At 72.3% G+C, this 57,671-nt stretch carries 45 protein-coding genes (1 of these 45 running past the window's edge); 17 read left to right on the top strand and 28 right to left on the bottom strand.

All coding sequences use genetic code 11. The features are described 5' to 3' along the window. The 5 genes from KIS93_RS41785 to KIS93_RS41765 form a co-directional block, all read right to left on the bottom strand. A protein-coding gene (locus tag KIS93_RS41785; RefSeq protein ID WP_155127402.1) for a hypothetical protein crosses the window boundary here: on the bottom strand, window positions 1-286 show its 5' portion. The gene continues 167 nt to the left of window position 1, outside the view; 286 of the gene's 453 nt are visible here — the first part of the coding sequence; the start codon lies at window positions 284-286; the stop codon falls past the left edge of the window. Between the two features lie 156 nt (window positions 287-442). Next, the gene (locus tag KIS93_RS67800) at window positions 443-1,855 is read right to left on the bottom strand and encodes an RICIN domain-containing protein (protein WP_080039104.1); all 1,413 of its coding nucleotides are present in this window, start codon (window positions 1,853-1,855) and stop codon (window positions 443-445) included. A gap of 36 nt (window positions 1,856-1,891) precedes the next feature. Then, window positions 1,892-2,713 (bottom strand): carbohydrate ABC transporter permease, encoded by an 822-nt coding sequence (locus KIS93_RS41775; protein WP_080039103.1) that lies wholly within the window; start codon window positions 2,711-2,713, stop codon window positions 1,892-1,894. Further along, the gene (locus tag KIS93_RS41770; RefSeq protein WP_080039102.1) at window positions 2,713-3,690 is read right to left on the bottom strand and encodes a carbohydrate ABC transporter permease; all 978 of its coding nucleotides are present in this window, start codon (window positions 3,688-3,690) and stop codon (window positions 2,713-2,715) included. The genes KIS93_RS41775 and KIS93_RS41770 overlap by 1 nt, the downstream gene beginning before the upstream one ends. After that, entirely contained in the window at window positions 3,687-4,973 is a 1,287-nt protein-coding gene (locus KIS93_RS41765) for an ABC transporter substrate-binding protein (RefSeq protein WP_080039101.1), read from the bottom strand. The genes KIS93_RS41770 and KIS93_RS41765 overlap by 4 nt, the downstream gene beginning before the upstream one ends. A 233-nt stretch (window positions 4,974-5,206) precedes the next feature. On the opposite strand from KIS93_RS41765, the gene KIS93_RS41760 reads away from it, so the two are divergent. From KIS93_RS41760 to KIS93_RS41750, 3 genes are all read left to right on the top strand, one after another. Continuing rightward, window positions 5,207-6,241: a LacI family DNA-binding transcriptional regulator gene (locus tag KIS93_RS41760; RefSeq protein ID WP_080039100.1), complete on the top strand. Its 1,035-nt coding sequence runs from the start codon at window positions 5,207-5,209 to the stop codon at window positions 6,239-6,241. An 8-nt stretch (window positions 6,242-6,249) separates the two neighbouring features. Next, window positions 6,250-7,245 carry a hydroxyacid dehydrogenase gene (locus KIS93_RS41755; RefSeq protein ID WP_230466199.1) on the top strand — a complete coding sequence of 332 codons (996 nt, stop codon included), beginning with the start codon at window positions 6,250-6,252 and terminating at the stop codon, window positions 7,243-7,245. A 164-nt stretch (window positions 7,246-7,409) separates the two neighbouring features. Then, complete coding sequence (locus tag KIS93_RS41750) at window positions 7,410-8,996, top strand: heparinase II/III domain-containing protein (protein ID WP_080039098.1); 1,587 nt, start codon at window positions 7,410-7,412, stop codon at window positions 8,994-8,996. Here the strand turns inward: KIS93_RS41750 and KIS93_RS41745 are convergent. Beyond that, the gene (locus KIS93_RS41745) at window positions 8,986-10,446 is read right to left on the bottom strand and encodes an MFS transporter (protein WP_230466198.1); all 1,461 of its coding nucleotides are present in this window, start codon (window positions 10,444-10,446) and stop codon (window positions 8,986-8,988) included. The genes KIS93_RS41750 and KIS93_RS41745 overlap by 11 nt on opposite strands. Before the next feature lie 127 nt (window positions 10,447-10,573). On the opposite strand from KIS93_RS41745, the gene KIS93_RS41740 reads away from it, so the two are divergent. The 3 genes from KIS93_RS41740 to bla all read left to right on the top strand — a co-directional run bounded on the left by KIS93_RS41740 (window position 10,574) and on the right by bla (window position 12,394). Then, entirely contained in the window at window positions 10,574-10,999 is a 426-nt protein-coding gene (locus KIS93_RS41740; RefSeq protein WP_080039096.1) for a MarR family winged helix-turn-helix transcriptional regulator, read from the top strand. Window positions 11,000-11,029: 30 nt separating this feature from the next. Next, window positions 11,030-11,440: a hypothetical protein gene (locus tag KIS93_RS41735; RefSeq protein ID WP_222107829.1), complete on the top strand. Its 411-nt coding sequence runs from the start codon at window positions 11,030-11,032 to the stop codon at window positions 11,438-11,440. Window positions 11,441-11,542: 102 nt separating this feature from the next. Further along, the gene (gene bla / locus KIS93_RS41730; protein WP_080039094.1) at window positions 11,543-12,394 is read left to right on the top strand and encodes a class A beta-lactamase; all 852 of its coding nucleotides are present in this window, start codon (window positions 11,543-11,545) and stop codon (window positions 12,392-12,394) included. On the opposite strand, the gene KIS93_RS41725 is transcribed toward bla, so the two are convergent. From KIS93_RS41725 to KIS93_RS66125, 4 genes are all read right to left on the bottom strand, one after another. Then, the gene (locus KIS93_RS41725; protein WP_080039093.1) at window positions 12,333-13,319 is read right to left on the bottom strand and encodes a squalene cyclase; all 987 of its coding nucleotides are present in this window, start codon (window positions 13,317-13,319) and stop codon (window positions 12,333-12,335) included. The two genes, bla and KIS93_RS41725, sit on opposite strands and share 62 nt — an antisense overlap. Before the next feature lie 140 nt (window positions 13,320-13,459). Beyond that, window positions 13,460-20,500, bottom strand: coding sequence for a Tc toxin subunit A-related protein (locus tag KIS93_RS41720; protein WP_186404730.1), 7,041 nt, complete (start codon window positions 20,498-20,500; stop codon window positions 13,460-13,462). Beyond that, window positions 20,497-23,640 (bottom strand): hemopexin repeat-containing protein, encoded by a 3,144-nt coding sequence (locus KIS93_RS66130; RefSeq protein WP_246005438.1) that lies wholly within the window; start codon window positions 23,638-23,640, stop codon window positions 20,497-20,499. Before KIS93_RS66130 ends, KIS93_RS41720 begins: the two co-directional genes overlap by 4 nt. A gap of 1,496 nt (window positions 23,641-25,136) precedes the next feature. Further along, window positions 25,137-26,696, bottom strand: coding sequence for a Tc toxin subunit A (locus tag KIS93_RS66125; protein ID WP_246005437.1), 1,560 nt, complete (start codon window positions 26,694-26,696; stop codon window positions 25,137-25,139). Window positions 26,697-27,007: 311 nt separating this feature from the next. On the opposite strand from KIS93_RS66125, the gene KIS93_RS41710 reads away from it, so the two are divergent. Together KIS93_RS41710 and KIS93_RS41705 are read left to right on the top strand one after the other, a co-directional pair. Then, complete coding sequence (locus KIS93_RS41710) at window positions 27,008-29,242, top strand: hypothetical protein (protein ID WP_080039091.1); 2,235 nt, start codon at window positions 27,008-27,010, stop codon at window positions 29,240-29,242. 179 nt (window positions 29,243-29,421) lie between these two features. Next, entirely contained in the window at window positions 29,422-32,358 is a 2,937-nt protein-coding gene (locus KIS93_RS41705) for a hypothetical protein (RefSeq protein WP_155127399.1), read from the top strand. 69 nt (window positions 32,359-32,427) lie between these two features. On the opposite strand, the gene KIS93_RS41700 is transcribed toward KIS93_RS41705, so the two are convergent. From KIS93_RS41700 to KIS93_RS41690, 3 genes are all read right to left on the bottom strand, one after another. Continuing rightward, window positions 32,428-32,874, bottom strand: coding sequence for a MarR family winged helix-turn-helix transcriptional regulator (locus KIS93_RS41700; protein ID WP_080039088.1), 447 nt, complete (start codon window positions 32,872-32,874; stop codon window positions 32,428-32,430). Next, complete coding sequence (locus KIS93_RS41695) at window positions 32,871-34,277, bottom strand: MFS transporter (RefSeq protein ID WP_281261996.1); 1,407 nt, start codon at window positions 34,275-34,277, stop codon at window positions 32,871-32,873. The genes KIS93_RS41700 and KIS93_RS41695 overlap by 4 nt, the downstream gene beginning before the upstream one ends. A gap of 154 nt (window positions 34,278-34,431) precedes the next feature. Then, window positions 34,432-35,913, bottom strand: a complete 1,482-nt coding sequence (locus KIS93_RS41690) for an alpha/beta fold hydrolase (protein ID WP_080039086.1) — start codon at window positions 35,911-35,913, stop codon at window positions 34,432-34,434. A 202-nt stretch (window positions 35,914-36,115) separates the two neighbouring features. On the opposite strand from KIS93_RS41690, the gene KIS93_RS41685 reads away from it, so the two are divergent. After that, entirely contained in the window at window positions 36,116-37,042 is a 927-nt protein-coding gene (locus KIS93_RS41685) for an NAD-dependent epimerase/dehydratase family protein (protein ID WP_080039085.1), read from the top strand. A 66-nt stretch (window positions 37,043-37,108) separates the two neighbouring features. Here KIS93_RS41685 and KIS93_RS41680 read toward each other — a convergent pair whose 3' ends face one another. The 9 genes from KIS93_RS41680 to KIS93_RS41645 form a co-directional block, all read right to left on the bottom strand. Then, a complete protein-coding gene (locus KIS93_RS41680; protein WP_230466197.1) occupies window positions 37,109-37,771 on the bottom strand; it encodes a hypothetical protein in 663 nt (220 codons plus the stop codon). 137 nt (window positions 37,772-37,908) lie between these two features. After that, entirely contained in the window at window positions 37,909-38,259 is a 351-nt protein-coding gene (locus KIS93_RS63775) for a S66 peptidase family protein (protein ID WP_222107828.1), read from the bottom strand. Continuing rightward, complete coding sequence (locus KIS93_RS41675) at window positions 38,181-38,834, bottom strand: S66 peptidase family protein (protein ID WP_222107827.1); 654 nt, start codon at window positions 38,832-38,834, stop codon at window positions 38,181-38,183. The genes KIS93_RS63775 and KIS93_RS41675 overlap by 79 nt, the downstream gene beginning before the upstream one ends. After that, on the bottom strand, window positions 38,831-39,259 hold the full coding sequence (locus tag KIS93_RS41670) for a hypothetical protein (RefSeq protein WP_155127396.1): 429 nt from the start codon (window positions 39,257-39,259) through the stop codon (window positions 38,831-38,833). The genes KIS93_RS41675 and KIS93_RS41670 overlap by 4 nt, the downstream gene beginning before the upstream one ends. Before the next feature lie 40 nt (window positions 39,260-39,299). Beyond that, on the bottom strand, window positions 39,300-39,515 hold the full coding sequence (locus KIS93_RS69230) for a DUF6461 domain-containing protein (protein WP_418115088.1): 216 nt from the start codon (window positions 39,513-39,515) through the stop codon (window positions 39,300-39,302). Window positions 39,516-39,796: 281 nt separating this feature from the next. Beyond that, entirely contained in the window at window positions 39,797-42,136 is a 2,340-nt protein-coding gene (locus KIS93_RS41660) for a DUF4132 domain-containing protein (RefSeq protein ID WP_186404728.1), read from the bottom strand. 173 nt (window positions 42,137-42,309) lie between these two features. Further along, the gene (locus KIS93_RS41655; RefSeq protein WP_080039081.1) at window positions 42,310-42,714 is read right to left on the bottom strand and encodes a RidA family protein; all 405 of its coding nucleotides are present in this window, start codon (window positions 42,712-42,714) and stop codon (window positions 42,310-42,312) included. A 60-nt stretch (window positions 42,715-42,774) separates the two neighbouring features. After that, complete coding sequence (locus tag KIS93_RS69225) at window positions 42,775-42,990, bottom strand: aminoglycoside adenylyltransferase domain-containing protein (RefSeq protein ID WP_080039080.1); 216 nt, start codon at window positions 42,988-42,990, stop codon at window positions 42,775-42,777. Between the two features lie 193 nt (window positions 42,991-43,183). Further along, window positions 43,184-43,930: a TetR/AcrR family transcriptional regulator gene (locus KIS93_RS41645; protein WP_080039079.1), complete on the bottom strand. Its 747-nt coding sequence runs from the start codon at window positions 43,928-43,930 to the stop codon at window positions 43,184-43,186. Window positions 43,931-44,016: 86 nt separating this feature from the next. Between KIS93_RS41645 and KIS93_RS41640 the strand changes: the two genes are divergently transcribed. Continuing rightward, on the top strand, window positions 44,017-44,982 hold the full coding sequence (locus tag KIS93_RS41640; RefSeq protein ID WP_155127393.1) for an NmrA family NAD(P)-binding protein: 966 nt from the start codon (window positions 44,017-44,019) through the stop codon (window positions 44,980-44,982). Window positions 44,983-45,193: 211 nt separating this feature from the next. On the opposite strand, the gene KIS93_RS41635 is transcribed toward KIS93_RS41640, so the two are convergent. After that, window positions 45,194-46,075 (bottom strand): SDR family oxidoreductase, encoded by an 882-nt coding sequence (locus tag KIS93_RS41635; protein WP_080039078.1) that lies wholly within the window; start codon window positions 46,073-46,075, stop codon window positions 45,194-45,196. A gap of 84 nt (window positions 46,076-46,159) precedes the next feature. Between KIS93_RS41635 and KIS93_RS41630 the strand changes: the two genes are divergently transcribed. Continuing rightward, window positions 46,160-46,738, top strand: coding sequence for a TetR/AcrR family transcriptional regulator (locus KIS93_RS41630; protein ID WP_080039077.1), 579 nt, complete (start codon window positions 46,160-46,162; stop codon window positions 46,736-46,738). Between the two features lie 392 nt (window positions 46,739-47,130). Here KIS93_RS41630 and KIS93_RS41625 read toward each other — a convergent pair whose 3' ends face one another. Next, the gene (locus KIS93_RS41625; protein ID WP_080046774.1) at window positions 47,131-48,087 is read right to left on the bottom strand and encodes a TIGR01777 family oxidoreductase; all 957 of its coding nucleotides are present in this window, start codon (window positions 48,085-48,087) and stop codon (window positions 47,131-47,133) included. A 499-nt stretch (window positions 48,088-48,586) separates the two neighbouring features. On the opposite strand from KIS93_RS41625, the gene KIS93_RS41620 reads away from it, so the two are divergent. The 4 genes from KIS93_RS41620 (at window position 48,587) to KIS93_RS41605 (ending at window position 52,741) form a co-directional block, all read left to right on the top strand. Then, window positions 48,587-48,793, top strand: coding sequence for a ferredoxin (locus tag KIS93_RS41620; RefSeq protein ID WP_080039076.1), 207 nt, complete (start codon window positions 48,587-48,589; stop codon window positions 48,791-48,793). Next, the gene (locus tag KIS93_RS41615) at window positions 48,790-50,091 is read left to right on the top strand and encodes a cytochrome P450 (protein WP_080039075.1); all 1,302 of its coding nucleotides are present in this window, start codon (window positions 48,790-48,792) and stop codon (window positions 50,089-50,091) included. The genes KIS93_RS41620 and KIS93_RS41615 overlap by 4 nt, the downstream gene beginning before the upstream one ends. Before the next feature lie 141 nt (window positions 50,092-50,232). After that, on the top strand, window positions 50,233-51,654 hold the full coding sequence (locus tag KIS93_RS41610) for an aldehyde dehydrogenase family protein (RefSeq protein ID WP_080039074.1): 1,422 nt from the start codon (window positions 50,233-50,235) through the stop codon (window positions 51,652-51,654). Between the two features lie 19 nt (window positions 51,655-51,673). Continuing rightward, on the top strand, window positions 51,674-52,741 hold the full coding sequence (locus KIS93_RS41605; RefSeq protein ID WP_080039073.1) for a Zn-dependent alcohol dehydrogenase: 1,068 nt from the start codon (window positions 51,674-51,676) through the stop codon (window positions 52,739-52,741). A 64-nt stretch (window positions 52,742-52,805) separates the two neighbouring features. On the opposite strand, the gene KIS93_RS41600 is transcribed toward KIS93_RS41605, so the two are convergent. Beyond that, window positions 52,806-53,237: a hypothetical protein gene (locus KIS93_RS41600; protein ID WP_080039072.1), complete on the bottom strand. Its 432-nt coding sequence runs from the start codon at window positions 53,235-53,237 to the stop codon at window positions 52,806-52,808. Between the two features lie 70 nt (window positions 53,238-53,307). Continuing rightward, the gene (locus tag KIS93_RS41595; RefSeq protein ID WP_080039071.1) at window positions 53,308-54,006 is read right to left on the bottom strand and encodes a TetR/AcrR family transcriptional regulator; all 699 of its coding nucleotides are present in this window, start codon (window positions 54,004-54,006) and stop codon (window positions 53,308-53,310) included. Window positions 54,007-54,143: 137 nt separating this feature from the next. On the opposite strand from KIS93_RS41595, the gene KIS93_RS41590 reads away from it, so the two are divergent. Beyond that, window positions 54,144-55,358: an oxygenase MpaB family protein gene (locus tag KIS93_RS41590; protein ID WP_080039070.1), complete on the top strand. Its 1,215-nt coding sequence runs from the start codon at window positions 54,144-54,146 to the stop codon at window positions 55,356-55,358. 24 nt (window positions 55,359-55,382) lie between these two features. Here KIS93_RS41590 and KIS93_RS41585 read toward each other — a convergent pair whose 3' ends face one another. Both KIS93_RS41585 and KIS93_RS41580 read right to left on the bottom strand, forming a co-directional pair. Beyond that, a complete protein-coding gene (locus tag KIS93_RS41585; protein WP_230466196.1) occupies window positions 55,383-56,615 on the bottom strand; it encodes a cytochrome P450 in 1,233 nt (410 codons plus the stop codon). A gap of 36 nt (window positions 56,616-56,651) precedes the next feature. Beyond that, window positions 56,652-57,206, bottom strand: coding sequence for a quercetin 2,3-dioxygenase (locus tag KIS93_RS41580; RefSeq protein ID WP_080039068.1), 555 nt, complete (start codon window positions 57,204-57,206; stop codon window positions 56,652-56,654). Between the two features lie 108 nt (window positions 57,207-57,314). On the opposite strand from KIS93_RS41580, the gene KIS93_RS41575 reads away from it, so the two are divergent. Next, the coding region (locus KIS93_RS41575) for a MarR family winged helix-turn-helix transcriptional regulator (protein WP_186404727.1) at window positions 57,315-57,671 on the top strand (357 nt) is incomplete at its 3' end.

Raw genomic sequence — 57,671 nt, 5'->3', positions numbered from 1 at the left:
GTTTGTCTTGGTTGACGGCGATGGCGATGTTCATGGCGTCGCGCAGGTGCCGGCGCAGGGGTTCGACGTGGATCAGGCCGGCCGGGTCGTCGCAGAGTCGCCGGGTGAGTGCGTCGATCACGCGGTGCAGCATGCCGACGTACTCGTTGGTCTCCACGACCCGCTGGCGATGCTTACCGTGGCCGCCGGGGGTGCTTGCGGTTGCTTCGCTTGTCCTGCCGGTGGGTGACGGGCCGGTGGGCTCGCGGTTGGGTGAGTGGGAAGCGGCGGCAGGCTCGGTGATCATGGGCGGGGTTACGGGGGAGACCGGCTTGGGTGGGAAACGGGGAACGGACAGGGCCGATGCGGGCGGAGGGGGAGACCGAGGGGAGACCGGAAGGAATGGACAGGCTCGGATTCATGCGGAAATCCGGGCACCGTCCATCCCTGAGTGAACCGCCTGTCACTGCTCTGACCTGGTGAATTGCTGGTTGGTGCCGCCGTTGCAGGGATACTGCTTGAACTGCACGTCATTGGCGGTGGACGAACTCGGGAGGTCCGCGCACTTGCCCGAGTGGCGGGCCACCAGGCGGACGTAGCCGCCGCCCGCGTCCTGCAGCGTCCACTGCTGGTTGGTGCCGGTGCCGCAGCTGTACTGCTGCAGGGCGGCGCCGTCGGCGGTGCTGTTGCCGTTGACGTCGAGGCACTTGGCGGAGTTGCGGGCGATGATCTGGACGTGGCCGCCGCTGATCGACTGGATGCGCCACTGCTGGTTGGTGCCGCCGTTGCAGTCGTACTGGATGACGGGGGCCAGGTTGGCGGTGGAGCCGTTGCGGACGTCGGCGCACTTGCCGGAGTGGCGGACGGTGAGGCGGTCGTAGCCGGTGCCGGTCGGGGTGATGGTGCCGGCGGCGGTGTCGATGGTGAGCTGGCGGGCGTAGGTGAGGGTCATGGTGGTGCTGGTCGGGAACTGGAGGGGGAGCCAGACGTAGCGGGAGTCGTTGACGGGGCCGCCCCATGCGCCGGCCCAGCGGTCGCCCAGGTAGAGGTAGGACGTGCCGGTGGTGCCTTGCACCGGGAGGACGAACGCCGGTTGGGAGCCGTAGGTGAGGGGGTCGCCGACGTTCTGCCAGGCGGTCCAGGGGCCGGTGATGCTGGTGGCGGTGGCGTACTGGGCCTGGTTGGGCTGCCAGCCGGTCGCGGCGGAGGTGAGCAGGAAGTAGACGCCGCCGCGTTTGAACAGGGCGGGCGCCTCGCGGTGGTCGCCGGCCCACATGCGCACGAGCGTGGTCACGTCGGTGAAGTCGGCGCTCAGGCGGTAGACGTGCAGGTCGTAGTTCTCGTTCGCGGCGGAGATCATGTAGCCGGCGCCGTCGGTGTCGACGAACGCGGTGATGTCGCGGGACATGTGGCCGAGCGGGCGGAAGCTGCGCAGGTAGGTGTAGGCGCCGTCCACGGTGCTGGAGACGGCGACGGCGGCGCGGGCCTCGCCGTAGTCGCGGCCGTTCTCCTTGTGCATCCACATGACGAAACGGCCGGTGGCCGCGTTGTAGACGACCTTGGGGCGTTCGATGTTGGCGACCTGCAGCTCGGCGGCGCTCGACTGGGTCAGGACGTGGTTGCGGAACTCCCACGTGCGCAGGTCCGTCGAGCGGTAGGCGGAGACGTAGCGGAAGGTGCCGTCGGCGTTGCGGTTCTCGCCGAACCAGTAGTAGGACGAGCCGACCTTCAGGACGCCGCCCCCGTGGGCGTGCAGGAGGTTGCCCGAGGTGTCGGTGAACTGGGCTCCCACTGGGACTGTCACAGCGGCGGTGGCGGGCAGGGCGGGCAGGAGGCCCAGGACGAGGGTGGCCAGCAGGGTCAGGATGCGCGGCATGAGGGTGCTCCTCTCAGCCTTCGTTTCGACCGGTGATCAGCCTTTGATGCCGGTGAGCAGGACGCCCCTGACGATCCACCGCTGCGCGATGAGGAAGAGGGCGACCAGGGGCAGGATGGCCACGAGCGCCCCGGCGAACAGGGCCGGCAGGTTGACCGCCTGCTGGTTGAGGTTCGTCGACAGCGCCACCTGCACTGTCCAGAACTCGGGGTCCTGGCCGATGACCAGCGGCCACAGGAACGCGTTCCAGTGCTCGATGAAGGACAGGATGCCGAGGGAGGCGAACAGGGCGCCCGAGTTCGGGAGCGCGAGCCGCCCGTACAGGCCGAGGTGGCCCAGCCCGTCCACGCGGCCCGCGTCCTCCAGCTCGCGCGGGAAGCGCAGGTAGAAGCCGCGGAACAGGAGCACCGCGAACGCGCTGAACAGGCCGGGCACGATCAGCCCCCACAGGGTGTTGACGCCACCGAGGGAGCCGACCACCACGAACGTGGGGATGAACGTGGCCGCGCCCGGCACCATCATCGTGGCGATGATGAAGAAGAACACCGGTTTCGAGGCGGCCACGGGGATGCGGGCCAGCGCGTACCCGGCCATGGAGGCCAGCAGCGTCGACAGCGGGGCGCTGATCGTGGCGATCAGCGCCGAGTTCCACAGGGCGTGCGCCAGCGGCACGGCGTCGTTGCCGAACGCGTCCGCGAAGCCCTGGAAGCTGATCGTCTCCGGCCACCAGTGCCAGTCCAGCGAGCCCAGCTCCCGCTTGCTCATCAGCGCGTTGCGGATGAGCAGGTAGAACGGCAGCAGGAACGGCACCGCGAAGACGATCACCGCCACGTACGAGCCCAGATGGCGCCTTCTCATCAGCCCTCCTCCTCGGCGGTCCTGCCGAACCCGGCGAAGCGGCCCTGCAGCAGCGTGAACACCACGATCAGCATGGTCACCACGAACGCCCCCGCCGACCCGGCGCCGTAGTTCTGCTCGCCGAGCGCCGTCTGGAACAGGTAGATCAGCGGGGTACGGCCGTCCGCGCGGCCCAGCCCCGACAGGTTGGAGGCCAGGATGTTGTAGAACTCGTCGAACGCCTGGAACGCGTTGATGATCAGCAGCAGCACGACCGCCACCGACGTGTTGCGCAGCATCGGCCAGGTGATGTGCCGGAACAACCGGCCCTCCGACTCGGCGCCGTCCACCCGGGCCGCCTCGTAGAGCTGGGCGGGGATCTGCTGGATGCCGGCCAGGAACAGGATCATGTAGAAGCCGGTCTGCAGCCACAGCCGCACGGTGACCAGCACGATCCAGTACAGCGGCGGGTCCACGGCCGCCACCCAGCCGATCGCGTCGTCGTGGCCGAGCAGGTACGCCAGGCTGTTGGCGACCCCGGACGGCGTGCCGCTGAACAGGCTCATCTTCCACACGAGCGCGCCCACCACGTACGAGACGGCCGCCGGGATGAAGAACGTGGTCCGGAACAGCGCCCGGCCCCGGCGCAGCCGGTTCACCAGCACCGCCAGGCCCAGCGACAGCGCGAACGTCACCGGCACGATGAACAGCGTGAACAGCAGGATCGTGACCAGCGAGCGGGTGAAGGCGGGGTCGCCGAGCAGCCGCCGGTAGTTGTCGAGGCCGTTCCAGTCGCCGAGCGCGATGGTGCCGCGGGCGTCGTTGAAACTGAGCAGAAACCCCCAGCCGATGGCGACGTACTTGAAGACGAACAGCCCGGCCACCATCGGCAGGGTGAGCAGCAGGAACGCGCGCCAGGCGGGCCAGCGCGCGGCCCGCCGCCCGCTCGGGCGGCGCGAGCGCCCGGCGGCGGGGCGGGCCGGGGCCGTGGTCGTCACAGCACCGGCACCTTGTCGAGGAGGTCCTGCGAGCGCTTGGCCGCGGCGGCGAGCGTCTTGCGCGCGTCGGCGCCCTTCTTGACGATGTCGGTGATGGCATCCTCCCACGGCTGGCGCACCTCGGGCGTCCACAGCGCGGGCTGCTTGATGCCGTGCGCGGCCACGGCGTCCATCACGGTCTTGGCCGGGCCGGAGGTCAGCTTGTCGGCCTTGGCGGCGGCGCTGTTGCGGGGCGGGATGTGGAAGCCGTAGGCCAGGCTCCAGTCCGTCTGCGCGGCGGTGTTGTCCACCCACAGCCAGCGCACGTACTTCTTGGCCGCCTCCAGGTTGCGGCTCTTGCCGTTGACGACCTGCACCCAGCCGCCCATGTTGACCACGGCCCGCCCGCCGGGGCCGAACGGCGGCAGCGGGAAGGCGTCGAAGTCGTCGCCCAGCGCCTCGGTCAGGCCGGGCACGGCCCACAGGCCGACCCACTGCATGGCCGCCGCCCCGTTGATCAGCGCGCCGGGGTCCCACCAGTCGGTCGAGTAGCCCTGCAGCATGGCCTTGCTGTCGTAGAGGTCCTTGACGGCGGTCAGCGCCTCGGCCACCTTGGGGTCGTCGTAGGTGATCGTGCGGTCGTCCACCAGGAGGTTCCCGCTCGACCAGGCGGTCATCTGGCCGAGGTCGCCGATGCCGTCGTTGCCGACGAACAGGCCCTTCTGCTTGCCCTGCGTGAGCTTCTTGGCCGCCGCGGCGAACTCGGCGAAGCTCTTCGGAACGCTCACCCCGGCCTTCTGGAACAGCGACTTGCGGTAGAAGACCAGCATCGGATCGATGATCATAGGGACGGCGTAGACCTGGCCGCCCCACGTGTACGGCTGCAGCACCTTGGGGTTGAAGTCGGCCTTCTCCGCCCCGAGCACGTCGTCCAGCGCGGTGACCTGGCCGGCCTTGACCATGTTCGGGCTGACGTCGTTGACCTCGTAGACGTCGGGGCCGTCGGGGGTCAGCACGGCGGCCGTCCACTTGGTGGCGTAGTCGCCGGGGATCCAGGAGACCTTGACCGCGATGTCGGGGTTGGCCTTGGTGAAGTCGGCGGCGTACTTCATGGCCGCCTGCTGCGTGCCCTCCTCGCCGTACTCGTGGTACCAGTGCGTCAGCGTGATCTTCGCGCCGCTTCCGGCGGGCGCCGACGTGCCCTTGGCCAGCGGGTCTCCGGTGGAGCACGCGGAGACGGCGGCGCCGGCGACGAAGAGCACGGATCCCTTGAGCAGTCCGCGCCGGGTGAGTGGTCTGTCCATCGGGGCCACCTCTCGTGGGGGGAGTGAGTCGGGGCCGATGTCAGGTAACCGGTTACTTCAGACGTCGTGAGCCGGACGCTAGACGCGGATCTCCGGTGGCGTCAATGCGCTGTTAACTTTTCGTTACAAACGTGCTGACGGCAGGGTTGACGGGTCCGGCGGGATCTCTTAGCGTCCTGGGCATTGCTCAAGTAACCGATTACCTGACCCGGCGCTCACCTGGGAGAGACCGCATGACCACACCCCGACGCGTCACCATCAGGGACGTGGCCAGGAAGGCCGGAGTCTCGGTCGCCACCGTCTCGCGCGTGCTCGGCGGCGACTACCCGGTCCTCGCGGTCACCCGCAACAAGGTCATGCGTGCCGTGCGCGAGCTCGACTACGTCCCCAACGCCCACGCCCGCGCCCTGTCCGCGGCCCGGCCCGGCGCGATCGCGATCGTCGTCAACACCATCGCCGTCCCCTACTACGCGCTCATCGCCCAGGGCGTCGAGGACCAGGCCGCGCAGGAGGGCCGGCTGTCGCTCATCTGCACCACCGGCGGCGACAACGGCCGCGAGCTGTCCATCGTGCAGCTCCTGCGCGAGCAGCGGGCCGAGGCCGTCATCCTGGTCGGCAGCGTGATCGTGGACGAGGAGTACCGCAAGCGCATGACCGAGTACGCCCACGCGCTCGCCGCCGCCGGCTCCCGCCTCGTCCTGTGCGGCCGGCCGCCGCTGGGGGAGGGGGTGCCCGCCCTCGTCGTCGGCTTCGACAACACCGGCGGCGCGCACGCCGTCACCGCCCACCTGCTGTCGGCCGGCCACCGCAGGATCCTCTACCTCGGGGTACGTCCCGGCCACACCACCTCCGACACCCGCGTGGCCGGCTACCGCAGCGCCCTGGCCGAGCACGGCGTGGCGCTCGACCCGTCGCTGGAGGTCGAGGCCGAGTTCGACCGCGACGCCGGCTACGCCGCCATGAACCGCCGCCTGGCCGAGGGCCCGCCCGACTTCACCGCCGTCTTCGCCGGCAACGACCTCGTCGCCGCGGGAGCGATCCAATCGCTGCACGAGCACGGGCTGCGCGTCCCCCACGACATGTCGATCGTCGGCTACGACGACGTGCCGCCCGCCCAGGACCTGCACCTGACGACCGTGCACCTGCCGCACGACGAGCTGGGACGGGCGGCGGTACGGCTGGCGCTCGGCCGGGTGACCACCAGCCCGATGACGCTCGGCACCCATATCGTGGTCCGCGACTCGGTCAGGCCGCTCGGCCCCCGATGAGCCGACACGTGCTTCCCACGGTGGCTTTCGCCCTGCATCCGCCGCTGCTGCCCGAGCTGTTCCCCCTCGACCTGCGGCGCCGCCTGTCGCTGGTCGGACGGGTCCGCGAACGCGTGATCGACGCCTTCGACGGGCCCCTCGACGCCGACATCCTGATCACCGGGTGGGGCTGCCCGCGCATCGACGCCGACGTCCTGGCCGCCGCGCCCCGGCTGCGAGCGGTCGTCCACGCGGCAGGCAGCGTCAAGGGCCACCTGACGGCGGCGGTCTTCGAGCGCGGCATCGCGGTGTCGTCGGCCGCGCAGGCCAACGCGGTGCCGGTGGCCGAGTACGCGCTCGCCGTGCTGGTGCTGGCGGCCAAGCAGGCGTTCGCCCGCGCGCGGGCCTACTCGGCGGGCGCCTGGTCCGGCGATGCCCTGCCCGGCGTGGCCACCCCGGGCGAGCGCGGCGGGCTGGGCGGGGCGACCGTCGGGGTGATCGGGGCCTCGCGGGTGGGTCGCCTCGTCATCGCCGGGCTGCGCTCGTACGGGGCGCGGGTCCTGCTCAGCGACCCCTACGTGTCCGCGGAGGAGGCGGCGCGGCTGGGGGCGCGGGCCGTCCCGCTGGACGAGCTGTGCCGCGCGGCCGAGCTGGTCACCGTGCACGCGCCCGAGCTGCCGGAGACGCGCGGGCTGCTCGACGAGCGGCGGCTGGCGCTGCTGCGCGACGGGGCCGTGGTGGTCAACACCGCGCGCGGGACGCTCATCGACACCGACGCGCTCGTGCGGCACTGCTCCGGCGGGCGCATCTCGGCCGTCCTCGACGTCACCGAGCCCGAGCCGCTGCCCGCCGGTCACCCGCTGCTCGGCCTGCCCAACGTGCTGGTCACCCCGCACATCAGCGGGGCGAGGGGGCGGGAGCTGCGGCGGCTGGGGGAGTTCGCGGTGGGGGAGGTCGAACGGCTCGCCCGCGGCCGGCCGCTGCGCGGCGCCGTCCGCGTCGCCGACCTCAACCGCATCGCCTGACCCGAGGAGAACGACCCGTGCCCACGCCCCACCCGGCCGCCCGCGACACGCCCGCCGGACACGCGCCGCCTCACGACAAGCCTGCCTCACAGGCGCCGCCTCACGAGAGTCCTGCCTCCTCGCAGGAACGCCCGCCCGTTCCTGAGGAAGGCACGGAGCGGCTCGTGCGGGAGATCCGCGAGGAGGCCGAGCGGGCCCGCAGCACGCCCGCTCCCGAGCTGACCTTCACCCTGTGGCGGCGCTTCGCCGACACCGGCGACCGGCTGGCCTACGAGCGCGCCTACTTCGAGCGGCGCCGCCGCCTGGCCGCGTTGGCGCTCGCCCCCGGCCACACCCCCGACCAGGCATTGGGCGACCTGCTGTGGTCGGTGTGCGACGAGTACACCTGGGTCCTGCCCGCACACGAGCCGGACGACCGCCCCCTGGACACGTTCGTGGACCTGTTCGCCGCCGAGACCGCCCACGCCCTGGCCGAGATCGTCACCCTGCCGGGGCCGCGCATCGACGCGCGGGTGCGGGAGCGGGTGCGCGCGGAGGTGGACCGCCGGGTCCTGCGCCCCCTGTACGCGGGCGCGCCCCCGATGTGGTGGGAACGATCCGGTACGAACTGGGCGGCCGTCTGCGCGGGCGCCACCGGCATGGCCGCGCTCGCCCTGGACTCGCCCCACCTTCCCGAGCTGCTGTCCCGCCTGAGGGGCGCGATCGAGGCGTTCCTGGCGGGCACGGGCGCGGACGGCGCCTGCCTGGAGGGCCCCGACTACTGGTCCTACGGTTTCGGGTACTTCGTCTACTTCGCCGAAGCGCTGCGCGAGCGTACCGGCGAGGACCTGCTGGACGATCCGCACGTACGGGAGATGGCCGCCTACCCGGCGAGAGTGGATCTCGGCGGCGGCGCCCGACCGGCGTTCGCCGACGCGCAGGGGCGCGGCGCGTATCCGGCCGGGCTGCTGTCCCGGCTGGCCGGCCGCCTCGGCGTGCCCGTCCCCGAGCCGGGGGTGCCGTCCTTCCACGACGACGCCTGCTACCGCTGGGCGCACCTGAGCCGCACGCTGGAGTGGTTCAGGGAGGTGCCGGGACGGCGGGCGGAGCCGTGCTCGTACCTGCCGGACGCCGCGATCGTCGTGGCCAGGGCGGGCACGACCGCGTTCGCCGCCAAGGGCGGCCACAACGACGAGCCGCACAACCACCTCGACCTCGGCCACTTCGTCCTGCACGCGCACGGCCGGACGGTGCTGGACGACCTGGGCGCCCCCGAGTACACCCGCGACTACTTCCGCGAGGGCCGCTACCGGGTGCCGCACGCCTCAGCGGAATGGCACTCGGTGCCGCTGATCGAAGGCGCCGCCCAGCTCCCCGGCCGCGAGCGCCGCGCCGAGGTGCTGGCGTACGAGGAGAAGGGCGGGAACGTGACGTTCGCGCTGGACCTCACCGCCGCCTACGCCGGCCCGCACCGCTTCACCCGCACCTTCCACTGGCGACCCGGCACGCTGGAGATCGTGGACGACTTCGGCCTCGCGACCCAGGACGCGCTGGTGGAGGAGCTGTTCGTCTCCCGGGTGCGGCCCGTGACCGGCCCGGACACGGTCACGTGGGGGCCGGTCGAGCTGCGGGTGCCGCCCGGCTGGCAGGCGCGCGCCGAGGAGCGGCGGGTGCGCGGCCACGACGGCGCCGAGGAGAGCGTCCATCGGGTACGGCTGGCGGCCCGCGTCCCGCCGGGCGCGCACCGCTTCCGCTTCACCGTCAGGACGTGACCGCGTGCGGCGCCGGAGAGTCCGCGTGCTCGGGCCCCCTGCGGCGCCCCGGCAGGGCCATGGTGACCGCGGCGGCCACCAGCGCGGCGCCGCAGCCGATGAGCATCCCGGTGTGGAAGCCCGTCTCGGACGGCAGCGGGTGCCCGCCGAAGTCGATGGTGAGCTGCGACAGCACGACGCCGATCACGGCGGCGGACGCGGTGGTGCCGATGGAGCGCATCAGCGTGTTGAAGCTGTTGGCCGCGCCCGTCTCCGACAGCGGCACGGCGCCCATGATGAGGGCGGGCATCGAGCCGTACGCGAAGCCGACGCCGACGCTGATGACGCATGTGATGACCAGCAGCCCCCAGGGGGAGCCGAGCAGGACCAGGGACAGCCCGTAGCCGAGCGCCATGACGAGGCTGCCGACGATGAGCGTGACCTTGGGGCCGCGGGCGGCCGACAGGCGGGCGCCGAGGGGCGAGCCGACCATCATCATCAGGCCGGACGGCGCCATCCACAGGCCCGCCGCCAGCATCGACTGGCCCAGGCCGTAGCCGGTGGCCGCCGGAAGCTGGAGGATCTGGATGACGATCAGCGCCTGGGCGTACATCGAGAAGCCGACGACGATCGAGGCCACGTTCGTCAGCAGCACCTGGGGCCGGGCGGTGACCCGCAGGTCCACCAGCGGGTCCCGCACCCGCAGCTCCCACCAGCCCCACAGCGGCAGCAGGACGACCGCGGCGGCCAGCAGCCCGAGCGTGGTGCCGCTCGACCAGCCCCAGTCGGCGCCCTTGGAGACGCCGAGCAGCAGGCACACCAGGCCCGCGCCGAGGCCGAGCGCGCCGACCAGGTCGACGCGGCCCTTCGCCCTGGCCGGCGTGACCGGCACCAGCAGCCAGATCAGCACGGCCACGACCAGGCTCAGCGCCGCCGAGCCCCAGAACAGCGCCCGCCAGCTCGCGTACTCGGCGACCGCCGCCGCCAGCGGCAGGCCCAGCGCGCCCCCGATCCCCATGGACGAGCTCATCAGCGCGATCGACGGGCCCAGCCGGTGCGGCGGCAGCACGTCCCGCAGGGCGCTGATGCCCAGCGGGATCATGCCCATGCCCATGCCCTGCAGCCCCCGCCCGATGACCATAGGGGCCAGGGAGCCGGCGAAGGCGCAGATGACACAGCCCACGACCAAGGGGACCGAGCAGAGGAGCATCATGCGGCGCTTGCCGTACAGGTCGCCCAGCCGCCCCATCACGGGCGTCGTGACGGCTCCGGCGAGCAGCGTGACCGTGATCACCCAGGAGGCGTTCGAGGCCGTGGTGCCCAGCAGCGTGGGCAGCACCCCAATCAGGGGCACGACCACGGTCTGCGACAGCGAGGCGACGATGCCCGCCACGGCCATCACGGTGACGATGCCGTGGGAACGGGTGCCGGACTCACCGTCTACGGCACTGTCCGGGCCACTGTCTTCCACGCGGATCCCCCTCGACACTCTCGACGTTGGAAGCGCTGTGCACTCTACACATAATGTGTTACATGCACAGTTTGCGAGTTTGCGCCACATCGGCGACAACCGCAACGGAGGGACAGAAGGACCCGGCATGGACAAGCCCACCCACCTGGTCGAGTACGAGACGATGCTGCTCGGCCAGCACCGCCACCCCGACCGCAGCGCGTACATCCTGCTCAGCCGCATCCGGGTGGCGGGCATGATGTCCATCGGGCAGCTCAGCGAGGCCTTCCGCCTCGACGTGTCCACCCTCAACCGGCACACCTCCGCCCTGCTGCGCAAGGGCCTGGCCGAGCGCATCCCCGACCCCGACGGCGGGATCGCCCGCAAGTTCCGCCTCACCGAGGAGGGCGAGCGCTACCTCGACGCCGAACGCGCCAGGAACATCAACGGCCTGGAGAAGGTGCTGGCCGACTGGAGCGCCGAGGACGTGGCCGCCTTCGCCGCCTACCTCAGACGCTTCAACACCGACATCGAACGCCTCGCCGGCCACCCCTGGCCCCGCACCGACGTGTAGCACCTGGACCTGCGGGGTAGCCGTGGGCGCGTGACGCACGACTTCGGCTTCGCCTTCGAGGACCGCTACCGCCCGCTCCTCGCCGCGCTCGGCATCCGCCCGTCCACCTGCCGGCTGACCCTGACGGACGAACTGCTGCGCGTCCGGTTCGGTCCCTGGGTGGTGCTCTCGCCCCGGCACAACGTCGCCGGCGCCGCCCTGTCCGGCCCGTACTCGCCGCTGAAGGCCATCGGCGTGCGCATCTCCCTGGCGGACGGCGGGCTGACGTTCGGCAGCAGCACGACGCAGGGGGTGTGCCTGCGCTTCCACCGCTCGGTGTCCGGCAGCGAACCTTTGGGCCTGCTCCGCCACCCGGCCCTGACCGTCACCGTCGAGGACCCGGCCCGCCTCATCGGCCTGCTCACCCAGGAGAGCCGCACCCCATCCGACCAGCTCTCATAGGCGAACGGATATCGAGCGGCCGTCGATATCGCTATTAGACATGCGGGTGGCGCATCTGCTTGAGTCCTGATCTTCGATCTCCGATGGACAGGACGTTGTGACATGCCGGTGGTGGTCGTCGAGGAGGAGTTGCGGGCGCTGGAGGTGGCCTTCGAGGGGCGCATCGGTGCGTACGCCGTGGACACGGGTACCGGGAGGAGCGTGGCGTACCGGGCGGGGGAGCGGTTTCCGTTGTTGTCCACGTTCAAGGCGCCCCTGTGTGCGGCGGTGCTGTGCCGGGCGCGTCGTGAGCGGGGCGGGTTGATGGGCAGGCGTCTGCGGTGGCGGGCCTGCGACATGACGCCCAACTCGCCTGTGACCGGGCGGCATCTTGAGGGTGGTCTGACCGTGGCCGAGTTGTGTGCGGCGGCTGTCACGCGGAGCGATGGGACCGCGTCCAATCTGCTGATGGAGCTGATCGGCGGGCCTCGGGGGATGACGGCGTTCTTTCGCGGGCTGGGGGATGCGGTGTCGCGGGTGGATCGGTGGCATCCGGGGTTGAACGAGTGGGTGCCGGGGGACGAGCGTGACACCACCACGCCCGCGGCCATGGCGGGGGTGCTGCGGGCGCTCGCGGTCGGCGGTGCTCTGCATCCCGAGGATCGGCAGCGGCTGGTCGGGTGGCTGCTCGCGAGTCAGGTCGGGGCGGGGCGGGTGCCGGCCGGGTTGCCCGCGGGGTGGACGGTCGGGCACAAGACCGGGACGAACTCGGACGGGTTCGGGGGCGGTCATGATGTGGCGGTCGTCTGGACGGAGGCGGGCGCCGCACCGATCGTCATGGCCGTTTACACCAACCGCACGCCTGGGCTGCCGACCGATGACTCCGTTCTTGCCAGGACCGCGAAGGTGCTGGTCAGGGCGCTTGGCGAGCGTGGGTGTCCCACCAGTCGAGGACGCGGGTGCCGTACAGGGTGAGCCATTTCGAGGGCTCGCCCGCCGGTACGTCCACCTCGAACCACACCGTGCCGGGGAGCCTGCCGGCCTGTGTCCAGGTGCCGTCGGGGCGGCGGGCGGCGCGGACGAGGCCGATCGCCTCGGCCATGCGGGGGTCGGGCGGGGTGCCGTCGAGCAGGGACGCGCGGCGGAAGTAGTCGGCGGCGTTGAGGACGCTGTAGAACCAGCGGAACGGGTAGGCGAAGCGGTCCACCCACGGCGCCACCGGCTCGCCCGTGGACAGGCGGCGGAACAGGCCGCGGCGCAGCAGGTACTCCTCGCCGGAGCGGCGGGCGGCCCGCACCGCCTCCTCGCCGCCGCCGGTGGCGCTGTCGTAGGCGAGCAGGCCCTTGAGGGAGTTCAGTGTCGAGTGGAACGAGGAGCGGGTCGCGCCCTCCACCCATTCGCAGTTCCAGCCGCCGTCGGGCAGCTGGTGCTCGACGAACCAGCCGGGCAGGCGGGAGACGTCGGCGCCGAGCCACAGGCCGTTCTCCAGCGTCCAGGCGTTGATGCAGCAGTCGACCTCGCCGCCCCAGTACGGCAGGTCGTCGTACTCCCAGCGGCTGTTCTTGGCGAGCAGGTCGGCCGTGCCGCGCAGGGCGGAGGCGTCGAGGCCCCATTCGCGCAGCGTGTTGAGCGTCCACGTCGTCGCCGTCCAGGGCTGGGCGTTGTCCTGGGTGACGGCCGGGTCGGCGAAGTCGAAGCCGGCGGGGAAGAACGCGCCGCCCGCCCACTGGCCGTCGGGGTCCTGGAGGGCGAGCAGGCGCGCGCCGAAGCCTTCGGTCGCGACCCTCGCCCGGGTCGCCTCCCACACCTGCGGCGGCTCGTGCAGCAGGTCACGCTCGACCTGCCAGCGCAGCGCCGGATCGGAGTCGCGAAGCCATGGGATCAGGGCGTCGGGGACCATGATGCGGAGTATGCCACCTTTCGGGAGCCATGCCCCGGCCGCGCCGAGAGGCCGATGTCCCGGCCGCGCGATGGCGGCCGGGGCATCGGACAGGGCATCGGACAGGGCATCGGACGGGTATCGGACAGGAGCCGGCCCGGTCAGCGGGCGCGGTAGGACAGGATGAAGCCGAGGCCCTGGAGGGTGGACTTGTCGCCGCCGTCCAGCACCAGCCGCCACGTCCCCGCCGTGAGGCCGGGCGTGGGCAGGAGCCTGCCCTCGGTGAGTGCCAGGCGCTGGTCGCCGTTGAGCAGGAACCGGGCGGGGCCGCCCGCCGGCGCGTACAGGGCGTAGACGCCGCTGACGGCGCGGCCGGTCATGCCGGGGAACAGCTCCGGCGTGAACGGCAGGGTCAGCGTGGCGTCCTCGCCCTCGGTGAACGCCGACCACTCCTCGGGGAACTCCGCGGGCACGTCGAAGTACCGGGCCGTCGCGTACGGCTTGAGCATGCCCTTGACCGTGCCGGCGAAGGACTCGCCGCCCTGCTCGGCGGTGTACTTGACGGTGAGGGTGACGTCCACGAGGTGCGGGGCGCCGCCGGCGGGCAGCTCCAGCCGCCACCGGGAGACGGCGCCGGTCCCTTCGAAGGGCAGGTAGCGGTCGTCGTCGTAACGCAGCTCGAACAGGCCGTTGTTGTCCTTGTACTCCTCCAGGTCGGACAGGGCGATCTGCTGGCCGCCGCGCCAGTCGGCGCGCAGCGTGGCCGGCATCGGGCCCTTGGGGTCGAGCAGGTACTTGACGGCCTTGGGGTCGGCCGCGAGCACGGTCCTGCTGTCCACCTGGGTCAGGACGCCGTTGAGGCCGATGGGGCCGTCGGGGCCGGCGAAGGTGACCGACACCGTCTTGATCCGCCGCCGGTAGTGGCCGGGGAAGTCGCGGTCGAACAGGGCCTCGGTCAGCGCGAACTCGCACCGTCCCGTGGTGCGCAGGGCGAGCGCGGCCATCGGGTCGAGGGCGAGCAGCGACACCTTCTTGGTGATCTCCAGGCCGCGCCGGTCGGTCTCGACCCACGCCTTGCCGAGCCGTTCGAGGTCGAGGCCGAGGCTGTCGGCGGCGAGCAGGCCGTTGCGACGGCTGTCCCAGTACAGCGGCTGGACGTAGCCGGCCTCCGCTTCGGGGACGGCCCGCTCGTACTGGTAGGCGCGTTGCGCGGCGCGCGCCATCTCGTACGCCATCGCGTACGCCTGGTAGTACAGCCCGGACAGCCGCCCCGCCATCCACTGGTAGAGCTGGAGGTTGGTGAACTTGCCGGTCATGAAGGCGTTGACGGCCTCCAGGTTGGCGATCTGCCGCTCCAGGATCTCCTGCTCGCGCTGGGCGGCCTTGAGCCGCAGCTCGGCGGCCGTCACCTGGTGGCCGAGCTGCGCGGCGTCGTTGCGGGCGACGGTGAGCTGGAAGGCCCAGTCGTTGGCCATGCGCTCCTGCTCGGCGCGGATGCCGAGCAGCTCGCCGATGACGCTGAGCCCTTCCGCGGCGGTGGAGGCGGCCTCGCCGCCGTGCTCCAGCGCCTCCGACACCTGCTGCCCGCCCTGCTTGGTGCCGGTGATGAACAGGCCGAGCAGGACGTCCGGCAGGCCGGCGGCGATGGCGGCGCCGGTCTGCATGGCGGTGGCGACGGCGTGCGCGACGACCGCCGCGGACATCATGCCGAGCTGGGCCTGCTCCAGCGGCGACAGGCCGGCCGAGATGAGCCCTTCGTAGTGGGTGATGCGGCTGAGCGCGCCCTGCTCGGCGGCCCGCGTCTCGCGCACGCCCTCGGCGGCGATCTCGACCTCCATCTCGCGCACGGCGCGGGTGAGCGCCAGGACCGAGCTTTCGTGCCGGTTGCCGAGCAGCGCCAGCTCCTCGGCGTCGCGGCGCTCCAGCACGCCGAGCAGGTCGCCGCCGAGCTGGCGCAGCTTGTCCACCAGCTCCTGCGCCTTGCGGAAGACGAAGGAGAAGCGGTGGTGCGGCACCGGCACGGCCGCGGCGGCGGTCAGGCCATCGAGCGGCGCGCCCGCCGCGGCGCCGCGCACCAGCGCCATCACGTCGGCGGGCGGCTCGAACAGCGGCAGCGGCCGGCTGATGCCCATGATGTCGAGCGAGGCCCTGATCTTGCGCAGCCGGTCCTCGACGCGGTCCCAGTACTCCAGGTAGACGCTGTTGGCGGGCACGTGGAAGTACGGGCCTTCGACGCTGGCGTGCACCTCGCCCGCGCCGGTCAGCATGGCGCCGCCGGCGGTGAGCTCGGGCAGCCCGCCCTCCTGGGGCGCGTCGCGGATCTCCTCGTAGGTGTGCGCGGGGGTGACGGCGCGCGGGCCGAGGTCCTCCGGCGGGCGCTCGCCGAGCAGGTCGTAGGCGAAGATGTAGAGCATCCTGGCCTCGTCCACGCTCTCGGCGGTGTACTGCCGGAACAGCAGGTCGCCCCAGTCGAGCAGGTTGTCGATGTAGGCCATCACGACCGCGCGCCGGTAGGCCGACGGGCGCAGCCCGGCGATCGCGTGCGGGTCGAACGGGTCCTCCAGGTAGGCCCGCAGCAGCGCCGCCCGGTCGCCCATGAGGTCGTACTGGCGGCGCAGCCCGCCGAGCATGCCGAGGCGTTCCAGCAGGTCGTCCAGCGCGGGCCGGGCGGCGGACGGGACGGTGAGGGCGCGCAGCGCCTCCTCGATGGGCGGCAGCTTCCTGGCCGGCAGCGCGGCCAGGTCCTTCTTCTCGATGTCGCTCAGCTCGCGCCGGTTCTGGAAGGCGGGGGCCATCGGCTCGACCAGGCGCAGGATGTCCGCCAGGTCGTCGCCGGGATCGCCGAGGTCCACGTCCGCGGCGTCGAGCGCGGCCAGGTCGGCCCGGCAGCCCTCGATCAGCGCCTCGACGTCCACCGCGAGGAACGGCAGGAAGCGCCAGTAGCGCGGCCGGGTCGGGTCGAAGACGTACTCGTACCAGGTGCGGGCGTCGTCGAAGCGCTGGGCGGTGTTGAGCGCCTGCGCGATGAGCGTGGGCGCGTGGAAGAAGACCTCCCAGTAGTAGATGCCGTTGCCGCTGTCGAAGTCGAGGTGCGAGCTGGTGGGCACGCCCTGCTCGGCGGTCCGCTCGGTGACCAGGATGGTGGTGGCGTCGGAGACGCGGGTGCTGAAGGCCGGCAGCTCGTCGAGCTCCTGCGTGCGCGGCGCGAGCAGCGCCGGCACGCCGCCTTCCAGCAGCGCCTTGTTCAGCTTGTACGCCGTGCTGGAGGTGAGCCGGACGACCTCGTGCGGCAGCGCCGCGATCTCGTACGGCCGGGCCGGCGCGGTGTAGGTGACGTAGGTGGAGCCGAGGAACAGGTGCAGGGCGGTGCCGTCGAGCACGCCGTCCAGGTCCTCCTCCCACCCGGCGGGCAGCCCGCCCCAGTTGCCCTGGACGGGGGAGAAGGAGGTCAGGGTGGACAGCTCCTTGTCCGGCTCCAGCACCGCGTAGTCCTGGTCGCTGAGGACGTAGCGCAGGCCGGAGCGGCGGAAGACGGCCCTGATGCGGCGGCTGAGCGGCTTGGGGTAGCCGGGGTCGGCCAGGAGGCCGGGCAGGCCATCGGTGAGGGTGTAGCCGACGTACTCCTTGTTCCTGGCGAGGTACAGGACGCCGTCGGCGACGTAGGCCGCGTCCACGCCCTCGTCGGTGATCGCCGTCCTGGCCACGCCCAGCGGCTTGATGGGGGACGGGTCGCCCTGCACGTACTCCTTGCGGCCCTTGCCGGCGTCGCGGCGGGTGACGGCCAGGTACGTGTGGGTGGCGTTGTTGAAGAAGTAGACGCTGTCGCGGTGCGGGACGGGGGCGCTGACCGGGCCGGACTGCGGCAGCCCGGCGTCGTTGCCCTTCAGCGTGCCGCTCTCCTCGCCCCGGCCGCTCCAGCGGCGGTAGGTGTCACCGTTGACGATGAGGACGTCGTCGTCGCGGAACAGCAGCGCCTGCACCTTGGCGCCGCCCTGCGCCCACTGCGGGACGAACCCCTCCAGCGGCTGCCCCGGGCCGGTCCTGCGCAGCCACGTGCCCAGCTTGACCGAGTGGTAGTACTCGGCGCCGTTGCCGTCCACCGCGGCGACGTCCACCTTGTCCCACTGGGGGAAGCCCTCCTCGTTGCCGGAGATGAGCTTCGGGTAGCCGGGGTCGGCCAGGCCGAAGGGGTCGCCGGAGTAGCGGTAGTAGTGCGCGCCGGAGAACAGGTAGCGGAAGCCGTCCCTGACGATGGCGGCGTCCACCCGGGCCTGGTCGTCGTGCAGCGGGGTGGGGACGTGCCCCCAGCGGATGGCGGTCGCCGGCTTGGACAGGCGCAGGGCGTTCGGCCGGTCGGCGGGCAGCTCCACGTAGAAGGGGCCGGAGCCGTTCTCGCCGGCGTTGTTGAAGAAGTACCGCAGCTTGTTCGGCAGCTCGACCGCGGCGTGGATCGGCGACCAGACGGGCAGCCGGTCCTGGTTGCCGCTGAGCTGCTGCGGCTCCTCGTCGCCGGCCGGCGGGATGATCGGCCGGCACAGGAAGCTGCCGCCCTTGTGGTCGACGCTCACCCAGGCGCCGCCCTCGGCCTCGGCCGGCATCGCGAACGGGACGACCGCCGACGGGTCGACGGGCTCGGCGAAGACGCGCTCCAGCCGGGCCGGCCGCACCGGCTCGGGCACGCCCTCGGCGCGGATCGCGTACAGCTCGGGGGTCAGCGCGAACGCCGAGCGCACCGGCACCGGCCCGGCCGGGGTGAGCACCGTGTAGGTGCAGGTGATGAGGATGGTGTCGTGCGTGCCGCCGTCCGGGACGGTGGCGGAGGCCTGCACGTACAGGGCGGCGTCGCGGACCGGCGCGTCCCGCACGTCCTCCAGCGGCAGCACCTGCGCGGGCACCCACTCGCCGTTGAGGTTGCGGAAGGAGTAGGTGACGCGCACGCGGTGCCGGGGCGGCGGCGGGGTGAGCGTGCGGGTGTCGCCGCTCTGCTGGTCGGTGAGCGCGGTCTGCGCGCCGGGCTCCGGCGGGACCGGCTCGATGGTCGGCCAGAACGCGAAGATCCGGCCGAAGGCGTGCACCGGGTAGACGCGCTCGGCCTCGATCTGCGCCTCCACCTTCGCCCACGGCCCCCACGTCGCCGACAGGCTCTCACCGTCCCTGAACTCCGCCTCGCGGCAGTAATAGCGTCGCGGCTCCGTCCTGGTCCGGCCGAACAGCACCAGCCGCCGCACGCCCTTCGCGGCGCCGTCTTCGGCGTAGACGTAGCCGCCGGCGATGGCGAGCCGGGAGACCTCCGTGTACTCGTCGAGGTAGCGCTTGTAGGCGCGCTCCACCTTCTCCTGGGTGATCTCGCCCTGCAGCAGGTCGTCCTCCAGGGCGCGGAAGGCGGGCGTCCGGGAGCCGCGCAGCTCGGGGCGCAGGTAGTTCTCCGGGTAGAGGAAGACCTTCCTGTTGGCCTCCCAGACGCGGTAGTTCTTCAGCCACGCCCACCACGTCCTGATCCGGCTCCTGGTCGCCTCCGGGTCCTTGCCGTCGCGCGGGGCGGCCTGCTCCAGGTCGAGCAGGTAGCGGTGGACGTAGAGCTGGGTGGCGGCGATCGCCTCCCGCACCCGGGAGGTGCGGCCCTGGCCGCCCATCTCGACGTCGATGAGCAGCCGGTCGAACAGCGCCTGCGGGTCGCCCGGCGCGATCGACAGCAGGGCGTCGCGTTCGAGCACGTTGATCTCGTCCCGGACGGCGGCCGAGCGCGCCTCCCACTCCCCGGCGTACAGGCGCTCCATGATCCCGTACAGGGCGGTGTTCGCCGCCGCCAGGGCGGGCGTGTCGCCGAACGCGGGCCGCCAGACGCCGTCGTGCAGCGTGGACGGGGCGTCCCCGATCCGGCCGGTCAGCTCGAACAGCTCCACCAGCCGCAGCAGGAACTCGATCTCGAAGCGGTCCTCCTCCCGCCGCGCCGGCGGGGCGCTCCACGCCGCCGCGGCGATGGCCTGCGGCTCCGCGGTCAGCAGCGCGGCGTTGCGCCTGGCCCACCTGATCTCGTCGGCGTCCCAGCCGAACAGGCCGCTGAGGTAGGCGTACGGGTCCTGGACGACCGCCGGCGGGCTCAGCAGGAACGCGGGCAGGCCGTCCGGGTGCCGCCTGGCCAGGTCCACGAATTTGGTGATCGTGTGCACGTCGCTCAGCCGGTAGTCGGCCGTGCCGCCCCAGCGGTGCCGGAAGCGCTGCGGGTAGGTGCGGTCCACCTCGTGGTAGCCGCCGGAGTAGCGGACGTACTCCTCGCCCTTGCACAGGTACGTGCGGCCCTCGAAGACGAACGCGCCGTCGACGCCCTCCTCGAAGCGGCCCGGCAGGTCGCCCCAGTCGTCCCGGACCGTGCGCGGATGGCCCTCCTCCACGTAGTCGTAGACGCCCGGCAGGTAACGGACGTACTGGTCGCCGCGGAAGGCGTACAGCTCGCCGGTGGGGGCGGCGAACGCGGCGTCGACCAGCTCGTGGCCGGCGTCGGCGAAGGCGTTGCGCACCTTGCCGAACACCGCGTTGACCGGCCGCGCCTCCGGCTCGCCGGCCTTCAGGCAGCGATCGCCCTTGAACAGGTACACGCCGCCGTCGGAGGCGCGGAACGCCGCGTCGAGGCCGTCGGCGAACTCGGCCGGCGGCTGGTGCTCCATGCGCAGGTCGTCCGCCAGGTGGGGGACGATGGCGCGCGGATAGCCGTCGTCGGCCCAGGCGTACTCGGTGCCGGTGTAGCGCACGTACTGGTCACCGGAGAACAGGTACGTGTGCGCGCCCGACACGATCGTGGCGTCCACCTTCTCCCGGTCCGCCACGTTGTTCCTGACCCGGCCCAGCCCGGCCGGCTCGCGGGTGGCGGCCGCGGCGCGGGAGACCACGTGCGCGGAGCCGCCGGTGAACAGGCAGGCGGTGCGCTCATCGGCAAGGACGGCGTCGATCGTGCGGCCCGTCACCGCGTCGTCGAACGACTCCGGCAGGCCGGCGAAGGCCGCCTCGCGGCGCAGCTCCCCGACGATCCTCTTCGGGTAGCCGGGATCGATGTAGCGGTACTCCGGGCCGGTGTAGCGGACGTAGCGGTCGCCGGCGAACAGGAACGTCGTGTCGTCGCCGAAGACGCAGGCGGCGTCGATCCTCGCGGTGCCGTCGTCGGGCACGAACGGGTTGGGCGACCTGCCCCACCGGTCGCGGATCACGGCGAGCGGGCGAAGTCGTGCCCGTCGTGGCGGGAGTACTGCTCCGACAGGAAGAAGTACACCGAGCCGTCCGCCGCGGTGAACGCCGTGCGCAGCGCGTCGCCGTCCTCCCTGCTGGAGGCGAGCAGGCGCTCGAAGCCGGGCCACAGCCGCTCGATCGGGCGCGGGTAGGACCAGGTGCCGGTGGCCTCGTCGTACTGCACGCAGTGCTCGCCGTGCAGCAGGAGCATGGTGCCGCCGGCGAACAGCACCGCGTCGGGCAGCGCCCGCCCCGGGACCTGGTACTGCTCGGGCACCTGCCAGAAGTCCGCGCCGGCGAGCTGCGGCTCGCCGTCCGGCTTGCTGTAGTCGGCGCCGGAGTAGACGAGGTAGCGCATCTCGCCCTGCTCGCCGGGCGACTCGAAGACGTACGTCCTCCCGCCGCGCACGTACGCGAGCGCCACGTCCGACAGCCCGCCCCAGTGCTCGGAGACGAGGCGCGGCTCGCCGTCGATGGTCAGGCCGGGGTCGGGCGCGCCGGTGGCGGCCGGGCCGGGCGCGGCGTAGGTGACGAACTGGTCGCCGCTGAACAGGTACGTCCTGCCGTCCCTGCCGACGAACGCCGCATCCACCTTGTTGTCCTGATAAATCGTGTTACGCGGTCTGCCCCACTCCTCGGCCAGCGGGTACGGCCGGTTCAGCCGCGTGTTGACGCACTCCGGCCCCTTGAACACGTACGTGGTGCCGTCGGCGCCGCGCAGCACCGCGTCGATCCCGTGCCGGAACCCCTCGGGCACGCCGCGCAGCGCCCGCGGCACCAGCGGCTCCGTCTCGTACCCGCCGCCCGGGACGGCCTCGACCGCCGGCCGGTGCCGCCATTCGCCGCCCTCCTCCGACAGCACCCGGCCGTCGTCGAGGAACACGCAGCCGGGACCGCTCATCCAGGCGTCGTCGTAGCGGCGGTACCGGCCGTCGGAGACGGCGTGGCAGCGCTCGCCGCGGAAGAGGTAGACGGTGCGGCGGTCGGCGAAGGCCGCGTCCACGGCGTCGAGCGTGACGTCCAGGGCCGCCATCCCCGGCTCCCGCGCCAGCTCCGACAGCGCCGCCGGGTAGCCGTCCTGCACCCGGGCGAGGTCCGTGCCCAGGTAACGCACGTACTGGTCGCCGGAGAACAGGTACGTGTAGTGGCGCTCCACGTCCCGGCCGTCCACCACCTCCGTCACGGCCCTGCACAGCGCCGCGTCCACCCGGCCGGTCCGCGCGATCCGGTTCACCACGTTGCCCCAGTACGCCGGGACGGAGGCGGGGAAGCGGTCGTCGGCTTTGGTGTAGTCGCCGGTGGAGAAGCGCGTGTACCGGTCGCCGCAGAAGACGTACGTCCGGCCGTCCTTGCCGACGAAGGCCGCGTCCACCCGCTCGAAGGGCAGCAGGCTGTCCCAGTGCTCGGCGATCGTGCGCGGCTCGGACCACCAGCGGTGCCGGGCGTCGGACACCACGAAACTTCCGCCCGCGAACAGGTACGTGCGGCCGCCGCCGTCGGTGAAGACGGCGTCGATCACCGCGAAGCGCGGGTCGGCGGCCAGCGAGGCGGGCAGGTTCCACCAGTTGTCGGAGACCGGCTTGGGGTAGCCCGGGTCGGGGACGGTGTAGTCCCTGGTCGAGTAGCGCACGTGGAAGTGGCCGGCGTCGGCGTGCACCTGGATGTGCAGCGGGTTGCCGCGCAGCGTCAGCGCGATGCCCTGCTCGGTCGTGAGGTGCCACACCTGCGGGGTGTTGGCGGCGGCGGTGACGGTGGCGTTCTCGGCGAGGGTCAGGCCGTGCTCCAGGAAGCGGCGGCGCAGCGCGGGCGACAGGCGGCCCGCGTTCAGCTCAGGCTCCTGGGCGAGCGGCACGTCGAACAGGTGGCCGCCCTGCCCGAACAGGTACGTCCTGCCGTCCATCACGAACGCGGCCCCGACCCGGCGCAGCCCGCCCCAGTCGCCGGCGATCCGGCGCGGATAGCCGAGATCGACGACGGCGTAGTCGGCGCCGGAGTAGCGGATGTACCGCTCTCCGCTGAACAGGTACGTCTTGCCGTCCATGCCGGCCAGCGCGGCGTCCACGACGCCGTCGGCCAGCACGTCGGCGAGCCTGCCCCAGCGCTCGGCCGTCGGCTGCGCCGCCCCCGTCCCCGAGGAGGACAGGACCACCGTCCTGCCGTCCCTGAACAGGTGCGTCAGCCCCGTGCCCGGCTCGGTGAACGCCGCCTCGACCCCCGACCCGAACTCGCCGGGCAGCCGGGCGAACTCCGCCTCGATGCGCCGCGGGTAGCCGTCGTCCATCCGCACGCCGTCGTGCTCCACCCCGTCGGTGTAGCGGGCCACCTGGTCGCCGCGGAACAGGTACACCCTGCCGTCCGGGCCGGTGAAGGCGGCGTCGATGCCGCCCGGCCCCTCGAAGGCGTTGCGGATGCGGCCCCAGCGGGCGGAGATCGGCCGCTCCTGCCCGCCGATCTCCAGGTACCGGCCGTTCGCGAACAGGTGGGTGCGCCCGTCCGCGTCGGTGAAGGCCGCGTCCAGGCCGCCGGTGAACGCCTCCGGCAGCGGCGCGTCGTGGCCCTCCGCCCGCCACCACTCGGTGACCGAGCGCGGGTAGCCCTCGTCGACCGTCGCGAAGCCGGGGCCGGAGTAGCGGATGTACTGGTCGGCGCAGAACAGGTACGTCCGGCCGTTCTCGTCCACGTACGCGCTGTCGATGCGGCGCGGCGCGTCGAAGTTGCTCCTGATCCTGCCCCACAGCTGGTCGCGGGGCGCCCAGCGGATGCTGCCCGGCTCCTTGACGAACAGGCGCGAGACCTCCCGCCCGGCCGGCTCGCCGGGCACGGTGACGCGGCCGACGATCCACTCCGCGCCGGTGGGCAGGGCGAAGGCGGCGTCCACGCGGGTCACGCCGGTGAACCAGGGCGACAGCTCGGTCAGCGCCTTCGGCCTGGGGTCGAGCAGCGCGTACGTGTCGCCCGCGTACACCCAGTAGACGTCGCCGGCGAACAGGTAAACGCGGCCGTCGGCGCCGCGCAGCACCGCGTCCACCGCGCCGACGCCGGGCGGCAGCGCCAGCGGCTCGGGGTACTTGCCGGTCAGGTCCTGGTCGTGGAAGGCGACGGCGATCTCGGTGGCGTCCATGCCGAGCTTGCCGGCCAGCAGCGCGAAGCGGCGCACGCGCCGGTAGGCGGCCTCGAAGTGCGGGCCCACGGGCTTGCTCGGCTCGGCGATGACGGGCGGCAGGAGCAGCTCCATCGCCTCGGGCAGCCCGCCCGCGACGCCCGCGCAGATCGCCGCGACGCTCTCCTCGGGCACGCCGAACCCGTCGGCCAGCGCGGCGACGAACGCGTCCCGCTGCTGCGCGGCGCCGTCGTCCAAGGCGGCGGTCAGCTCCTCGACCGCCCCGGCCAGCTCCACGGCGACGGCGTGCAGCAGGAAGAACACGTCCCGCTCGAAGTCCTCCAGGCCCGTCAGGGCGAAGCCGATGACGTTCGCGGGGGCGGCGAAGAAGGGGACGGCCTCGCGCGGCACGGTCAGCGCGTCGGTGAGATGCCCCTCCATGATCAGCTTTTCGACGACGAGGCGCTGCTGCTCCTCGTCGAAGCCGAGCGCGGCCAGCGCCTCCAGGTCGATCCGGTACGGCCGCTCGTCCTGCGTGCACGCGGCGACCCGGCGGGCCACGAGGTCGGTCTCGGCCTCGGTGAACCCGGCGCCGAGCGTCTCCACCTCGGCGATCGGCCAGCCGTCGCTCAGCACGGTGCCCTCCATCGCGGCCATCGCCCGCTGCGCCATCGCCAGGTCCGCGACCTCGGCGAAGTCGTCGGCGGTGAAGGTGAACAGCTCCGCCTCCAGCTCGGCGACCTGGCCCTTCATCGCGTCGAGCACGGCCTGGCGGTGCGGGTGGAACTCCGGCGGCAGCGCGAAGCCCGCGGGCTCCAGCGCGGCCAGGGCCTGCTTGTCCAGGTAGTGGCCCTGCTCGTCGAGGTAGCCGTTGAAGCGCAGCCCGTCCATCAGCCGGGCCAGCCGCTGCTCGCCGAGCCGCAGCCCGGCCAGGAGCGCGGGGTCGAGGGCGAGCGGCCGGGTGCGGAAGGTGTCCACCCGCCCGCGCAGCACGGCGAGCACGTCGGGGGCGACGTCGGACAGGCCGGCGTTGACCAGGAACGAGCCCAGGTTCTCCTCGTCGGCGAAGAACGACGGGTCCTGGACGGTGCCCTCCTCGTCCACGTACCCGTGGTGGACCAGGTTGTCGTACAACTCGTCGAGCTGCCCCTCCGACAGGTTGCCGAGCGTGGCCAGGTCGGAGGGGTGGAAGGTGGCGGTGCCGTTGCCGGCGGTGCCGATCAGCTTGAACAGCGCCTCCTTGAACGGCACGAAGTCCCGCTCCAGGACCAGCGCGTAGTCGGTCTCCGGCAGGCCCTCGGTGACCAGGGTGCCGTCGGCGCGCAGCCGGCCGGCGAACACGAGCTGGGCGTGGATCTTCCCGGCCAGGCGCTCGCCGAGCCCCAGCCCGAGCAGGTCGTCGTCCACGACGACGCCGAGAGTGGTGACGGCCTCGTAGGCGGCCACGGCGGCCTCGGCCGGGTCGAGGCGCAGCAGGCGGGCGTCGCGCGGCGACACCACGCCGTGGGCCGAGCCGGTCAGCACGTCGTGCACGACCTGCGCGGCGCGGGCGCCGAAGCGTTCGCTCTCGAACATGGCCGGGCGCACCGCCACCTCGTCGAAGCGCCGGCGCAGGTTGTCCAGCACCGCAGGCTGATCGTCGCCCTCGAGACGGCCGTCCCCCTCGCTCCGCTGAGGGCCGCCGCCGAGGATCGCGGCCAGCTCGGCGGCGCCGAAGCCGCTCTCCTGCATCCAGCGGGTGACCGCGAGCAGCGTCTGCGCCAGCCACAGGGCGGAGGCGGCGTCGTCCCCCTCCAGGATGCGGAAGCAGTCCTGGAGCTTCGGCTGCACCCCGCCCAGCACCGAGAACGTGGAGTGCCGCCACAGCGACGGGTCGCTCTCCAGCACGCCCAGCAGGTCGAACAGCTCGCCCGCCGACCCGCCGAGCGCCGAGGTGAGCCGGCCGATCCGGCGCAGCAGCGCGATCTGCGCCGCCCCGACGGGCCGCGGTCGAACGGGCTCGGCTCCAGGGCGTCGTAGCGGTCGCGGTAGCGGCGCACGGTCTCGGCGATGTCGGCCTCCGACGTGCCGATCGCCAGGGCCAGCCGGCGCCGGTAGTCCTTGTTGTGCGGGCCGAGCAGGTCGCCCGACACGGCGGGCAGGTCCTCCGGCACCGGCTCGACCGCCGTGACCAGCCCGCACACCTCGTCCACGGTCAGGTCGTAGCCGCGCTGCAGGTGTACGACGAGCGCGGTGGCGCGCAGGGCCGCCGCGTCGAGCGTGCCGCCGCAGCACGTGGTCAGCACGCGGTCGAGGTCGGCCAGCCCGAGCCCGGTCCACCGGGACAAGCGGACGATCCGGCTGACCCGGTCGTACCAGCCGGAGGTGGTGCCGCGCAGCTCGGTGCCGTCGGCCGACAGGGTGACCGGGGTGCCGCCCCGGTTGGTGAAGGAGTCCTTGGCCGGCCGCGCCGGGTCGTCCGGGTCGCCGAGCAGCTCACGCACGTGCAGCATCGTCAGGCCGGTCACCTGCCTGAACGTCTCCGTCCTCGCCAGCGGGGCGAGCGGGTCCTGCAGCTCCAGCCCGTAGAACGCCTTGATCCGCGCCTCGTCCGCCGGCGCGGTCAGGTGCTGGACGGCTTGGGCGGACAGGCCGAGGAACAGGCGGGCCACGGTGTCGGCGTCGGCCACCGGGGCGAAGACGCGGTAGAGCTCGTCCGGCCCGACCCGCAGGTGGCGCAGGTAGGTCTTGAACCGCTCCTCCTCCAGCGAGAACGGCATGCCGAACGGGTGCTCCAGCGTGAGCATGTCCTCGAACGGCCGGTCCCCGGCGAGCCCTTCCAGCAGCTCGATGACGATGTCGAGATAGGGCGACTCGCCGAAGGTGTTGTCGGCGTCGAGCAGGATCCGCTTGAGGTCGGCGCGCCGGTCGTCGGCGAGCAGCGACGGCCGGTCGAGCACCGTCTCCAGGAGTTTCAGCAGGTCCGCGAGGTAGGCGCCGGGCGAGTAGACCGTCCTGGCCGCGTCCTCCTGACGTGGATCGAGCTCGGTGTCGTCGAACAACTCCTGGTAGCTCGGGAGCCTTTCGGTGCCGGCCATGCGTCCCCCTCAAGGAAGCCTGCGATTCAGGACCGACTTGCACAGAGGGGCCCGCGCCGTCGGAGATACAGGGCCGCGGCCGGCGTCACGAATGTGACGGTGAAGACACCTGTGCGTTCTGGGCCCGGCGGTGGACCATCGGTCCTCAGACGCAGACGGCCTCGGGGGAGAGGGCTGGGGGGACCATGAAGCGACGCAGGGGAAGCACGCTGCCTTTACGGCGGAGCAAACGGGCCAAGAGCGCACCCGACCGGTTCACACCGAACTCGCTGCCGCTCTCGCTGACGCGGAAACCGAAGCCGCATCCGAACGTGTCGCTGATCAAGGCCGATCCGCGCATCACCAAGGTGGCGCCCGGCGCCGGCGGCTGGGACCCGGTCACGTTCACCGCCGGGCACCACCCGCTGCCCGCCACCGCCAAGGTGTCGCTGGCGCCCGAGGCGCTGCTCACCGGCGTCATCGGGCCCCGGTGGATCACGACGCTGGCCATCAGCGGCCTGCAACGCACGCCGTCGCCGTTCAGCGGCAGGATGGGCGACCACACGACGGCCTGGCAGTCCGTGGTCGACTCGATCCAGGCCGCGGTGTACGGCAAGCCGATCGAGGAGGCCGCCGCCGCCGTCGAGGCCCTGCAGAAGGCGGCGGAGGCGTCGCTGAAGGAGCCGGACGGCGCCGGCCGGCTGCTGTTCAGGTGGATGGAGCAGATCGACGCCGGCAGCGCCACGGGCCGGCTGCAGCGGATGGAGGACGCCGCGCAGACCGTCGCCGAGCAGTGCGCGCGGGCGCGGAAGGCGACCTCGGAGCACGAGGCCGCGGCGGCGCTGTCGGCGGCCGTCGCCCAGCACCTCGCGTTCCTGAACTACCTGCCGTTCAGCACGGTCCCGGCCGCCTCGGACCGCGGCTCGACCGGCTCCGGCGAGGGCACGCACCGCGCCGCGCTCCTGCGCTACGAGATCATGGCGGCCATCGCGTCGAGCACGCGGCGCACGAAGAAACCCCTGCCGAAGCCGACGCAGAAGGAGCTGGAGAACGCCAAGGCGGCGGTGTGGGGCATGTTCTCCTTCGATGCGGTGCTGCGCGAGGCGCACATCGACTACGCACTCAACCCGGCCGCCGCCGCCCAGGTCGCCCGGCAGTACGACCAGCTCGTGGCCGTCGACCGCCGGATCAATGACGCGCTGGAGGCCGTGGCCTCCGACACCGGCCGGCCGGCCGCCCAGGACGACCTGGAGCAGGCCGTCGAGGAGCTCAAAGCGATCATCGCGACCGACGGCGTCTACCGGGACATCCTGCGGGCCGCCGGGCACCTGAAGTCGAAGGCGCAGAACGCGCAGGAGCGGCTGACCCAGCCGTACACGCTCGACCGCGCCGCGCAGGCCCGCAAGCTGCAGGCCGCGCCCGACACCCAGGACCACCTGGAGCGGGCCGCGCGGGTGGCCGCGGACATCAAGCGGATCGGCGACGGCGACCAGGCGGCCTCGCTCGCCATCGACGTGCTGTCGCACCTGATGTACCGGCACCTGAGCACGATGGCCGCCGCCTACCCGCACGCGGTCACCGCGCTCGGGCTGCCCGCCCCCGACGGCGGCCGGCTCGGCGCGCAGGCCGGGGCGAAGCTCGCCGAGCAGGTGGAGGCCGCGATGCGGGTGCACTACCCCGACTACTTCGCCGACGACACGAAGCCGGCGCGGCTGGGGCCCCTGTGCGAGCGGATCGCGGCCCAGCTCGCGGCCATGCCGGCGATCCCGGTGACGCCGTCCACCTCCACGTGGGCCTCCGAGGCGCAGAGCACCGGCCTGGTCGTCACGGTCAAGCCGGGCGAGCGGGAGAAGCTGCAGGTCAACGGCCGCGCCCCGGCGCCGCCTGCCGTCTCCGGCATGGGCTGCCACACCACCGCCTGGGTGATGGAGACCCAGCACGCCAACTACCTGGTCCGCAAGGCCCGCGACGAGAAGGAGGTCATCGCGAAGCTGCGGGACGCCGTGCTCGGCGACCTCGACTCCGACCTCATGGGGCTGACGCACCTGCTGCCCGTCGACCAGATCAGGGGGCGGCAGCTCACGTCCCTGTTCGACCAGGCCGCCGCGGTGCTGACGGCCGAGACCGCGTCGCAGGCCGCCGCCGCGTACCTGTCGTTCCGCAACCTGCTGCCGTACGCGACCGTCGACGAGGGCGACCGCAGCGGCAAGCGGGAGCGCAAGGACGGCGGCCGGGACGAGACCTACGACAAGGCGGCGATCGAGCTGGCCGGCGCCCGCCTGGAGGAGGAGCTGACGAAGGCCGGCGACGACGTCATCACCTCGCTGCGGGAGGAGGACGAGCTGCTCAGAAGGCAGGCCGGGCACTGGGACTTCAACCCGGCGCTCGCCCGCGCCGTCGAGGCGACGCGCGAGCGGCTGGCCGGGCTGGCCGACGACCTGACGGACCGGCGGCCCTCGGCGCGCGCCGCGCTGGGCGCGCGCGGCAACGCGCTGCTGCTGAAGACGCGGCAGGCGGAGCACCGGAGGGTCTGGACCGAGGCGAAGTCCTTCAGGGACGGCAAGTAGCAAGCCTTCAAGACGTCGAGAGAACGGCTGGAAAGATCATGTCCAAGCGGGACGCGCGCGCAGGCGCGCGGAAGACCAAACGCACGACCGCCGCCGGCAAACGGCTCAGATCCGGTGAAGGGGACGTGTCCCGGCTCGCGGTGACGAAGCATGACGTGTCCGTCGGCGGGACGTCCCCAATGTCCGGGTCGTCGGTGCCCGCGACGATGCCGAGAGGCTGGGAGACATTCGCCGCGCAACCGGACGAGAGCACCGCCAGGGCGGTGGCGCAGGCGCTGGAGAGCATGCGCCCGCGCACCGCGGTGTCGTCGATGCGGCTCGTCGCCGAGACGCTGGCCCAGCGCCCGCCGCGCGAGCGCAGCGAGATGTCGCGGCTCATCGTCTCGCGGCTCAGCGGCGACGCCGCCCGGACCTTCATGAAGGCGACCGCCGAGGTCCGCCTGGCGAGCCCCGTGCAGCCGCAGGCACCCGCGGACCCGGGAACAGAGCAGCCGCCGCAACACGAGAACGTGCTGCACAACCTCGACCTGCTGCCGCCGAAGCAGCTCGCCGAGCCGCCCGCCACGACCCCCGGCGGCCGCGACCGGCAGCGCATCGAGGCGCTCGACCTCGCCACGGCGGACCTGGTCGCGGCCGAGGAACGCACCGACGACGTGCGCGACGCCTCCACGATGGGGTACCTGCGGGAGGCGTCCAAGCTCATCAACACGATCGGCGCCCAGGGGACGACGTACTCGCAGGAGCGCCGCGCCGAGCTCGGCCCGCAGGTGACGGGCACGACGCAGGAGCACATCGTCGAGCAGATCGGCTTCCGCGCCGCGAAGACGCAGCGCGTCGACAAGGGCGGCCTGTCCACCCAGAACGATCTGGCCGCCACCTACTGGCGCACCAACTTCCGCGACACGCTGGAGAAGTTCGTCGGCAAGCTGCGGGTCAGCGGCCTGCCCGGCCCCGGCGACCTCGTGGTCAACAGCCCGCGCGTGCTGCGCAAGCTGGAGATGATGGTGCCGCCCGACGTGGTCGCCGCACTCAAGATCACGCCGCTGGCCGGCAAGACGGGCGTCAGCGTGCTGAGCGGCACCGACAAGTTCCCCGACATCGACTGGAACTCCATCCTCCAGGAGCTCGGCGCGACGCCGTCGGCGTACCAGATGTACGCGCTCATGGACACCGGCAAGCAGCCGCCCCCCGACGACCTCAAGGCCGACACGCGGGCCGACCTCGTGCAGCTCATCACCTCCAGCCCGTTCTCCCGGCTGCAGGAGATCGCGCGCGGCAAGGGCGAGGTGGCGCCGGTGCTCGCCATGATCGAGCACCTCGTGCTCGGCCTCACCGACGACCTCGGCCCCGACCGCTACGACCCGCTGACCGCCAACGCGCTCGGCTCGCTCAGCCGGCTGATCGACATCGCCGTGGCGTACGAGCACAACCCGACCGTCGCGATGCGCGCGGCCGACCTCATGATGGACGAGATCGGCGTCGTCCTCGCCGCGGCCGGCAACTACACCCGCCCCGACTACCTGGACGCCATGCGGGCGATCCTGCTGGAGCGGGCGCCCAGCATCGCCAAGGACGTCGGCAAGCGCGTCCAGCTCGACAGCCACCTCATGACCAGCGGCATGGACGCCCTCGCCACGGCGCTGTCGATCGCCCTGGGCGCGCGCTACCGCGACCAGGTCTCCCGCCCCACCGAGAAGATCGACTACTTCGAGACCGGGCTGCTGCTCGGCAAGCTCAAGAAGGGCCAGACGGTCGCGCCGCGCGACGACGTCCTGGTCGCCGCGCTCAACCCGAGCACGCCCTTCAACACGCCCGACCCGGGCCGGCTCGTCGCCGACGTGCTCAAGGCCGTGCAGACCCGCAAGAAGGACGACCCGCCGTTCGCGCTGATCCTCGACAGCACCATCGAGACCGCCGGGCCCGACGGCAGCACCCAGCTCGACACCGTGCTCGGCGGGCTGAAGGACGCCGTCGCCGACGGCCGGCTCGAGATCTTCCTGTGCAAGAGCTTCCAGAAGTACGCCTCGTTCGGCACCGGCAAGGTGGCCGCCGGGGACCTGACGCTGCTGTCGAAGCCGGGCGCCCGGCCGTCCGGCTCGACGCGGGCCCAGGCGATGCTGCACGAGTCCGACCTCGACCTCGCCCGCCACGACGAGGCGCAGCTCGTGGTGCACATGCTCAAGCACGGGCACCGCGACGAGCTGGCGCTGATCGCCGACGCCGCCCGGAACGCCCGGTTCGTGGACGCGTTCTGCTGGCCGATCGACCCGTCGAACCCGGCACAGGGATCCACGTACGTGGACGGCATCCCGCTGCTCCTGCGCTCGACGCCCACCGGCAAGGTGGACGCGCTGTTCAAGAACCTCGTCCAGATCGACCAGCGCGACAGCTTCTCGTTCCTGCGCACCTCCTACGTCGGCGGCATCCCCGGCCCCTGGGAGTCGCCGTCGCCCCAGGACGGGTGGTACGTGCGGATCAACCCCGGCCACGAGTCGAAGGAGAGCATGGTCGAGTGCTTCTACGCGTTCGGCCACCTGACGACGAGCACGCCGCCGGGCGCGAAGGGCCCGGTCCAGGCGGGGGTGGACCTCGGCAACCTGCAGCTCAAGTCCGTGCGCGAGCACCTGGCCGCCCTGAACGGCGTGGCCGACGGCGACGACCCGGACCTCGCGCGGTTCCGTACCAACGTCATCGCCTCCTACTGCGCCTTCGCCCTGCAGAACGTGCGGCCCAGGGCGAGCGCGCTGCCGCTGCTGCTCGCGTTCTTCGCCCGTCCCATGGACGGCGTCACGATCGAGACCCGCCGCTATCTCGCCGGCGAGCTGCTGTCGCTGGCGCAGGCCAAGGACCTCGACCCGAAGACGCTGGGGGAGTGGAGCAACGCGGCCCGGGCCGTCCCGATGCCCGGCGCGATCGCCGCCGACGGCACCGCCGCCCTGTCCGCGCTGCGCCGCGCGGCGGCCGTGCTCCCGGCCTGGCAGCTCAAGCCGCTCGCCGAGAAGCTGCGGCTCAAGCTCGACGGGGACACGGAGGAGGCGACCCGGCTGCGCGGGTCGGGCGACGGGGTGCGGCTGCTCGCCCTGGTGGGTCAGGCACTCCGCCCGGACGCGACCTGACCAGCCTCATCACGACCGGCCCTTTCACGACCGGCCCTTTCACGACCGGCCCTTTCACGACCGGCCCTTTCACGACCGGCTCGCGGGCTCCTCCGGAGTGCGGAGCCTGGCGATGATGCGGTCGAGGGCGGCCAGGTCGGCGGGGTCGAGGGCGAGCAGCGAGCGGGGCGGCCGGGCCAGGATGCGCTCGGCCTCCTCGGCGACCGCCGTGCCCGCCGGCGTCAAGGCGACGATCTTGCTGCGGCGGTCGCCGGGGGAGACGCTGCGGGTGACGTAACCGCGCTGCTCCAGATCGTCCACCATCAGCGTCGTGTACGGCTTGTCGGTGGACAGCTCGGCGGTCAGCTCCCGCATCGTCATCGGCCCGGCCAGCAGGCGGCGCAGCGCCTTGACGCGGAAGAAGCTCATGCCGAGCGTCTCGGCCACCTCCTTGCGGCGATCCTCCTGCCGCAGGACGAGGTCGTACATGCCGGACCAGACGCGGGCCACCGCCGCCTGGTCGGGGCTGTCGGTCATGAGGGGTCCGCCATTCTGTCGGGAGCGGGGGCCAGCCGTTCGGCGGTACGGACGGCGCTGCGCCGGGCCCAGCCGGTCGTGGTCAGGATACCGAGCAGAACGATCACCAGGCTGCACCCGGCGATGATCCACCAGCCGATGTGGCTGGCCGCCGGGAACCCGATCGCGAACGGCCCCACGACGGCCGAGGTGACCAGCGAGCCGATGACCGCGACGCCGAGCGACTGGCCGATCTGGCGGCTGGTCGAGGCCACCGCCGCCGCCACCCCGGCCTGGGCGCGCGGCATGCCGGACACGGCGGTGTTGGTGATCGGCGCGTTCACCGTGCCGAAGCCGAGGCCGAACAGCACGTACGCGACCATGAGCAGCCACGTCGGCGTGTCCGCCGACAAGGTCGTCATGATCAGGCCGCTGGCCCCCATGGCGGTGCCGGCCACGAGCAGCGGGATGCGCGGCCCGGCGTTCCCGACGATCCGGCCGGACAGGGGCGCGCAGAGCACGGTCAGCCCCGCCATGGGCAGCGTGTAGAGGCCGGCGTGCAGGGCGGACAGGCCCAGCACGTCCTGGAGGTAGAGGGTGTTGACGAACAGGAAGCCGGCCAGCGCCGCGAAGGCGCACACGGCGATGACGGTCGCGCCGGCGAACGGGGCGCTGCGGAAGAAACGCAGGTCGATCAGGGGCTCGGCGCGGCGCAGCTCGTACGGTGCGAGGACGGCCAGCGCCAGCGCGGCGACCGCGAAGCAGCCCAGCGTGCGCGGCGAGCCCCAGCCGGCGGCCGGCGCCTCGATGAAGGCGTAGGTCAGGGTGGCCAGCAGCACGATGACCAGCACCTGCCCGACCGGGTCCACCCGGCGCGGGCGCGGCGCCCGCGACTCCGGCACGAACAGCGCGCACAGCACGAACGCGGCCACGCCGACCGGGATGTTGATCCAGAAGATCGCCTGCCAGCCGACCGAGCCCACCAGCGACCCGCCGACCAGCGGGCCCAGCGCCATGCTGATGCCGACCACGCCGCCCCACACGCCGATGGCCCGCGCGCGCTCGCGCGGCTCGGTGAACGTGTTGGTGATGATGGACATGGCGACGGGGTTGAGCATGGAGCCGCCGACGGCCTGCAGCGCCCGCGCCGCGACCAGCCAGCCGAGGCTGGGGGCGAGCGAGCACATGAGCGAGCCGAGCGTGAACAGCGTCAGCCCGGTCTGGAACGTGCGCCTCCTGCCGATCCGGTCGCCGGTCGAGCCGGCCAGCATGAGCAGGCTCGCCAGCACCACCGTGTAGGCGTCGATGATCCACTGCAGGCCGGAGAAGGAGGCGTTCAGGTCGTGGCGGATGGCGGGCAGCGCGATGTTCACGATCGTGTTGTCCAGGCCCACGATGAACAGGCTCATGCAGCAGATGGCCAGGACGAGCAGGCGCCGGCGGGGGCTCAGCGCGGGGCGGCCGCGGGCGGCGCGGTCGTCCGGCTTGTTATAGGCATATAACGATTATATTCGCATAACTAATGTTTTGTCGCCGGGGGGCCGGCGACGGAGCCCCGCTCCGGCGGGGTGAGGGCGATCAGGGAGCGGGGGCGGGCGGGCAGCGGACGCCCCGCTCCGGCACGGTGAGCGCGATCAGGTACGCGTCGATCGCCGCCGTGACGCAGCCCGTCATGCCGTAGACGCCGTGACCCCAGCCCTCGTAGGTGAGCAGCACCGCTTTCGGGCCGAGCAGGCGCGCCACGTTCGACGCCCACGCGTACGGCGTGTCCGGGTCGTGCAGGGAGTTGGCCAGCAGCAGGGGAGTGCGGCCCGCGTACCGGGGCCGGTGCTGCGGGTTGCTGACCGGGTGGCCCTGGCAGATCGGCAGGTCGCCCATCGGCATCGGGTTGTAGCCCAGGTCCGGGGCCCGCCGGCCGGCGGCGGCCAGCACCTCGGCGTACTCCTCATGGTCGCGCACCGACAGGTCGTGGTCCTCGCAGAGGATCGCGGCCGGCAGCTCGGCGACATCCCCGCCCAGCAGCCGCTTCAGCCACGCGCCCAGCACCCCGCCCGGCGGCGCGCCGCCCGGCTGCGGCGGCAGGTCCGGCGGCACCGGCCCGCCGTCCAGGGCGAGCAGCACCCCGGCCAGCCGCCGCCACTCGGGGCCCTCATTGAGCACCACACCCAGCCACCGCAAATTGTGCGCGGTCAGCGGGCCGCCGCCCGGGTAGGTCAGCTCGCCGCGCTCCGCCCGCCCGATCAGCCCTCGCCACAGCGCGCGGACGTCCCGCCCGTGCAGGACGCACTGCGCGTCCCGCCCGCACCAGGCCACGAACTCGTCGAAGGCGTCCTGGACGCCGGCCGCCTCGCTCTCCTGGAACTCCCGGACGCCCAGGGTGTGGTCCATGCTGCTGTCCAGCACCATGGCCCGGACCCGGTCCGGGAAGAGCTCGGCGTACATCTGCTGCGCCAGCGTCCCGTACGAGACGCCGTACGAGGTCAGCTTCTCCTCGCCGAGGGCGGCGCGGATCGCGTCCATGTCGCGGGCCACGCTCACCGAGTCCACGTGGTCGTAGAGCGGGCCGGTGCGCTCGCGGCAGTCGGCGCGCAGCCGCCGGGTGTAGGCCGTCCAGCGGTCGTGGTCGGCCTGCCCGGTCATGATCGGGGGCGGCATCTCCCGGTACAGCGACGCCGAGCAGATCACCGCGTTGCTGCGGGCGACGCCACGGGGGTCGTAGCCGACGATGTCGAAGCGGCGCTGCACCTCCTCGCTGAAACCGGAGGGACGCAGCAGGTCGTCCACGCCCGAACCGCCCGGCCCGCCCGGGTTCGCCAGCAGCGACCCGATTCTCGCGCGTGGATCTTTCGCCCTGCGGCGGGCCAGCGCCAGATCCACGGTCGGGCCGTCCGGGTCCGCCCAGTCGACCGGCACGGCCAACCGGCCGCACTCCACCTCGGGATCCTCCCGGCACGGCACCCAGACGACGACGTCCCGCCGCCCGCGCGGGACCGTCGCGACCGCCGTCGAGACGGGCAGAAGGACCACCATCACCATGAGGACGGCGGCGAGCCTGGACAATCCCCGACGCACCCTGCTCCAAGCCTCGCAACGTTCCCGATCTCTCGACGAACGAATGTAACAGGCGGCCCGGGCCGGGACTCATGCCATGGCGACGGCCACGGGGGCGTTTGCCGTTCCGGCAACGGAAACCGGGCCCGCGCCCGCCCGGCCACCACGATGGGCAGCCCGTACGCACGACCAAGCAGGAGCACCCACACCCATGCACGTCTTCGTCACCGGAGCGAGCGGCTACATCGGCGGCGCCGTCGCCACCCGCCTCCTCCAGGCCGGCCACACCGTCACCGGCCTCACCCGCGACGCCGCCCACGCTCGCGCCCTCGCCCGGCTCGGCGTCCAGCCCGTCACCGGAAGCCTGGACGACGCCGCCCTGCTCGCCGAGCACGCAGGCCGCGCCGACGCCGTCGTCAACGCCGCCGACAGCGACCACCGCCAGGCCGCCGAAACCCTCGTCGCCGCCCTGACCGGATCCGGCAAACCGCTCATCCACACCAGCGGCTCCAGCATCGTCGCCACCGGCACCACCGGCGAGGCCACCGACACGATCTTCGGCGACGACCTCCTCGACCCCGGCTCCACCTGGCAGCCCGGCCACCCCGTACGCCGGGCGCGCGTCGCCGTGGACCGCCTCGTCCTGGCCGCCGCGCGGCACGGCGTACGGACGGCGGTCCTGTGCCCCAGCCTCATCTACGGGGAGGCGCGCGGCCTGCCCCGCGACAGCGTCCTGATCGCCGCCCTGGTCCGGCAGGCCCGCGCCGGCGGCGTGGTCCGGCACGTCGGGGCCGGACGCAACATCTGGTCCACCGTGCACCTCGACGACGTCGCCGACCTGTACCTCCTCGCCCTGGAGCAGGCACCGCCCGGCACGTTCTCCTTCGCCGAGAACGGCGAGGCGTCCTTCCTCGCGATCACCAGCGCCATCGCCCGCCGCCTCCGCCTGCCCGGCCCTCTTCCCTGGGAGCCGGGCTTGGCCGGCGACGTCTGGCACCCGGAGTTCGCCCGGCACGCCCTCGGCTCCAACAGCCGCGTCCGCGCCACCCGCGCCCGCGCCCTGCTCGGCTGGCGCCCCCGGCACCACTCGATCACCGACTGGCTCACGACCGCCGACCTGGGCGAGCGGGACCGGTGACGAGCGGGACCGATTCCCCGAGAACCCGGTAACGAGGCGAGCCGAGGCACGCTACCCGTAGGGGCGTCACTCGTCGCTGTTGCTGTCGCCGTCGGGGCTCGCCGCCTCCCCGCCCCGCGTGATCTGCAGGGGCGCGGCGGCCGGCCCTCCAGTAAGCTCACGCCCTTGCCCCAGCGTGTATTCGAGCTGCCTGGCCAGCCGCGGCAGGCTCGCTGGCGGCAGGTACGCGTCCGCGCCCGCGTCGAGCAGCCGCCGGACCGGCCCGTGGTACTGGACGCCGAGCTCGTGATCCTCGATCTCGGTGATGACGACCCGCGCCTTCGGGAACATCGCCCGCAACGCCCCGATCAGCTGCGGGCTGCCCGGAGGCACCAGCAGCACATCGGCCGTCGTGGGGGCGGCGTGCATGTCGAGCACCACGTAGTCCGCCCCGAGCTGGTCGGACAGGGTCGTCCTGGCCGCGGCGGACAGCTCCATCGCGGTGGCCACCACGGTCACGCTGTCGTAGTCGATCGTCGGCTCGTCGGTTTCCTCGTCCGCCGTGCCGGCCGTGGGATCGACGACGGCGCCCTGGACCACGGCGACCGTGCTGGAGATCGTCGCAATGGACGCGCCGTCCCGCGTGACCACCAGGCTCTCACCGGGCTCGAGGCCGTCGATGAGCTCCACGAGATCCCCGGGAAGACCGGCGACGTCGAGGCTGCGCGCCGCCCGCTTGCGGCTCACCACGCCGGGCACATCGGTCGCCCATTGATCATCGTGCTCGCGCGAAGTGTGCCGTTCAAAAGGATGCCCCCATCAGCCCTGCCCTTCCTGACACCGTGATCCTGTTGGACGCTCCCGCACGATCATTGGTTCGGGCGCCGTCACCGCGCGGGCGGGCTCACCGTGAGGGTGCCGCTGCCGGTGTCGAGGTCGGCCATCGTCCCGAGAGCGACCGCGTGCGGATCCGTCCCATGCCCGAACTCGAGACCACCGAGCACGGGCACGCCGAGCGGAACGAGCCGGTCGCGCAGAACATCGACGAGATTCCACCCACGATCGCTGTAGTCCTCAAACCCGGGAAACCGCCCCAGAGCGACCCCCTGGAGACCGTCCAGGGCGCCGGCGCGGATGAGCTGGGTGAGCTGCCGGTCGATCACCCCCAGCCCGACCGTCCGCTCCGCCTCGACCAGCAGGATCGCCCCGGAGAGATCCGGCAGCCCGGCCCCCACCATCCCGGCCGCCGCCCCAGCCACCCGCCCAGCAACCGCCCCCGAGCCCGCCCGGGCACCTCGGCGGCCACCGAGAGCAGCCGCGGATTACGACGGTACGTCACAGGCTCGACGCCCATGAGCAACCGCCGAACGGTCGCGATCGCGTGGGGCCCGACAAGACAGCCGTGAACGCCAGACACCCGGCACCGACCCCAGATGGCCAGATGCAGGTACGTGATGTCACTGAACCCCACCAACGGCTTCGGATCCGCCCGGACGGCCTCGAAGTCGACAGCGTCCACGATCCGGTAGGCGCCCGCCCCACCCCGCGTGGTGACGACCGCCCGCACCTCGGGATCGGCGAAGGCGGCATTGAGATCGGCCACCCGATCCGCGTCCCGCCCGGCCATGTAGCCGTGCCGGTCCAGGACATGCTCCCCGACCTTGACCCGCAACCCCCAACCGGTCAGCAACCTGGTGAGGTCTTCGACATCGCGGGCGTCGGGAAAGCTGGCGGGGGAGACGAGCGCGACGTGGTCGCCGCTCTCCAGCCGCGGCCAGCGCGCCTCCGGGGGTTCATGCGCTGTGGTCGTCATGGAAGCCGTTCATCTCTGTCTTCTGGCCTGGAGGCACCCGCGGAGTCTTCAGGAAGTCGAACCCCGTGCGCTTGTAACCGGGAGACGATCAGCTCCCGGAGCTCGCGTTCTCGAGCGGCGGCTTCGTGGCGTCCGGTCCGATCGGCGGCCTCGGCCCAGCGTTCGAGGACGTCGATCGTGAGAAGCCATTGAGCGATCGTCAGTTTGGGTTTCACGATCTCGTCCGGCGGAGGCCACGAACCGGAGCCTGGAACGCCGGGCGTCCAATGAGCGATCTGATCCCACCCGGCCCTGCGGATGCTGCGCGCAAGATCGGCACGTCGGCGATCGCCGTTCACTGTCTCGACGCTGGCGTCATTGTCCATGGACGCGTCGATGAGCCCCCACTGGCGGAGAGGCATCGCGATGATCAGGCCGGCACTCATGCCGGCATGGTGCCGAGGTCGCGAAGACTGGTCAAGGCGATCAGTAAGCTCCGGGAATGGCGGCGCCCAGAACGGGGCGGCGAAGATGCTCCAAGGTGATCACGACGCGGGTGATCCGGCCGGCGATCGCCAGGGCCGCCGGGATGGCGTTGTCGATGCGTTCGGCGGCGGCTGGATCGATGCCGAGCTCGCGAAGGTGCCGACTGAGCCGGTCAGGATCCGCGCCACGCCTCTCGATGGGAGAGGTCGGGTTGATGTCGGTGAGGTATTCCCCGTCGACGGCGTAGGCGAGGCGGTGCCGGGCGGCGTATGACCGGGTAGCCGCTGGCTTGCGCCCACTCCCGGGCGGGGCTGTGCTTGAGGGAGGTCACCCGGAGCGGGGTGAAGTCGGCGCCGGACATGATCGGAAACTACCGTTGGAGGTGACGCCCTGTCCGCCCGGCGAGCGAGCCGCCATTCGTGCCGGAAGCCCGCGAACCGTTCCCCCGAGGACTTCCGCGACATCACTGCTGATGAGACGGTGCCCGGGCGGGGCGTTCAGCCGAGCTGCCGGGTGATCGTCGGGTCGGTGATCGCCGTGTCGTCGGCCAGGAGGAACGCCTTCGACAGGATCACCGACAGGGTCCCGCCGTCGTCCTCGAACGGCAGGAACACCGATCCGGCCGCGCCGCCCCCGCCCGCCGGGACGATGCACAGGTAGGCGTCGTTGGGCTCCATCAGGACGTTCGCCGACCCCAGATGGATCTTGTAGGTCTTCAGATCCCCTCGGACAACAAGGAACCGGTCGGTCAGCTCCAGCCGGGAGGCGATCTTCAATCTCGGCAGCAGCCGCGCCAGCGCCTCGCGCCGGGTCTTGGCCGTCTCCGTCAGCTCGCCGAAGCCGTGAGAGTGCCAGTAGCGTTCGTGGCCGATCAGCGCCTGCTCGTCGCGGGCGACCGAGGCCACGCCCACGGCGAGGTCGGCCTCGCGCAGGATCTCCGACAGCACCAGCGGCGGCACGTCGGCCATCGACGCCGGTCGCCCGTCGCGGTGGAAGGTGATGGCCTCGGTGGCGCACAGCAGGGGATCCCCGTACCCGGAGACGATGTGCAGGGCCCAGCGGGCCTGCCAGCCCGCCAGATCGCGCACCACCTCCCCCTGGTCGCCGCCGTTGTCGTAGTCCCAGTTGCCGATGGAGCGGCCGGTCCAGCCGCGCTGGCCGAGCAGGGTCCGGGCCTGGCCATAGCGCAGGACGTGACCGGCGAAACGGTTGGAGAAGGTGCCGGTCCGCTCCTCGGCGGGGGTCAGCGGGTAGAGCTCGCGGAAGACCTGTTTGAACGGCTGGCGCACCCCGCTCTCGATGAGGTGGTCGCGCCACGCCGCCACCTCGCCGGCGGTCGCGTGGATCGGGTGCCACAGCCCTGCCACGGCGTCGGGAGCGGGGCGGTGGCCGGCCAGTTCCCAGCCGTCGGGCGTCTTGACCGGCAGGGCAGCCCGGCCGCCGGCGATCTGCCAGACCAGGGCGCGGGCGTAGGGGCCGGTGACGGGATGGTCGAGGAAGTACTCGCTCACCTCGCGCCACTGCCACGTCCGTTCCTGGACGATCGCCTGCTCCAGGCGGAACCGCTCGGCCGCCTGCGCCAGCTTGAGCTCCTTCAGGACGGCCCGCAGATCCGACAGCTCCGCCCGCAGCTCCTTCGGCAGCGACTTGACCGTTTTGCCCGCCGCGTTCACGTACCGCAGGGCCGGCACGCCGGCGCACAACCTGACCCGGTAGTCGCCGATCCGCTCCTCGCGGACGCCGCCGGCGTCCAGGCCGAAGGTGGGGACCGCCCGGTCGAGCAGCTGCTCGCGGGTCAGCCCGTTCGCGGCGGCCACCGCGTCGAGGGCGAGGCTCAGATTCCTCTGTACGGACCTCGCGCGCACCTTCGCCTGGATCCTGGACAGCGGGACGATCACGTCGAGGCCGCCCCTGCGGGCCAGGACGCCGACGGCGGCGTTGGTGACCGGTTCGCAGCGGCAGGTGGAGCCCATGCCGTTGCTGCCGGTGCCGCACGTCGTCGCGACGTCGGTGACGAGCGAGGTCACCCAGCGCTCGTCGATCACTTGGCAGGTCCACAGGATGCCGCGCACCACGACGATGGTGTCCTCCCTGAGGAAGACCTTGTCCCGCCACTCGTTGTCGCCGTACCCGACGACCCAATCTCCGCCCCGGTAGGCCGCCAGCCGCGTGAGCAGCTCACGGACCAGGGCGACCGCGCCGGGGGTGAGCATCCGCTCGGCGTTCCTGAGCCACCGGGCGCTGGGCCTGGTGGAGCGGGCGGTGTTCCAATGGCGGAACAGCGGCAGCACCTCGGCCAGGCGCGCGCCGTACTCCTCGGCCAGCATGCGGGCGAAGGGGTCGGTGTCGCCGATCTCGGTACGGACCACCCCGGCCGGGCCGTTCTCCGCGGGTTCGGTGAGCAGCTCGGTCACCTGCCCGGCCAGGAGCGCCCGCGCCTCCTTCAGCCCCGGCCCCGACGTCAGCCGGCGCAGCAGCTCGCGGCGCTGCTGGTGGTCGAACCGGCGGGCCGCCGCGAGCGGGATCCGGAACAGCTCCTCGTAGCGGGTGTGCCCCTGCCGCACCCAGTATCCTGCCCGCTCCATGAGGTGGTGAGCTTCGAGGTAGGTGAAGTCGATGTCGCGCTCGGCCACCGACCGGACCATGCGCAGCACCCGCTCGTCGTAGTCGTGGCCGCCCTCCGGCCCCAGCCAGAGCCTCATCTGCGCGTACGTGCCGTAGACCCGCCAGTCGACGTCGAGACCGGGCTCGAGCCCTTGCTCGGTGAGCTCGTCGAACCGGAGGTAGGCGGCCCTCGTGGCCGGCTCCAGATGGTCCCATTTGCCCGCTGACGTCATCACACGGCTCCATTCACGATCGCAAACGCTGGGGGTGATCATGAATATCAGCCGGAACCGACAGATCTCCCGTCACCGGCCGTCTGGGCGCGTCGAAGACGACAACGAGCCCCGGTCCGCGCCCCACAAGACCCCGGGACGGCCGGGCCCGGGTCTTGTGGGGAGCGGGCGGCTCAGTCGATGATCGCCGTGACTTCGGCCTCGACCAGGATGCCGGGTTCGAAGAGCACGTCCACCCCGATCAGCGCGGCCGGCGGCCTGGCGATGTCGAACTCGCGGGCCGCCTGCTCGACGCCCGCGTTGAAGGCGTCGTACATCTCCCTCTTCCAGCCCGCGGCGTACCAGGTGAAGCGGACGACGTCGTGGAACGTCGCCCCGGCCGCGTCCAGCGCCGCGGCGACGTTGCGGTAGACCTGGGCCACCTGGCCGGCGAGATCGCCCGGCGCCACCAGCTCGCCGTTCCCGTCCCAGGCGACCTGCCCCGCGATGTGGACCTGCCTGCTCCCGCTCGCAACCGCGACGTGGTGGTAGAGCGGAACCTGGACGTGCCCGTCAGGGTTGATGAGCGAAACAGCCACGAGAACTCCCGATCAGTCAGCTGACGGAGGCCTCGGAACGGCCTCCGTACTCTCTAGTGGTTACTGGGAAACCATAGGAGAGCGATCGCTGACGTGGAAGAACGCACTTTTCCGAAACCGGGGAACCTCATGGTGACCAAGCAGCTCGGCGGCCCGTACGCGGCCCCGCTCATGGCCCATGGCCGGCAGGCGGTGGAGCGCCCACCGTCCACCGTCGATCTTGGACACGAGTGCGCCCTCCGCTGCGAACCGCCAGGCACGACATGCATGGAGCACTGCTTATTCACCAGGTGCGCGCTCTGCGGCGCTCCAGCCCGTGAGCAGGGCAGGGTAGGCGGTCGTCGCTCAGCCGTTGTGCGGCGGCCGCCTGCTCATCCGCCGTCATGGGGTGCTCGCGGACGGGCGCGATCGGGGAGGAAGACGAGCGTGGTCCGCACCTGCTGGAGAAGGTCGCCTGACGTGGTGATCGCTAGCCGGCGAGGCGGCGTCGGTGGGCGCGCTGGCGGCAGGTGGAGCCGCAGTAGCGGGGTGGCCGCCCGGTGGTGCGCGCCGGCAGCGGTGCCCCGCACTCGGCGCAGTGCCGCGGGGTTTCGTGACGCGGCGGGGACGGTGGGTCACGGAAGGGGTCGGGTTTCGTGACGGTGCGGGTGCGTAGTCCTTCGAGCAGCAGTCGTACGAGGCGGGTGCCGCGGTCCTGGTCGTGGTGGGCCGCGCGGAGGGCGGCGCCGCCGACGGCGAGGGCCGACAGGTCGTCCACCCGCACGTCGGCGCGGATCACCCCGGCCTGCCGCGCGTCGCGCAGCAGCCGCTCCAGTGCCTCGTGGAAGCGCCGGACCGCCGCGGCGAGCACGGCGCGCGGCCAGCCGCGGTCGCCGGTGAGCGCGTCACAGACGTATTGCCGGCCCGCCGACTTCTCGATCACGTCGAGCAGGAAGCCGACCAGCGCGTCGCCGGGAGCGGCGCGGGCGCTCCACCGCTCGGCGCCGGCCACCAACGCGTCGAGGTATTCGGCGAGCACCGCCTCCAGCAGGACGTCCTTGCTCGGGAAGTGCCGGTAGACGGTGCCGGCGCCGACCCCGGCGCGTTGCGCGATGCGGGCTAGGGACGCCTCCGGCCCCTCCTCGGCGAACACCCGCATCGCCGTGCGCAGGACGACCTCCCGGTTGCGGCGGGCGTCGGCCCGCCGGGCGGGTGCGGCGAGTGGCGCTGCTGTCATGTCACGAAATCCTTGTGTGTAGCGGCTAAACGGGTGGAGCATTCCGGACCCGTCCAGTATTTCCCCCATCAACGGAGGACACCACCATGACCACCGCCACCCCGGCAGGCTCCGGCGCCACGATCCTCGTCACCGGCGCGACCGGCAAGCAGGGCGGCGCCACCGCCCGGCGGCTGCTCGCCGGCCGCTGGAACGTCCGGGCGCTGGTGCGCGACCTGGCCGCGCCGGCCGCCGCCGAGCTGGCCGCCGCGGGCGCGGAGCTGGTCCGCGGCGACTTCGACGACCCGGCGAGCCTGCCGCCCGCGCTCGACGGCGTCGCCGCCGTGTTCGGCGTTCCGCCCGTCGCCTACGGCCCGTCCGGACCGGAGACCGGACTGGAGGCCGCCCGGGGCAGGGCGCTGATCGACGCCGCGGTCAAGGCGGGCGTCGAGCAGGTCGTCTTCAGCACCGTCGCCTCCCTGTCCACCTCCCTGTCCACCTCCACGTCCGCCTCCACGTCCGCCTCCAGCTCTGCCCCCGCGCGGGGCGGGCGGGGCAAGAGGCTGATCGAGGAGTACCTGCATGACCACGTGGCGCTGCCGACCGTGCTGCGCCCGGTCCGGTTCATGACCAACTACCTGGGCGTCGGCGCCGTCGCCATCGACGGCCTCTCACCCGACGGCGTGCATCGCCACCTGTTCCCGCCGCACGAGCCCATGCAGGTCATCGCGCTGGAGGACATCGCCGAGTTCGCCGCGCTCGCCTTCGCGGACCCGGCCAGGTTCGCCGGGCGCACCCTGGAGCTCGCGGGCGACGAGCCGACCCCGGTCGAGGCCGCCGCCGCGATCACCGCGGCCACCGGCCTGCCGATCCGGTACGAACAGATCACCGGCGACGACGCCGCCCGGCTCGGGCCGGAGGTCGCCGACACCATGAGGCACTGGCACGCCGGTCACCGCTGGCACGCCGACCTCGAAGCGCTGCGCGTCATCCACCCCGGCCTGCGCACCCTGTCCGACTGGCTCGCCGAATCGGGCGCCTCCGCCATCCGCGCCCACCTTGCGGGGATCTGAGCCGCCCCAGGACCGCGATCCGGGCGCGCCTCGCAAGGGCTTGTCTCACATACCCGGATGACCTGGTTCTTCGGCCGTCGCGCGGTGGCGACCGGAGGCACGATGAGGGCGTGGTGGCGGCGATTCATGGCCATCGGCGCGGCCATGGTTGTTTCACTGTTCTTACAGTGAGCAGGTCGTGGATGGACGAGGCTCGGAGAGAATGCCCTGTTCAGGGCTGGATGTTCGCCAGATCCTCCAGGAGGCCGGGGTGCGCGGGTCGCCACCCGAGGACCTGGCGGGTGTGGGCGCTGGAGGCGGGTTGGTCCATGGCGAAGATCGGGCCGAACGGGCCGAAGTTCTCCTGCGGCACCTGCTCGACCGGTAGTCCGAGTCGCCGGCCGATGACGGTCGCGATGTCGCGTACCGCGTCGCCCTCGTCGGCCACGGCGTGCCAGGTCGTTCCGGCGGGTGCCGACTCCAGAGCCAGGCGGAACACAACCGCCGCGTCGAGCGCGTGCACGGCGGGCCAGCGCTGGGTGCCGTCGCCGGGGTAGCCGGCGACGCCGGTGCGGCGCGCCTGGTCCGTCAGCAGGCCGGCGAATCCGCCCTTGCCCTGGTTGTGCACCGTGCGCGGCATGCGGACCGCCGTGGCGCGCACGCCGCGCGAGGCCAGCTCCAGCAGTGCGTTGACCGAACGGCCGCGACCGCCCACCGGCCCGTCGGTCGGCGCGGGATCGGCCTCGGTGGAGGGACGGCCCGGCACCCAGGGCGTACCCGAGACCGTGACGATCGGGCGATCGCTGCCCAGCAGTTCCTCACCCAGGGCGGCCAGTGCGGCGCCCTCCTCGGCGATCGACCGCGCGAGGGTCTCGTCGGTGCTGTAGTCGCTGCCGAAGGCCAGGCTGATCACGCCGTCGGACTGCGCGGCGCCGGCGCGCAGGACGTCGAGGTCGGCCAGTTGCCCGCGCAGCACCTGGGCGCCGGCGTCGGTGAGGGCTTGCGCGGACTTGTCCGAACGGGCCAGCGCGAGGACGGTGTGGCCATGGGTGAGGAGTTCGGCGACGACGGCGGAGCCGATCGTGCCGGTGCCGCCGGTGACGAAAACGTGCATCAGAATCTCCCGAAGTGACGAGACCTTTGTCCCATCACCATACACAGTGACGGGACTCTTGTCCCATCACCTATGATGTGGTGCATGGCGCGATGGCAACCGGAGACGACCCAGCGACTCATCGTCGCGGCCGTGGACCTGTTCACCGAGCAGGGGTACGACGCCACCACGGTGGCGCAGATCGCCGAGCGCGCCGGCGTCACCAAGAGCACCTTCTTCCGGCACTTCTCGGACAAGCGCGAGCTGCTGGTCGCCGGCCAGGAGACCCTGAGCCGGCTGCTCGCCGAGGGAATCGCCGAGGCGCCCGCCGACGCCAGCCCCCTGCAGGCGGTCGCGGCCGGTCTCGAACGCGCATCCGGCGCCATGGGGCCGGCGAACCGCGAGCTCGGCCCCCGGCTGAGGGCGGCCATAGCGGCCAGCACCGAGCTCCAGGAGCGAGACGCGCTCAAGAGCGTCGGCCTGGCCGCCGCCATGACGGCCGCACTCGTCGCCCGCGGCGTCCCGGACCCTACCGCCCATCTCGCAGCGGAGCTGGGCGTCCTCGCCTTCAAGCGAGGCTACGCCCAGTGGTCGGAAAGCGACCGCGATGACCCGCGCGGACTCGCCCACCACGCCCTGTCCGCCCTGCGGGATCTGCGTGCGGCAACGGCGTCACTGGGCTGATCGGCCGCAGCCGAAGATCACGTGCCATGGACGCGTGAGGACGCGTCGAAGAGGCCGGTGACGAGGACGCCGGCTCCGTATGCGGCGACGGCGATCGGCAGCGCGATCACGATGGCGTGGCCGAGGCGGGTCACGGTCGGATACAGGACGTGGGCGCGCCCACCGCGGTGAGAATCGCGCCGCACCGCAACGGAGCCGGCATCCGTGAGCGAGATGGACGTGCAGGCCGCCCGGCGCGATCGCCCTGCACGCCTCCGGCGTCGTGACGACGCCGTACGCCAGTGCCACGACCAACGCCGGCCGCTGGGGCCAGAGCGTCATCATCTCCCGATGAGGTGAACGATAGATGGCGGGCGGCCGGCGGCCATCGAGTCGCTGGAGGGGCCTGAGGCTCACATGGTGGATCCAGGCCTGCCGCGCAGACGTCGCACGAGGTCGTCGGCGGCCTCCGGCCACTGCGGAAAGTCGAACGCGAAGCCCGCTTCGAGCAGGCGGCCGGGGATGACGCGGCGACTCTTCAACAGGAGTTCGGTATCCGAGCGCAGCGCGAACGCGCCGAGCTCGGCCATCCACTTCGTTGCGGGCAGGCCCACCGGAACACCACACGCGGCGCGCAGCACGCGCATGAACGTACGTTGCGGTAAAGGGGCAGGCGCGGCGAGGTTCACCGGCCCGGCGAGGTCATCCCGGTCGGCCAGGAACTCGACGGCGCGGACGAAGTCGCGGTCATGGATCCAGGACACGAACTGCGCACCGCCGGCGACCGGGCCGCCAAGTCCGAGGCGCACGAGCCGCAGCAAGACGTCGAAGACGCCGCCGCGGTCGGGGCTCATCACCATGGCAGCGCGCATGCTGACCTTGCGCGTGTGCGGGGTTTCGGCTTGCTCCTGCGCCCGCTCCCACGCTTTCGCGATCTCGACGCTGTAGGCCCAGTAGCCCGGCACGCCCGGTTCGGTGCCGCCCAGCACGCCGGTCACCTCGTCGTTGGGGGCGTCGAAGCGGTGGGCGTAGACGGTGGCGGTGCTCATCTGCAACCAGACCCGGGGAGGCCGTGAGGCGGCCGCGACCGCCTCACCCACCACCCGGGTGGAACGCACCCGCGAATCCATCATGGCCCGCAGATTGTCCGGCGTGTAGCGACAGTTGACACTGCGTCCGGCCAGGTTGATCACGACGTCGCTACCGTCGATCTCCTTCGCCCAGGGGCCAAGCGTCTCGGCATCCCAGTGGACGTCGCGATCGCGCAGCGGCCGCCTGGTCAGGATGACAACGTCATGGCCCGCGGCGGTCAGCGCGCGGCGGAGGATGGTGCCTACCTGCCCGGTTCCCCCGGGTATCACGATCTTCATCCGGCTTCCCCCCAAGGCGAGTGGGACAAGCCTAACGCGCTGGCTGAACACGTTCAAAAGCGGCTCGTACCGCGACAGGGGGACCACACCATGCCTGTGACACGCCGGGGTCCCAGATCACTGCGCGCGCTGCGCCTCATCGTGAGCGCCGCCTGGTCGGCGTATCCACGCTTCGGTCCACGCTGCAGCAGACCGTTCTCAGGCCGGGCCGACTTGAGCTCCCGGATGGGTCACATATCGCTCCCAGTGGCCATCTATCGTGCACAGCCTCCCCCGGGCCGACCTCCTGCGATACACGTGCCTACTGCCATATCTCCTGACATTCCTGGTGCCGTACTGACATCTGCCAGCGCCTCAGACACCGGCGACCGCGCCTCGGGGGACCCTTGACGGGACAAATGAACGCTTTTTTAATTCCTTCAGGGACGGAACCCAACCCCCCGAACGCTTGATCCCCGCCCTCGACCACCCAACCCCCAGTACAGACGGGAACGAGGCAATGAAGATCCGGATCGACTCCGAGCGTTGCCAAGGGCATGGCCGCTGTTACGACCTCGCCCCTGACCTGTTCGGTGAGGACGACGAAGGCTACGGCACCGTGCTGGGCAGCGGCGAGGTGGCCGCCGGCCAGGAGGCGGAGGCGCGCCTGGCGGTGGCCAACTGCCCTGAGAGGGCCGTCGAGGCCGAGAACGGAGCGGCTCTATGAGCGTGGACAACGGGCGGAGCCGCCCGGCGGGCGTGGACGACCGCTTCGGCCCCGATCTCGACGAGGCGCGCAGGAACCGCCCGATCCCGGTGGCGAGCGAGATCGTCACCGACCCGGTCTCCGACTGGGCCGCCGACTTCTCCCATGTGGACCCGGTGTGGGCGGCGGACCCGTACCCGATCCAGGACGAGCTGCGGCAGCGCTGCCCGATCGCGCACACCGAGCGGTTCGGCGGCGTGTGGCTGCCGACCCGGTACGAGGACGTGGCGGCCATCGCCTACGACACCGACCGGTTCTCCTCGCGGGGGATCATCGTCAGCAACGTCCGGCCGCCGCGGGAGCTGGCGCCCATGGGCAGCGTGCCGCCGATCTCGTCCGATCCGCCGTTCCATCACGACGCCCGCAAGCTGCTGCTGCCCGCGTTCACCAAGAGCGCGGTGCGCAAGCAGGAGGAGGCGACGCGCGCGTACTGTCACGAGTTGATCGACGCGTTAGAGGGCCGGGACGTCGTGGACGGCGCGGGGGAGTACGCCCAGCACATCCCGGTACGGGTGATCGCGAACCTGCTGGGGCTGCCGGCGGAGGACGGGCCGCTGTTCCGCCGGTTCATCGAGACGTCGCTGGAGAGCGTGAACAAGCGGCCGGAGGAGCGCGCCGAGGGGTTCGCGGCGCTGGCGGACTACCTGCTGGCGCAGATCCGCGAGCACGTGGACCAGCCGCGCGACGACCTGATCACGTACCTGATCGACGCGGAGCTGCACGGGCGCAAGCTCGACCCCGACCACGTGCTCGGCACGATCATCCTGCTGCTCATCGCGGGCATCGACACGACCTGGAGCGCCATCGGTGCGTCGCTGTGGCACCTGGCCAGGACGCCGCGCGACCGCGAGCGGCTGGTGGCCGAGCCGGAGCTGCTGCCGACCGCGATGGAGGAGCTGCTGCGGGCGTACGCGCCGGTCACGATGGCGCGGCTGGTCAGGCAGGACATGCAGTGGAACGGCGTGGAGATGAAGGCCGACGACTGGGTGCTGCTGTCGTTCCCGGCGGCGAACCGGGATCCGGAGCACTTCGAGCGGGCCGATGAGGTGGTCATCGACCGGGAGGTCAACCGGCACGCGGCGTTCGGGCTGGGCATCCACCGTTGTGTGGGCTCGCACCTGGCGCGCATGGAGCTGAGGGTGGCGCTGGAGGTGTGGCTGGAGCGGGTGCCCGTCTTCTCCCTGGCGGATCCGGCGGCGGTGACGTGGGCGGCCAGCCAGGTGCGCGGCCCGCGCACGCTGCCGCTGCGCATCGGCTGACAGCGGCGGGATCCGCCGCCCCGCGCCCGGCCGGCGCGGCGGGCGCGGCGGGGCCCTCAAGGTTCCGCGACTGGACGGTGCTGCGGCGTGGCTTCTAGAATCAAAATCTAGAATAATGCTCCTCCAAGCCGAGGGTGGGCCATGCCGCAGCGGATCTATGTCGATGGTGAGTGGGTGCCGGCGAGCGGCGGAGCCCCCATACCGGTGGTGAACCCCGCCACCGAGGAGCCCTTCGACGAGGTGCCGCGCGGCGGCCCCAAGGACGTCGCGCACGCCGTCGAGGCCGCCGCCGCCGCGCTGCCCGCCTGGTCGGCCCGCCCCGCCGCCGAGCGGGCCGGGCTGTGCGCCGCCGTGGCCGCCGCGCTCGGGGAGCGCGCCGACGAGCTCACCGAGACGATCGTGAACGAGCTCGGCATGCCGATCAAGCTGACCCGGGCCATCCAGGTGGGCTCGCCGATCCGCACGTTCATGTCGATGCCGGAGGTCGCCGCGGGCATCGCGTTCGAGGAGCCGATGGGCAACTCGGTCGTGTACCGCGACCCGGTCGGCGTCGTCGGCGCGATCACCCCGTGGAACTACCCGCTGCACCAGATCGCCGCCAAGGTGGCGCCCGCGCTGACCGCGGGCTGCACGGTGGTGCTCAAGCCCAGCGAGGTGACGCCGCTGGACGCGTTCGTGCTGGCCGAGGTGATGCACGAGGTCGGCATCCCGGCCGGGGTGTTCAACGTCGTCTCCGGCACCGGGCCGGAGGCGGGGGAGGCGCTGGCGGCGCACCCGCTCGTGGACATGGTCTCGTTCACCGGCTCCACCCGCGCCGGGCGGCGGGTGGCCGAGCTGGCCGCCGCCGGGGTCCGGCGCACCGCGCTGGAGCTGGGCGGCAAGTCCGCGAACGTGCTGCTCGACGACCTCGACGACGCCGCGTTCGAGGACGCCGTGCGCAAGGGCGTGGCCGCCTGTTACCTGAACTCCGGCCAGACCTGCTCGGCCCTGACCCGGCTGCTGGTGCCGCGCGAGCGGCTGCACGACGCCGAACGCGTCGCGGCCGACGAGGCCGCCACGTACACGCCGGGCGATCCGCGCGACCCGGCCACCCGGCTCGGCCCGCTGGTCTCGGCCGTGCAGCGCGAGCGCGTCCGCGCGCACCTGCGCTCGGCCGCCGAGGACGGCGCGACCCTCCTCACCGGCGGCCCCGACGCGCCCGACGGGCTGGAGCGCGGCTACTACGTGCGGCCCACCGTGATCACCGGCGTCGCCCCCGAGTCGCGCATCGCGCAGGAGGAGATCTTCGGCCCGGTCCTGGTCGTGCTGCCCTACGACGGGGAGGACGAGGCCGTGCGCATCGCCAACGGCACCGCGTACGGGCTGGCCGCGGGCGTGCGCGCCGCCGACCCGGGACGCGCCCGCCGCTTCGCCAGGCGGCTGCGGGCCGGGCAGATCCGGATCAACGACGGCGCCCACAACGGGCTGGCCCCGTTCGGCGGCTACAAGCACTCCGGGTACGGCCGCGAGTACGGCCGCTTCGGCCTGGAGGAGTTCCTCACCACCACGTCCGTCCAGCTCTGAGCCGGGGGAGAGCGACACGATGCGAGGCGTCATCCTGCGTGAGACGGGCAAGCCCGTCGAGGTCACCGACGAGCTGGCCGTGCGCCCGCCGGGCCCGGGCGAGGTGCGGGTGCGGCTGCGCGCCGCCGGCGTCTGCCACTCCGACCTGTCGATGTGCGAGGGCCGCCTGCCCGCCCGGCTGCCGCTGGTGCCCGGGCACGAGGGCGCCGGGGTGGTGGTCGAGCTCGGCCCCGGCGTGAGCGGCCCGCCGGTCGGGACGCACGTCATCCTGTCGTGGATCCCGCCCTGCGGTAGCTGCGCCCTGTGCCTGGGCGGCCGGCCGAACCTGTGCGTCAGCGTCCGGCCGCCGTCGTCCACCGTGACGGTCGCGGGTGAACCCGCGCACGCCGGCCTCGGCGTGGGCTGCTTCGCCGAGGAGACGGTGGTGGACGCGCGCGCCGCCATCCCGATCCCGGACGACGTGCCGTTCGACGTGGCCGCCGTGGTCGGCTGCGCGGTGCTGACCGGCGTCGGGGCCGTGATCAACACCGCGGAGGTACGCCCCGGCTCGTCGGTCCTGGTGATCGGCTGCGGCGGCGTCGGGATCAACGTCATCCAGGGCGCCCGGCTGGCCGCCGCCGCTCCCGTCCTGGCCGTGGACCAGGTGCCGGAGAAGCTGGAGGCCGCCCGGGCGTTCGGCGCCACGCACGTGGCCACGCCGGACGAGCTCGGCGACGCGGTGCGCGAGCTCACCGGCGGGCTCGGGTTCGACTACGCCTTCGAGGTCGTGGGCCGCCCGGCGACGATCCGGCAGGCGTGGCAGGCCACCCGGCGCGGCGGCACCACCGTCGTGGTGGGCGCGGGCAGCCGCGACGACCTGGTCACCTTCAACGCGGCCGAGCTGTTCGCGACCGAGCGGCGGCTGACGGGCTGCCTGTACGGCTCCGGCGACGTCCGCACCGACTTCGGCCGCCTGCTGCGCCTGTGGCGGGCGGGGCGGCTCGACCTGGAGGGCCTGATCAGCCGCCGCATCACGCTGGACGAGGTGGGCGAGGCGTTCACGGCGATGGGGTCGGGCGACGTGATCCGGTCCCTGGTCATGTTCTGACCTGCGCCGTCGGGGGCCGGCATCGTCGGGGGCGGGCGCCGTCGGGGGCGGGCGCCGTCGCGGGCTACGAGGGCAGCCACGACGGCCACCAGGGCAGGACGCAGTCGCCGGGCGTGCCCTCGGTGGCCACGTCGTACAGCACCATCGCTACCGGCCCGGCCACCGAGACGGTCACGCTGAGCGCCACCAGGACGGGCACCGGCCACACCCGCCCGGCCAGCGGCGGCAGCCGGGCCAGCAGCTGGAGGGGCAGCGCGGCGATCGCCGACAGCACCGCGACGGCTGGGACGACGACGAACCGGCTGAGCAGCCAGAACACCTCGGCGAACTTCTCGCCGGAGCTCAGGTCCCCCTGGCAGTGGACCTGAGCGCGGGCCACGAGGTGGATGTCGAAGAACGTTCCGGCCGCCGCGCACGTCAGCGCGACGACCGCCGAGAGGCCGCAGCCGAACGTCCAGGAGGCGTCGCCCGCCCTCGGCAGCCGTCGAAGGATCACGGCGCCATCGAAGCAGACGCGTGTGGTGGCGCGGTGCGGCGCGGGTGCGGGTTGTGTGCAGATCGGCCGGTCAGTCCTCCGCGTGCAGCATCGGTACGAGGAAGCGGCGGGCGACGGCGGCGAGCTGGGCGTCGTCGTCGAGGTCGACGACCTGGCTGGGGATGGCCAGGAAGGAGGCGGAGACCCGGACCATCATCTCGGCCACCAGGTCGGTGTCGAGGCCGGCGGGCACGTGGCCGGCGCGTTGCTCGCGGCGGAGCTGGCCGGCGACGAACCGGCGGACGGTGGCGAGCGTCTGACCGCCGTCGTTGATCATGGAGGGGACGAGGAGGTCCGGCTCCGCCGCGATGAGCCCGCCGATGAGCGGGTTGGAGCGGATCGCCCGCAGTGAGCTGACGAAGCCCAGCACCACCCGGTCGGCCGCGGTGCGGGCCTGCTCGATGTCGATGAGGAACCGGTCGAAGTAGCGGCGGAACTCGCGGCGGACGACCTGCTCGACCAGCAGGTCCTTGGTGGCGAAGCGGCGGTAGACGGTGATGCGGGAGACGCGCGCCCGCCGGGCGACGTCCTCCATGGTCGAGCGGCGGATCCCCATGCGGCAGAACTGCTCGTAGGCGGCGTCGAGGATGCGCGAGCGGGCCTCGTCGGCGTCGTCGACGCGCTCGACGGCGTCGAGGTACGCGCGATCCAGAAGGGATCCCGGGCCTGGCTCCGAGGGTGACATGAGCATGGACAGCGCGGAATCCACGACCACCTCCTGTGTCCTCATTCTGCCCCCATCGCCGCATGACGGCCGCTCCGTCTTGTGATGGGCGTCACATTGTGCTCTCATGATACGCAGATGCAATCAGCGTCTCACCGTATCAGGCGCGTGTTCCCGGCCTCGACCAGAGGAGGAGCGAAGGCATGGGCGGACTCAGCAGGCGCAACATGTTGAAGGCGGGCGGAGCGCTGGGCGCACTCGGTGCGCTGAGCATCGCGACCCCCGCGCACGCGTGGACGTGGTCACCCACCGGCTCGGTCGCGGGCGCCGGGGCCGGCCTCGACCCGCGCTGGGTGTGGGACGAGGAGGCCGACCCGCTGGTGGCCGCGCTGCTCGACCGCGGCGACGTCCCGCGCGTCAACGAGCTGTTACGCACCTGGACCAAGAACGGCCAGCCGCTGCCCGCCGGGCTGCCGGAGGACCTGCGCGCCTTCATGGAGCGCGCCCGTCAGCTGCCCGCCTGGGCCGACCAGGGCAAGCTGTCGCTCGCCGTCGAGTTCAACAAGAAGCGCGGCCTCTACCTCGGTCTCCTGTACGGGCTGGCCAGCGGCATGATGAGCACGGTCATCCCCAAGGAGGCCCGCGCCGTCTACTACTCGCAGGGCGGCGCGGACATGAAGGACCGCATCTCCAAGACCGCCAAGCTCGGCTACGACATCATGTCGCAGAACGCCTACCGCCCCGACGGCGAGATGATCGTCACCTGCGTCAAGACCCGGCTCGTGCACGCCGCCGTGCGGCACCTGCTGCCGCAGTCGCCGCACTGGCCGGACGTCGCCGACGAGGACATCCCGATCAGCCAGCGCGACATGATGGTGACCTGGCACAGCCTGCCCACGACCGTCATGCAGAAGCTGGTCGCCTGGAAGGTGCCCATCCCGGCGGGGGAGTCGGAGGCGTTCCTGCACTCCTGGCAGCTGTGCGCGCATATGCTCGGCATCAAGGACGAGTACATCCCCGCCTCCTGGGCCGAGGCGAACAGCCAGGCCGAGCAGGTGCTGACCCCGGTGCTGGCCCCGACCCCCGAAGGTGTCAAGCTCGCCGACATCCTGCTCGGCCTCGGCTCCTCCGTCGACGCCGGCATCCTCAGCAAGCCGATACTCGGCGCGTTCACCCGCTTCATGCTCGGCGACGAGATCGCCGGCTGGCTGAAGATCCCCCGGGAGCCGGTGTGGGACCCGCTGCTGCGGCTGTCCTGGAAGCCGTTCATCGCGGTCCGCGAGGGGCTGCTGCCCTTCCCGCTGGCGCCGGAGGCGTACTGGCTCTTCGACGAGTTCCTGCGCAAGGCGACCCTGCTCTTCCTGTCGGAAGCGCGGCCGATCAGCATCGAGATCCCGCAGACCAACCGGCCGTCCTGACCCGCGCGCCGGATGACGGCGGGGTCACCAGGTGACCCAGACGTCCTCCAGCCCGCCCGACAGCAGGCCCTTGCGCAGGCGCAGGCCGTCCACGCCGTCGCGCAGGGCGAGCGTGGGCAGGCGGCGGGTGAGCGTGCCGAGCACGACCTGCAGCTCCAGGCGGGCCAGCGGCTGGCCCAGGCAGTAGTGCGCGCCCGCGCCGAAGCTCAGGTGCTGGGCGGCGTTGGGCCGGCGCGGGTCGAACCGCTCGGGGTCCTCGAACCGGCGCGGGTCCCGGTTGGCGGCGGGCCGGCACGGGATGACGGTGGCGCCCGCCTGCACGGGGGTGCCGCCGAGCTCGAGGTCCTCGGCCGCGACGCGCGGGAAGCCGATCACGCTGAGCGTGGTGTCGAGGCGCAGGACCTCCTCCACGGTGCCCTGGATGAGCGCCGGGTCGTCGATCACCGCCTGGTAGCGCTCCCGCTCCGACAGGAGCATGGCCGCCATGATGGCGATCATGTTGGACGTCGTCTCGTGCCCGGCCAGCAGCAGCGCCCGCACGGTGGCGATGAGCTCCTGGTGGCTGAGCCGGCCGTCCTCGCTGTCGGAGATCTGGGTCAGCTCGCTCAGCAGGTCGTCGCCGGGGTCGGCGCGCCGGGCGTCCACCAGGGCGGAGACGTAGGAGTCGAACTCCTGGTAGGCCTGCTCCACCTCCTCCTGGCTGTAGCGGGTCAGCGTGAGCATGACCTGCGACCAGTGGGCGAACCGGTCCTGGTCGCGGCTCGGCGCGCCGACCAGGGCGCAGATGACGCGCACCGGCAGCGGCAGGGCGAGCTGGGCGGACAGGTTGGCCGGCGAGCCGGACTTGAGCAGGTCGTCCACGAGCTCGTCGGCCATCGCCTGCACGCGCGGGCGCCAGGTCTCCATCTTCTTGACGGTGAAGGAGCGGGTGAGCAGCCGCCGCCACCGCAGGTGCCCCTCGCCTTCGCGCATGTCGGTGCCGGACGCGGCGCGGTTGAAGATGCCGCCGTCGCGCGTGGTGGAGACGCGCGCGGCGTCGGGGCCGCCGCGGCGGAAGCGCTGGTCGGTCAGCGCGGTGCGCACGTCGTCGTAGCGGGTGAGCAGCTGCGCGGTGTCGCCGCTGGGCAGCCGCACGTGCGCGACCGGGCACTGCTCGCGCAGCTCGGCCCACTCGCGCGGCGGCTCCAGCGTGGCGTCACGGTCGAAGGGATAGTTCGGCATGGTCATCGCGGCCCCCAGGTCGTTGACAGCTCGCACCAACTTTAAGGCGCTTGCCTTAGTTAAGCCAGGGTTTCAGGGGTGCCACTCGTGATCGGGCAGGAAGCGCACGTCGTACCGCTGCGGGACGGTGCCGAACCGCTCCGGCGCGGGCACGTACGGCGTGGCGGGCAGGCCGTGCTCGTCGGTGGGCGTGCCGAGCGATTCGAAGAAGCGCTCGAACGTGCCGCCGGGCCCGGCGGCGACGCCGACGATCTGGCTGTGGTGGCGCTCGATGCGGTAGGCGTGCGGGCAGTTCTTGGGGACGAAGCCGAAGTCGCCCGCGGTCAGCAGCTTCTCCTGCTGCGCTCCCTCCAGGTCCTCGACGAAGAGCCGCACGGCGCCCTGCGTGACGTAGAAGACCTCATAGGTGCCGGCGTGCAGGTGCGCGGGGATGATCGGGCCCTTGGGGCCCTCGCAGGTGAAGAAGTTGAACGTGTTCTCGGTCTGCTCGCCGCCCGCGTAGATCGTGATCAGGTCGCCGAACAGGTGGGCGCGGTCGCCCATGCCCTTCTCGACGAAGTACGGCCGGCCGGGCTCGGGCGGCAGGTGGGAGCGGGTGCGGTAAGGGGTGGCGAATTCCATGGTCATGCGGGGTGCTCTCCAGCCGGGATCGGATTGTCAGGTAGCCTGACATTAGGAGGGATGGGAGACTCTGGCAAGACGCCGTACCGACGAGAGCCTGGAACGCACACCGACATGACGCAGCCGGCCCGCAACCTGCCGCAGCGCCTGGCCGAGGCCAGGCGCTGGTTCGACGACGGGCTCCTGGCCAGCATGGAGCGGGCCGGCGAGCGCCCGCTGACCATCGCGCAGGCCTGGGTGTTCGCCACCCTCGACGACACCGGCACCACCGTGTCCGAGCTGGCCCGGCGCATGGGCGTCACCCGGCAGAGCGCCCACCAGGCCGTGCACGGCCTCATCGCCGCGGGGCTCATGGAGCAGGTGCCCGACCCGTCCTCCGCCCGCGCCCGGCTGATCCGCACCACCGAAGAGGGACGGCGGGCGCACGAGCTGGCGCAGCGCTGCATCGCCGTCATGGAGGACGTCCTGGCG

Source organism: [Actinomadura] parvosata subsp. kistnae (genome assembly GCF_900323885.1).
Classification (GTDB): Bacteria; Actinomycetota; Actinomycetes; order Streptosporangiales; family Streptosporangiaceae; genus Nonomuraea; species Nonomuraea composti.
This window is presented reverse-complemented; position numbering and strand designations above follow the sequence as displayed.

What these genes read in the sequence shown, in the direction of transcription:
- KIS93_RS66130 (WP_246005438.1), bottom strand. Translation starts at nt 23,640, where the DNA reads ATGGACGCCACCGAGATCGCCGTCGCCTTCCACGACCAGGACCTGACC.
- KIS93_RS41765 (WP_080039101.1), bottom strand. Translation starts at nt 4,973, where the DNA reads ATGGACAGACCACTCACCCGGCGCGGACTGCTCAAGGGATCCGTGCTC.
- KIS93_RS41615 (WP_080039075.1), top strand. Translation starts at nt 48,790, where the DNA reads ATGAGCGTGGACAACGGGCGGAGCCGCCCGGCGGGCGTGGACGACCGC.
- KIS93_RS41630 (WP_080039077.1), top strand. Translation starts at nt 46,160, where the DNA reads ATGGCGCGATGGCAACCGGAGACGACCCAGCGACTCATCGTCGCGGCC.
- KIS93_RS41760 (WP_080039100.1), top strand. Translation starts at nt 5,207, where the DNA reads ATGACCACACCCCGACGCGTCACCATCAGGGACGTGGCCAGGAAGGCC.
- KIS93_RS41640 (WP_155127393.1), top strand. Translation starts at nt 44,017, where the DNA reads ATGACCACCGCCACCCCGGCAGGCTCCGGCGCCACGATCCTCGTCACC.
- KIS93_RS41595 (WP_080039071.1), bottom strand. Translation starts at nt 54,006, where the DNA reads ATGAGGACACAGGAGGTGGTCGTGGATTCCGCGCTGTCCATGCTCATG.
- KIS93_RS63775 (WP_222107828.1), bottom strand. Translation starts at nt 38,259, where the DNA reads ATGGTGGGGGCCGGGCTGCCGGATCTCTCCGGGGCGATCCTGCTGGTC.
- bla (WP_080039094.1), top strand. Translation starts at nt 11,543, where the DNA reads ATGCCGGTGGTGGTCGTCGAGGAGGAGTTGCGGGCGCTGGAGGTGGCC.
- KIS93_RS67800 (WP_080039104.1), bottom strand. Translation starts at nt 1,855, where the DNA reads ATGCCGCGCATCCTGACCCTGCTGGCCACCCTCGTCCTGGGCCTCCTG.
- KIS93_RS41705 (WP_155127399.1), top strand. Translation starts at nt 29,422, where the DNA reads ATGTCCGGGTCGTCGGTGCCCGCGACGATGCCGAGAGGCTGGGAGACA.
- KIS93_RS66125 (WP_246005437.1), bottom strand. Translation starts at nt 26,696, where the DNA reads ATGGCCGGCACCGAAAGGCTCCCGAGCTACCAGGAGTTGTTCGACGAC.
- KIS93_RS41645 (WP_080039079.1), bottom strand. Translation starts at nt 43,930, where the DNA reads ATGACAGCAGCGCCACTCGCCGCACCCGCCCGGCGGGCCGACGCCCGC.
- KIS93_RS41675 (WP_222107827.1), bottom strand. Translation starts at nt 38,834, where the DNA reads ATGACGACCACAGCGCATGAACCCCCGGAGGCGCGCTGGCCGCGGCTG.
- KIS93_RS41605 (WP_080039073.1), top strand. Translation starts at nt 51,674, where the DNA reads ATGCGAGGCGTCATCCTGCGTGAGACGGGCAAGCCCGTCGAGGTCACC.
- KIS93_RS41610 (WP_080039074.1), top strand. Translation starts at nt 50,233, where the DNA reads ATGCCGCAGCGGATCTATGTCGATGGTGAGTGGGTGCCGGCGAGCGGC.
- KIS93_RS41660 (WP_186404728.1), bottom strand. Translation starts at nt 42,136, where the DNA reads ATGACGTCAGCGGGCAAATGGGACCATCTGGAGCCGGCCACGAGGGCC.
- KIS93_RS41590 (WP_080039070.1), top strand. Translation starts at nt 54,144, where the DNA reads ATGGGCGGACTCAGCAGGCGCAACATGTTGAAGGCGGGCGGAGCGCTG.
- KIS93_RS41670 (WP_155127396.1), bottom strand. Translation starts at nt 39,259, where the DNA reads ATGAGTGCCGGCCTGATCATCGCGATGCCTCTCCGCCAGTGGGGGCTC.
- KIS93_RS41740 (WP_080039096.1), top strand. Translation starts at nt 10,574, where the DNA reads ATGGACAAGCCCACCCACCTGGTCGAGTACGAGACGATGCTGCTCGGC.
- KIS93_RS41725 (WP_080039093.1), bottom strand. Translation starts at nt 13,319, where the DNA reads ATGGTCCCCGACGCCCTGATCCCATGGCTTCGCGACTCCGATCCGGCG.
- KIS93_RS41635 (WP_080039078.1), bottom strand. Translation starts at nt 46,075, where the DNA reads ATGCACGTTTTCGTCACCGGCGGCACCGGCACGATCGGCTCCGCCGTC.
- KIS93_RS41580 (WP_080039068.1), bottom strand. Translation starts at nt 57,206, where the DNA reads ATGACCATGGAATTCGCCACCCCTTACCGCACCCGCTCCCACCTGCCG.
- KIS93_RS41685 (WP_080039085.1), top strand. Translation starts at nt 36,116, where the DNA reads ATGCACGTCTTCGTCACCGGAGCGAGCGGCTACATCGGCGGCGCCGTC.
- KIS93_RS41775 (WP_080039103.1), bottom strand. Translation starts at nt 2,713, where the DNA reads ATGAGAAGGCGCCATCTGGGCTCGTACGTGGCGGTGATCGTCTTCGCG.
- KIS93_RS41700 (WP_080039088.1), bottom strand. Translation starts at nt 32,874, where the DNA reads ATGACCGACAGCCCCGACCAGGCGGCGGTGGCCCGCGTCTGGTCCGGC.
- KIS93_RS41625 (WP_080046774.1), bottom strand. Translation starts at nt 48,087, where the DNA reads ATGAAGATCGTGATACCCGGGGGAACCGGGCAGGTAGGCACCATCCTC.
- KIS93_RS41620 (WP_080039076.1), top strand. Translation starts at nt 48,587, where the DNA reads ATGAAGATCCGGATCGACTCCGAGCGTTGCCAAGGGCATGGCCGCTGT.